The 45,292-nt window shown below is 68.1% G+C and carries 39 protein-coding genes; 28 read left to right on the top strand and 11 right to left on the bottom strand.

Features of this window, described 5'->3' with window-relative positions:
- Positions 1-77 precede the first annotated feature (77 nt).
- Positions 78-773 (bottom strand): TetR/AcrR family transcriptional regulator, encoded by a 696-nt coding sequence (locus tag OK17_RS13560; protein WP_461417747.1) that lies wholly within the window; start codon positions 771-773, stop codon positions 78-80.
- 118 nt (positions 774-891) lie between these two features.
- Here OK17_RS13560 and OK17_RS13555 point away from each other — a divergent pair, with 118 nt between their 5' ends.
- Complete coding sequence (locus OK17_RS13555; protein WP_461417746.1) at positions 892-1,347, top strand: nitroreductase/quinone reductase family protein; 456 nt, start codon at positions 892-894, stop codon at positions 1,345-1,347.
- 99 nt (positions 1,348-1,446) lie between these two features.
- Complete coding sequence (locus tag OK17_RS13550) at positions 1,447-2,958, top strand: DNA polymerase IV (protein ID WP_461417750.1); 1,512 nt, start codon at positions 1,447-1,449, stop codon at positions 2,956-2,958.
- Between the two features lie 25 nt (positions 2,959-2,983).
- Here OK17_RS13550 and OK17_RS13545 read toward each other — a convergent pair whose 3' ends face one another.
- The gene (locus tag OK17_RS13545) at positions 2,984-3,997 is read right to left on the bottom strand and encodes an asparaginase (RefSeq protein ID WP_461417745.1); all 1,014 of its coding nucleotides are present in this window, start codon (positions 3,995-3,997) and stop codon (positions 2,984-2,986) included.
- A 238-nt stretch (positions 3,998-4,235) separates the two neighbouring features.
- On the opposite strand from OK17_RS13545, the gene OK17_RS13540 reads away from it, so the two are divergent.
- Positions 4,236-4,715, top strand: coding sequence for a hypothetical protein (locus OK17_RS13540; RefSeq protein ID WP_461417749.1), 480 nt, complete (start codon positions 4,236-4,238; stop codon positions 4,713-4,715).
- Positions 4,716-4,752: 37 nt separating this feature from the next.
- Here the strand turns inward: OK17_RS13540 and OK17_RS13535 are convergent, their stop codons facing one another.
- On the bottom strand, positions 4,753-5,697 hold the full coding sequence (locus OK17_RS13535) for a hypothetical protein (RefSeq protein WP_461417744.1): 945 nt from the start codon (positions 5,695-5,697) through the stop codon (positions 4,753-4,755).
- A 40-nt stretch (positions 5,698-5,737) separates the two neighbouring features.
- On the opposite strand from OK17_RS13535, the gene lspA reads away from it, so the two are divergent.
- The 5 genes from lspA (at position 5,738) to OK17_RS13510 (ending at position 13,250) form a co-directional block, all read left to right on the top strand.
- Positions 5,738-6,388 (top strand): signal peptidase II, encoded by a 651-nt coding sequence (gene lspA / locus OK17_RS13530; protein WP_461417743.1) that lies wholly within the window; start codon positions 5,738-5,740, stop codon positions 6,386-6,388.
- The gene (locus tag OK17_RS13525; protein WP_232718196.1) at positions 6,381-7,307 is read left to right on the top strand and encodes an RluA family pseudouridine synthase; all 927 of its coding nucleotides are present in this window, start codon (positions 6,381-6,383) and stop codon (positions 7,305-7,307) included. The genes lspA and OK17_RS13525 overlap by 8 nt, the downstream gene beginning before the upstream one ends.
- Before the next feature lie 88 nt (positions 7,308-7,395).
- Positions 7,396-8,802 (top strand): serine/threonine-protein kinase, encoded by a 1,407-nt coding sequence (locus tag OK17_RS13520; protein ID WP_461417742.1) that lies wholly within the window; start codon positions 7,396-7,398, stop codon positions 8,800-8,802.
- A 421-nt stretch (positions 8,803-9,223) separates the two neighbouring features.
- Positions 9,224-12,766: a DNA polymerase III subunit alpha gene (gene dnaE / locus OK17_RS13515; protein ID WP_232719157.1), complete on the top strand. Its 3,543-nt coding sequence runs from the start codon at positions 9,224-9,226 to the stop codon at positions 12,764-12,766.
- A 214-nt stretch (positions 12,767-12,980) separates the two neighbouring features.
- Positions 12,981-13,250 (top strand): hypothetical protein, encoded by a 270-nt coding sequence (locus OK17_RS13510; protein ID WP_154883628.1) that lies wholly within the window; start codon positions 12,981-12,983, stop codon positions 13,248-13,250.
- On the opposite strand, the gene OK17_RS13505 is transcribed toward OK17_RS13510, so the two are convergent.
- A complete protein-coding gene (locus tag OK17_RS13505; protein WP_083876451.1) occupies positions 13,193-14,101 on the bottom strand; it encodes an SMP-30/gluconolactonase/LRE family protein in 909 nt (302 codons plus the stop codon). The genes OK17_RS13510 and OK17_RS13505 overlap by 58 nt on opposite strands.
- 291 nt (positions 14,102-14,392) lie before the next feature.
- On the opposite strand from OK17_RS13505, the gene ilvA reads away from it, so the two are divergent.
- Positions 14,393-15,772, top strand: a complete 1,380-nt coding sequence (ilvA, locus tag OK17_RS13500) for a threonine ammonia-lyase IlvA (RefSeq protein ID WP_461417741.1) — start codon at positions 14,393-14,395, stop codon at positions 15,770-15,772.
- A 43-nt stretch (positions 15,773-15,815) separates the two neighbouring features.
- Here ilvA and treZ read toward each other — a convergent pair whose 3' ends face one another.
- Positions 15,816-17,576 carry a malto-oligosyltrehalose trehalohydrolase gene (gene treZ, locus OK17_RS13495; protein WP_461417740.1) on the bottom strand — a complete coding sequence of 587 codons (1,761 nt, stop codon included), beginning with the start codon at positions 17,574-17,576 and terminating at the stop codon, positions 15,816-15,818.
- Positions 17,577-17,890: 314 nt separating this feature from the next.
- Between treZ and OK17_RS13490 the strand changes: the two genes are divergently transcribed.
- Genes OK17_RS13490 through OK17_RS13450 form a run of 9 tightly spaced genes read left to right on the top strand, consistent with a single transcriptional unit; the run spans position 17,891 to position 27,205 of the window.
- Positions 17,891-18,748 carry an MlaE family ABC transporter permease gene (locus OK17_RS13490; protein WP_006868314.1) on the top strand — a complete coding sequence of 286 codons (858 nt, stop codon included), beginning with the start codon at positions 17,891-17,893 and terminating at the stop codon, positions 18,746-18,748.
- A 1-nt stretch (position 18,749) separates the two neighbouring features.
- Complete coding sequence (locus tag OK17_RS13485) at positions 18,750-19,616, top strand: MlaE family ABC transporter permease (protein WP_005198851.1); 867 nt, start codon at positions 18,750-18,752, stop codon at positions 19,614-19,616.
- Between the two features lie 10 nt (positions 19,617-19,626).
- Positions 19,627-20,949, top strand: a complete 1,323-nt coding sequence (locus OK17_RS13480) for an MlaD family protein (protein WP_461417739.1) — start codon at positions 19,627-19,629, stop codon at positions 20,947-20,949.
- A complete protein-coding gene (locus OK17_RS13475) occupies positions 20,946-21,980 on the top strand; it encodes an MCE family protein (protein ID WP_232719154.1) in 1,035 nt (344 codons plus the stop codon). The genes OK17_RS13480 and OK17_RS13475 overlap by 4 nt, the downstream gene beginning before the upstream one ends.
- Complete coding sequence (locus OK17_RS13470) at positions 21,977-22,966, top strand: MCE family protein (protein ID WP_461417738.1); 990 nt, start codon at positions 21,977-21,979, stop codon at positions 22,964-22,966. Before OK17_RS13475 ends, OK17_RS13470 begins: the two co-directional genes overlap by 4 nt.
- Positions 22,960-24,063 (top strand): MCE family protein, encoded by a 1,104-nt coding sequence (locus OK17_RS13465; protein ID WP_232719152.1) that lies wholly within the window; start codon positions 22,960-22,962, stop codon positions 24,061-24,063. The genes OK17_RS13470 and OK17_RS13465 overlap by 7 nt, the downstream gene beginning before the upstream one ends.
- A complete protein-coding gene (locus tag OK17_RS13460) occupies positions 24,060-25,217 on the top strand; it encodes an MlaD family protein (protein ID WP_269785235.1) in 1,158 nt (385 codons plus the stop codon). The genes OK17_RS13465 and OK17_RS13460 overlap by 4 nt, the downstream gene beginning before the upstream one ends.
- Positions 25,214-26,386, top strand: coding sequence for an MlaD family protein (locus OK17_RS13455; RefSeq protein WP_232719150.1), 1,173 nt, complete (start codon positions 25,214-25,216; stop codon positions 26,384-26,386). The genes OK17_RS13460 and OK17_RS13455 overlap by 4 nt, the downstream gene beginning before the upstream one ends.
- 27 nt (positions 26,387-26,413) lie before the next feature.
- Positions 26,414-27,205, top strand: coding sequence for a hypothetical protein (locus OK17_RS13450; RefSeq protein ID WP_232719149.1), 792 nt, complete (start codon positions 26,414-26,416; stop codon positions 27,203-27,205).
- 6 nt (positions 27,206-27,211) lie between these two features.
- Here the strand turns inward: OK17_RS13450 and treY are convergent, their stop codons facing one another.
- The 4 genes from treY to OK17_RS13430 form a co-directional block, all read right to left on the bottom strand.
- Positions 27,212-29,518, bottom strand: a complete 2,307-nt coding sequence (gene treY, locus OK17_RS13445; protein ID WP_461417737.1) for a malto-oligosyltrehalose synthase — start codon at positions 29,516-29,518, stop codon at positions 27,212-27,214.
- 20 nt (positions 29,519-29,538) lie between these two features.
- Positions 29,539-31,983 (bottom strand): glycogen debranching protein GlgX, encoded by a 2,445-nt coding sequence (gene glgX, locus OK17_RS13440; protein ID WP_232719167.1) that lies wholly within the window; start codon positions 31,981-31,983, stop codon positions 29,539-29,541.
- A 208-nt stretch (positions 31,984-32,191) separates the two neighbouring features.
- The gene (locus OK17_RS13435) at positions 32,192-34,369 is read right to left on the bottom strand and encodes an acyltransferase family protein (RefSeq protein ID WP_461417748.1); all 2,178 of its coding nucleotides are present in this window, start codon (positions 34,367-34,369) and stop codon (positions 32,192-32,194) included.
- A gap of 141 nt (positions 34,370-34,510) precedes the next feature.
- Entirely contained in the window at positions 34,511-35,068 is a 558-nt protein-coding gene (locus OK17_RS13430) for a TetR family transcriptional regulator (RefSeq protein ID WP_006868325.1), read from the bottom strand.
- Between the two features lie 137 nt (positions 35,069-35,205).
- On the opposite strand from OK17_RS13430, the gene OK17_RS13425 reads away from it, so the two are divergent.
- From OK17_RS13425 to OK17_RS13400, 6 genes are read left to right on the top strand one after another with little or no spacing between them, the layout of a single operon-like run.
- Positions 35,206-36,522 (top strand): adenosylmethionine--8-amino-7-oxononanoate transaminase, encoded by a 1,317-nt coding sequence (locus OK17_RS13425; protein ID WP_461417736.1) that lies wholly within the window; start codon positions 35,206-35,208, stop codon positions 36,520-36,522.
- Positions 36,519-37,733, top strand: coding sequence for an 8-amino-7-oxononanoate synthase (locus OK17_RS13420; protein ID WP_461417735.1), 1,215 nt, complete (start codon positions 36,519-36,521; stop codon positions 37,731-37,733). Before OK17_RS13425 ends, OK17_RS13420 begins: the two co-directional genes overlap by 4 nt.
- A complete protein-coding gene (gene bioD / locus OK17_RS13415; RefSeq protein ID WP_461417734.1) occupies positions 37,730-38,497 on the top strand; it encodes a dethiobiotin synthase in 768 nt (255 codons plus the stop codon). The genes OK17_RS13420 and bioD overlap by 4 nt, the downstream gene beginning before the upstream one ends.
- Positions 38,498-38,549: 52 nt before the next feature.
- Positions 38,550-39,587 (top strand): biotin synthase BioB, encoded by a 1,038-nt coding sequence (bioB, locus tag OK17_RS13410; RefSeq protein ID WP_232719143.1) that lies wholly within the window; start codon positions 38,550-38,552, stop codon positions 39,585-39,587.
- A gap of 49 nt (positions 39,588-39,636) precedes the next feature.
- A complete protein-coding gene (gene bsaP, locus OK17_RS13405; RefSeq protein WP_461417733.1) occupies positions 39,637-39,876 on the top strand; it encodes a biotin synthase auxiliary protein BsaP in 240 nt (79 codons plus the stop codon).
- Positions 39,873-40,499, top strand: coding sequence for a DUF2567 domain-containing protein (locus tag OK17_RS13400; protein WP_232719142.1), 627 nt, complete (start codon positions 39,873-39,875; stop codon positions 40,497-40,499). The genes bsaP and OK17_RS13400 overlap by 4 nt, the downstream gene beginning before the upstream one ends.
- Here OK17_RS13400 and OK17_RS13395 read toward each other — a convergent pair.
- Both OK17_RS13395 and map read right to left on the bottom strand, forming a co-directional pair.
- Entirely contained in the window at positions 40,462-41,214 is a 753-nt protein-coding gene (locus OK17_RS13395; protein ID WP_461417732.1) for an NUDIX hydrolase, read from the bottom strand. The genes OK17_RS13400 and OK17_RS13395 overlap by 38 nt on opposite strands.
- Positions 41,215-41,246: 32 nt before the next feature.
- A complete protein-coding gene (gene map / locus OK17_RS13390; protein WP_461417731.1) occupies positions 41,247-42,017 on the bottom strand; it encodes a type I methionyl aminopeptidase in 771 nt (256 codons plus the stop codon).
- A gap of 80 nt (positions 42,018-42,097) precedes the next feature.
- Here map and OK17_RS13385 point away from each other — a divergent pair, with 80 nt between their 5' ends.
- The 4 genes from OK17_RS13385 to nadC all read left to right on the top strand — a co-directional run bounded on the left by OK17_RS13385 (position 42,098) and on the right by nadC (position 45,048).
- The gene (locus tag OK17_RS13385; protein ID WP_006868333.1) at positions 42,098-42,373 is read left to right on the top strand and encodes a helix-turn-helix transcriptional regulator; all 276 of its coding nucleotides are present in this window, start codon (positions 42,098-42,100) and stop codon (positions 42,371-42,373) included.
- Positions 42,361-42,888 (top strand): DUF1990 family protein, encoded by a 528-nt coding sequence (locus OK17_RS13380; protein ID WP_461417730.1) that lies wholly within the window; start codon positions 42,361-42,363, stop codon positions 42,886-42,888. Before OK17_RS13385 ends, OK17_RS13380 begins: the two co-directional genes overlap by 13 nt.
- A 178-nt stretch (positions 42,889-43,066) precedes the next feature.
- Positions 43,067-44,131: a quinolinate synthase NadA gene (gene nadA / locus OK17_RS13375; RefSeq protein WP_461417729.1), complete on the top strand. Its 1,065-nt coding sequence runs from the start codon at positions 43,067-43,069 to the stop codon at positions 44,129-44,131.
- 14 nt (positions 44,132-44,145) lie between these two features.
- Complete coding sequence (gene nadC, locus OK17_RS13370; protein WP_461417728.1) at positions 44,146-45,048, top strand: carboxylating nicotinate-nucleotide diphosphorylase; 903 nt, start codon at positions 44,146-44,148, stop codon at positions 45,046-45,048.
- Positions 45,049-45,292: the final 244 nt, after the last annotated feature.

The raw sequence follows: 45,292 nt of genomic DNA, 5'->3' as shown, positions 1-45,292 counted from the left end.
CGGCAGACTTCGATCGACGTCTGCCGGTCGGAGTTGAGGTTCGGCAGTCTGGATCTGGGCGCTTAACCGGAGTGGAGCTAACTCTGGAACAACCCCGACAACGTCAGCTCGATCTGCGACCGGAACAGGTCGGCGGAATGGGTGAAGGTGTCCTTGCCGTATTGGCCGAAGGTCTCCAGGCTGATCGCGCCGACGAGGACCGCCCAGAGGGTCGTCGACGCGGCCATGGCGTCGTCCGGGGCGTCGATGCCGAACTCGTCGCGGATGGCGGCCATGTCGCCGGCGACCCCGGCGGTGGGGGTGGGTAGGTCGTCGCGGAGCAGTCCCTCGGACCAGGCGGCCGCACACTCGCGCAGGAGCAGGGCCGGGATGCGTGTGCCCGGCACCATCGTCTCCTCGCCCGGCGCGGCATAGCCGGGGACCGGGCTGCCGTAGAGCAGTGCCCAGCGGGCCGGGTCGGCGAGTGCCCAGGCCCGGGCGGCCTCCGCGGCGGCGAGCAGTCGCTCCCGGCGTTGGGTTGGTTCGACGACCGCCACCGCCGCGTCGATGGCGTCGCCGACGTCGTTGTACGCCTCCACGAGCAGCATCGTCAGCAGGTCGTCGCGACTCGGTACGTACCGGTAGACGGCCGAGGACACGACGCCCATCTCACGGGCGATCGCGCGCAGTGACAATCCGGCGGCGCCGTACGTGGCCAGGTGCTTGCGCGCCAGTCTGCGAATCTCGTCGGTCATCATCGCGCGATTCTCTGCGCGGCTTCGTCCGGTCGCCATGATCCGATCCTTTCACATTTCGAGAGCACTGCTCTTGATTTCCTGCGCGGGTGGGTGCAAACTCAGAAAACGAGAGCGGCGCTCTCGAAAAGTCCACGATCACGAAAGGCTCACCGCGATGACCGGCACAATCCACTACCGCGCTCCCGAGGGGTTCGACAACGTCTTCAATCGCACCGTCCGCTGGCTCGCCGATCACGGCGTGAACCTCGCCGGTGCGCAGAACCTCACCGTTCCCGGCCGCCGGACCGGCAAGCTGCAGACCGTCCCGGTCAACGTCCTGCGATACGACGGCGGGGAGTACCTCGTGTCGCCACGCGGCAACACCCAGTGGGCCCGGAACGCACGCGCCGCCGAGACCGTCGAGCTCCGGCGCGGACGCCGCCGGACCGTGGTGGCACTCACGGAGGTCGACCCCGACCGGCGTCCGCCGATCATCGGCGAGTACCTGCGCAAGTGGGGCTGGGAGGTCGGCCGATTCCTGCCCGAGGGGCTCGACGCCAAGCCGTCCGACGCCGACCTCGCCGCACACGCCGGGTCGATCCCGGTCTTCGCGATCACGTCCGCCGGCTGACCGATCTCCCCACCACGTCGGCTCACTAGACTCGGACGGGTGGTGAGCCCGGATTCCGACTCGACGATCGCGGACGGAACATCCGTACCCGAACGGTGGATGTCCGGCAGCCGTGGAACGAGCGGAGGATCGGCCGGGGCACCGGCCGGGGCCGACTCCGAACGCGGCGCACGCTGGGTGATGCACCTCGACATGGATGCCTTCTTCGCCTCGGTCGAACAGCTCACCCGCCCGACGCTGCGCGGCCGTCCGGTGCTTGTTGGCGGTTCGGGCGGCCGGGGAGTGGTGGCCGGAGCGAGCTACGAGGCCCGGGTGTTCGGGGCGAGGTCGGCGATGCCGATGCATCAGGCCCGACGCCTCATCGGCCCCACCGGCGTCGTGGTGCCCCCGCGCGGCGCGGTCTACGGCAAGGTCAGCAAGCGGGTGTTCCGTATTGTGCGCGAGGCGGTTCCGGTGATCGAGACACTGTCCTTCGACGAGGCGTTCGCCGAACCGGCCGAACTCGCCGGGGCGACCGTGGCGCAGGCGCGTGACTTCGCCGAGCAGGTGCGCGCCCGCATCCGCACCGAATGCGGACTTGCCGCGTCCGTCGGATTCGGCAGCGGCAAGCAACTCGCCAAGATCGCCTCGGGGATGGCGAAACCCGATGGCGTGATGGTGATCCCGCCGTCGGGCGAGATCGAGTTCCTGCACGGACTGCCCGTCCGCAAACTGTGGGGCATCGGGCCGGTCTCGGGTGATCGCCTCGCACGGCTGGGAATCGACACCATCGGAGACCTCGCGCGGATGTCGACGGTCGAGGTCGCATCGGTGCTCGGCGCCACCGTCGGACCCGCTCTGCATCGGCTCGCCCAGGGGATCGACGACCGGCCGGTCGCCGAACGCGCCTCGGCCAAACAGATCAGCGCGGAGTCGACCTTCGCCGAGGACATCGTCGACCTCGACGAACTGCGCAAAGCGATCCGCAAGGCCGCCACCGACGCGCATCGTCGGCTGCTCAAGGACGGGCGCGGCGCGCGCACGGTGGTGCTGAAGCTCAAACGTTCCGACATGTCGATCCTCACGAGGTCGGCGACCACCGCCGCCGCCACCACCGACTTCGACGATCTCGAACGCACCGCCCAGCGTCTCGCCCTCGATCCGCGCACTGTCGGGGCAATCCGTCTTGTGGGCGTGGGCTTCTCCGGTCTCAGTGCGGTGCAGCAATACGCGCTGTTCGACGACCTCGACGCCGCGCCGGACGAGACGACCCACCACGACACCGCGTCCGCGGGTGGCGCGGCGGCGTCGTCGCAATCCGGCGACATCGTGGAGGTGTCCGAGACCGTGCACGATCCGACCGTCGACGCCGAGTCACCCGAACCCGTGCGCTTCGCCCCGGGCGGCAATCCGCAGAGTCGCGCGCCGTTCGCGCCGGGTGCCGACGTGACCCACCCCGAGTTCGGTCACGGATGGGTGCAGGGGAGTGGGCACGGCGTCGTCACCGTCCGCTTCGAGACGCGCACCACCGGACCCGGGCGTACCCGCACCTTCGGTGTCGAGGATCCCGACCTACGGCCCGCCGATCCGCTCGACAGTCTCGAATGGGACCTCGGCGCCGACGACGAGTGAACGCACCGGGATCAGCTGTGCGACTTCACTTCCCGGAGGCGGAGAAGAACTCGGCGATCGTCTCGGCACTCGCCTTCGCGGTGAGGAGCGCGATCAGTGCCATGCGGGCCTGCGGCGCACGCAGCCACGGCGACACGATCGCGCCCGCACGATGCAGATCGACGGCGCCGCCGCCACCGCCGTAGGTCGCCGACACCTCGCCGTAGGGGACCCGGCTGGTGACCACCACGGTCACACCGTGGGTGACGGCGAGCGCGACCTCGGCGGTGATGTCCGGGTGCGTGTTGCCCGAGCCCGTCGCGGCGAGCACGATGCCCGCGGCGTTCTGCGCGACCGCGGCCGCGATCAGCCCGGGGGACACCCCGGGATACAGCGCGAAGAGGTCGACCCGGGCGGTCCGGCCGAGCGGGATGCCGTCGGTCAGCACCGGACGCGGCAGGTCGGTGCGTACCGAGTCGAAGGCCACCGCGTCCGACGTCGACACCTTGAACAGCCCGCGCGCAGGCAGGACGCGACCCCCGGCGACGACCAGGACGCCGCGGCCCCGATGCGTGGGATCGCGGACCGCGGCCAGCGCGGCGGCGAGGTTGATCGGACCGTCCGCATCGGGTCGGTCGGCCGGCAACTGGGCCCCGGTGAACACGACCGGCCGCTCGTCGGCGCAGTACAGGTCGGCGAGGAACGCCGTCTCCTCCATCGTGTCGGTGCCGTGCGTGACCACGACCCCGGCGACCTCCGGGTCGACGAGGGTGTCGGCGATCGCCCGCACCACCGCGAACTGATCGGCCACCGTCATCGCCGAACTGTCCACCGACATCAGGTCGACGGTGCGGACAGCGCCCGTCCCGGTGTCCCCGCTGTCCGCTGCTCCGGTGTTCGCGGCTCCGGTGTTGTTGGCTCCGGTGTTCGATGCTGCCGACAGCAGGTCGTCGGCGCCGAGCGCGGGCACGGCACCGTCGTCCGTGGTCTGGGCGGCGATGGTGCCGCCGGTGGTGATCAGCACGGTCGTCGACGGGCCGGGCGGGGGAGAAGCGGACATGGTCGTCAAGCCTCACGGCAGGCAGCCCGGGCGTCAAGCGTCGTCGCCGCGGCGTGGAACCCGGATCATCGCGCTGCGTTTGGCATAGTGGTGTGGGTTGTCGCCGGGGCCTGCCCCGGCAGACCCCATCGGCGAGTCATGGGAGAGCGCCCCGGCGCACCCACGTCCACAGACATAGTGAGGGAGATCGTTGAAGTATCGGAAGTTTCTTGGCGCGACCATGATCGCGGCCGCATTGATGACCGGTGTCGCAGCGTGCGGTGGCGACGACAGCGACGCACCGCCCGCCCCGACCCTGACCAGCACCGCTGACGCCGGTGCCGCCGGTGGTGACACCGAATCCGAGATCACCAACGGCAGCAAGCCGCCGTCGATCGCCGCTCTCAACGAGCTCGTGGACACCGCCGTCGACCCGAAGATCCCGAGCAAGGACAAGATCGTCCTCGTCGAGGGTTCGGAGAAGGACCCGGCCATCTTCGACCAGCTGGTCAAGGCCCGCGCGGAGAACTCCGACGTCGACTGGGTCCTGGTGAACCCGGTCATCAGCGCCGGCCCGAACAAGGCCCGCGTCAAGGTCCGCATCGAAACCGCCGGCAACCCGCCGACGAACGCCGAGTCGACCATCGTCTTCGACGACGGCCGCTGGAAGCTCTCCCAGGAGACCGTGTGCAACCTGCTCGGCCTGTACCAGGTCAAGAGCCCCATGTGCGCCGCCTAGTCCTGGCGACTCGATAGACCGGGAAGCCGGGTTGTCCTCACCGCCAGGTGACGGACAACCCGGTTTTCTGTACCAGGGGCCGCGACGGATCGGCCCCGACCAGCTCGCGCGCACCGGTGTATGTCAGCTGACCCCCGACCGGCAGCCCGCGCGTGAGGTCGATCTCGACGCTGCCGCCGCCCTCGGAGCTGAATCGGCTGATGGTGAGGGTGTCGCTGCCACCGGGGATGGCGAAGACCGAGTTCACCGGGGTCTCCTCGGCGGAGAACTGGATGGTCAAACGGTTGCCGTCCCAGGCCGACAACCGGGCGTCGATCGTCTGCGTGACGGTCGCGGCCGCCGAGATGACGCGTTCGGTGCGCCACCGCGCACCCACCGCGATCGGCTCGGTCGGCAGCGCGATGGAGGTGTTCAACGCCGTCACCAGGGACTGTTCGACGGCAAGGCGCGCTTCCTGGCCCGCCTGCTCGGGAGGGGCGAGACGCAAGGCCACGGGCGCGAGTCCGGGACCGGTGGTCAGTACGGCCTTCGTGCCCGTCATCGCCGGCAGCTGCCCGTTGAGGGATGCGTCCGGAGACGTCACGGTGCCCAGGTCGAGTTCCAGCTCCGATTTCTCGGCGCACGAGAACCGCACGGTCATCGGGGTCTCGACGGTTTCGGCGTCGGCCGAACCCGGTGAGGCGACATCGGAGGTCGTCACCAGCGTCACGCTCTGCGCGGACGAGGTGTCGGGAGCGGGTGCGGCCACGCGGCGCTCACCCTCGCCCGGGTCGACCAGGGTGACCGTCGCCCCCGCGATCGGCACCGGCGCCGCTCCGGCCGCTCGTGAGGGCGATTCGTTCGCGCAACCGGCGACCGTCGACGAACTGGCGCCCGCAGTGTCGTCGGGCCCCGACGAGCACCCTGCGACCAGCACGGACACCGCCGTGACGACGGCGCACGAGGAGACAACGGACCGGAGGACACGACGATGCGAGGACACGGGTAGCCAGCGTATTCGACGGGTCGTGGACAATGAGGCTGTGGATGACCAACCCCTGACGGATTCCGGCAACGCGGATCCGCACGGCGCCGAATCTCCGGACGCCGACCGCGATCGAGTCCGATCGGACGACGCGACCCCCGCACGACGCTTCTCGAAGATGACCGCAGCCGTCCTCGGCGTCGCGCTCGTCGTGATCGGGCTGGACCTGCTGACCAAGACCATCGCCGTCGCGACGCTCGACCCGCAGCGCCCGGTCGAGATCATCGGCGACGTCGTCACCCTGCGGCTCGTGCGCAACAGTGGGGCCGCCTTCTCGTTGGCCTCCGGGTACACGTGGGTGCTGACGATCATCGCGCTGGTCGTCGTGGCCGTCATCATCCGATACAGCAGCAGGCTCAAGTCCTGGGGCTGGGCGGTCGGCCTGGCTCTCGTGCTCGGCGGTGCGATCGGCAACCTGATCGACCGCGTCTTCCGGGCCCCGGAACCCCTGCAGGGCCACGTCGTCGACTTCATCTCGGTCGGCTGGTGGCCGGTCTTCAACATCGCCGACTCGGCGGTCGTCTGCGGGGCGATCCTCCTCGTGGTGCTCTCGGCACTCGGCTTCGACTACGACGGCAGTCGCACCGGGTGGGCAGCCCGCCGGAACAAGCACGACAACAGCGAAGACGGGGGCAGTGCCCATGCGTGAATCACGTGTCGTACCTGTGCCCGACGGACTCGACGGTATGCGCGTCGACGCCGGGGTCTCCCGCATGCTGGGTCTGTCGCGGACGGTCGTGGCGACCCTTGCCGAGGAGGGCGACGTCATGGTCGACGGCGTCGTCGTCGGCAAGTCGCACAAGCTCGCTGCGGGGACCCTCCTGCACGTCACGCTGCCCGAGCCCGACGAGCCGCTGCGGGTCGAGCCGACCCCGGTCGAGGACCTCGAGGTCATCTACCACGACTCCGACATCGTCGTCGTCGACAAACCGGTCGGCGTGGCCGCCCATCCGTCGCTCGGCTGGAGCGGCCCCACCGTCATCGGCGCGCTGGCCGCCGCCGGCTTCCGGATCTCGACCTCCGGCGCGCACGAGCGTCAGGGGATCGTCCATCGGCTCGACGTCGGGACATCCGGGGTCATGGTCGTCGCCGTGTCCGAACGCGCCTACACGCTGATGAAGCGGGCATTCAAGCAGCGGACCGTCCACAAGGGCTATCACGCCCTCGTCCAGGGGCATCTCGATCCGCCGTCGGGCACCATCGACGCGCCGATCGGCCGTCACCGGGGCAACGACTGGAAGTTCGCGGTGACCGCGAACGGCAAGCCGAGCATCACCCACTACGACACCCTCGAGATGTTCGCCGCGGCGTCGTTGATGGACGTCCACCTGGAAACCGGTCGCACACACCAGATCCGCGTCCACTTCTCGGCGCTGCACCATCCGTGCTGCGGTGACCCGACCTATGGTGCCGACCCGGTCCTGGCGAAGAAACTCGGTCTCGAACGGCAGTGGCTGCACGCGCGGACGCTGCGTTTCGCCCACCCCGCGGACGGCCGCATGGTCGAGTTCAGCTCGGAGTACCCCAAGGATCTCCAGCACGCGCTCGACGTACTGCGCGACACCTGACCGACTTGCCGGATCCGCGCCGGTGGTGACGGCATTCGTTCGGTGGTCAACCGGCGACATCACCCGGCAACTCGCCTAGATTGAGAGAGTGTTCGAGCCTGGAACCGTGATCGCCGGGTACCGCGTCGAGCGACTCCTCGGCAGCGGCGGGATGGGCGCTGTCTTCCTCGCCCGGCACCCCGAGCTCCCCAGGTACGACGCCCTGAAAGTCCTGAAGGACTCGGCGGGCTTGACCGACAACAACTTTCGACGCCGATTCCTCCGCGAGGCCGAGGTGGCGGCGACGCTGGACCACCCCAACATCGTCACCGTCTTCAACCGTGGCCGGGCGACGGTGCCCGTCGCGTCGAAATCCGGTCAGTCCGATCTGCTCTGGATCGCGATGCAGTACGTGCCGGGCACCGACTGTGCCCGCGAACTGCACGACATCGGACGGTTCACGCCGACGCGGGTCGCGCACATCGTGTCGCAGGTGGCCCGAGGTATCGACCACGCCAACCGGCGCGGGCTCACCCACCGCGACGTCAAACCCGGCAACATCCTGCTCGCCGAGGTCGACGACGACTCGCCGGTCGACGAGCAGCGGGTGCTGCTGACCGACTTCGGCGTCGCCAAGATCTCCGACGAGACCGAGGCCCTGACGTCGGTCGGCACCGTGCTCGCGACCCTGTCGTATGCCTCACCCGAACAGCTCATGGGGCGGACGCTCGACGGCCGCAGCGATCAGTACTCCCTGGCGGCGTCCACCTTCCATCTGCTCACCGGCCGGGTGCCGTTCGACGATCGCGACACCGGGGCGGTCATCGGCGCGCATCTCAAGGAGCCGGTGCCGCGGGCGTCCGAACTCGTACCCGGCCTGCCGCCGGCGGTCGACGCGGTGATCTCGAGGGCGATGGCGAAGACGCCGGAGGAGCGGTTCGCGAACTGTCGCGAGTTCGCCGGGGCGCTGTCGGCGAGCGTTCGGCCCGTGCAACCGCCGCCGGTACCCGACGCCGAGGCCGTCACGGTGCGCGGACCCTCGCCGCGCCCGGTGTCACGGAACCATCCCGCCTCGACGCCGGCGACCCGTCGGCCGGGACCACCCCCGTCTCCGCCCCGGTCTCCGGCGCCGGGACGTCCGGCGTACCGCGGACCGTCGCCGACCCCGCCCGGTGGGGAGGCCACGCGACGGGCCGCACCGCGGCCGACCCCGGGCCGCGCCGGCCCCGACAGCGCACGGCGCCAAGGGCAGGTGCCGTCGCGCCCGGCGACCGGCGCGGACCCCGCCGTGTGGCAGCACCCGCCGTCCGGGCCGCACCGCCAGACCAACGATCACCTCCGCGCCGCGGGGTCGGGTCCGATGGGCCGGCCCCCGGGCGTTCCACCGTTCCCGGGCGGGACCGTGTCCTCCGGCGGTCCCAGCCGGTCGAATCCGAACCGCCTGCCCGTGGTGCTGGCCGGGGTGGCGGCCGTGCTGCTGATCCTGATCGTTCTCGTGTTCGTCGTGGCCCTCTAGTGCCGGCGCGTTGAAATCCGCCCCTGAAAAGGACCCTGGACAGCGCCATCGACGACATATCGTCGCCGGCCGTCTCCTGGAGGGTGCATCACAGGGGTGGATTGCAGGGGCGGTTTTCGGGCACCGCGCGTCTGCCCTCGAGCTCACCCCCGACGTCGCGTTCGTCCGACGCTGTGGCCCGCCGTGTCCACGTTGCGAGGCGCACATGGTGTCACAGCCGCCCCATTGGTCACGGCCCGGAGTGCCTTCCGGTGGGTGTCGGTGCGCGCGCCTAAAGTAGACCCGGACTCGGCGACCGGCGCGCACACGATCAGCACAGGATCCGTGAGCACCCGAGCGCGAACCGGCGAGCGCATGACCGGCCGCAGAGCAGCACAAGCAACCAGCGAGCACAGCAACCAGCGAGCACAGAAGAGGCACAGTGACGGACTCGTTTGTTCACCTGCACAACCACACCGAGTACTCGATGCTCGACGGTGCGGCCAAGGTGTCACCGTTGTTCGCCGAGGCCAAGCGGCTGGGCATGACCGCCATCGGCATGACCGACCACGGAAACATGTTCGGTGCCAGCGAGTTCTACAACACCGCGATCAAGAACGACATCAAGCCGATCATCGGCATCGAGGCCTACATCGCGCCCGGTTCGCGGTTCGACACCAAACGTGTCCAGTGGGGTTCGCGCGAACAGAAGAGCGACGACGTCTCGGGTTCGGGTGCCTACACCCACATGACGATGGTCGCCGAGAACGCCACCGGTCTGCGCAACCTGTTCAAGCTGTCCTCGCTCGCGTCGATCGAGGGGCAGCTGGGCAAGTGGGCGCGTATGGACGCCGACCTGATCGCCCAGTACGCCGAGGGCATCATCGCGACCACCGGCTGCCCGTCGGGTGAGGTGCAGACCCGCCTGCGCCTGGGTCACGACCGCGAGGCACTCGAGGCCGCGGCGAAGTGGCAGGAGATCTTCGGCAAGGAGAACTTCTACCTCGAGCTGATGGAGCACGGCCTCGAGATCGAGCGCCGTGTGCGCGACGGTCTCCTCGACATCGGCCGCAAGCTCGGCATCAAGCCGATCGTCACGAACGACTGCCACTACGTCACCAAGGAACACGCCGCCGCCCATGAGGCGCTGCTGTGCGTGCAGACCGGCAAGACGCTGTCCGACCCGACCCGCTTCAAGTTCGACGGCGACGGCTATTACCTGAAGTCGGCTGCGGAGATGCGCGAGCAGTGGGACTCGGTGGTCCCGGGCGCATGTGACAACACGCTCGAGATCGGTGAGCGCGTCCAGTCCTACAAGGAAGTCTTCACCCATCGCGACCGCATGCCGGTGTTCCCGGTGCCCGACGGCGAGACCCAGCAGACCTTCCTGCGCAAGGAGGTCGCGAAGGGGCTCCGCGAGCGTCGTTTCGCCGGTACCGAGGTGCCGCAGGAGTACCTCGACCGGGCCAACTACGAGCTCGACGTCATCATCCAGATGGGGTTCCCCGCCTACTTCCTCGTCGTCGGCGACCTGATCCGGCACGCCCTCGAGGTCGGCATCCGCGTCGGCCCGGGCCGTGGTTCGGCGGCCGGTTCGCTGGTCGCCTGGGCGCTCGGCATCACCAACATCGACCCGATCCCGCACGGACTGCTGTTCGAGCGATTCCTCAACCCCGAGCGCGTCTCGATGCCCGATATCGACATCGACTTCGACGACCGTCGTCGAGGCGAGATGGTCCGATACGCGACCGAGCGGTGGGGCAGCGACAAGGTCGCCCAGGTCATCACCTTCGGCACGATCAAGACGAAGGCTGCCATCAAGGACTCCGCGCGAGTCCAGTTCGGCCAGCCGGGTTTCGCGATCGCCGACCGCATCACCAAGGCGCTGCCGCCGCCCATCATGGCCAAGGACATCCCGGTCTGGGGCATCACCAACCCCGAGCACGAGCGCTACGGCGAGGCCACCGAGGTCCGCACGCTCATCGAGACCGACCCGGACGTCAAGAAGATCTACGACACGGCACTCGGACTCGAGGGCCTGATCCGCAACGCCGGCGTCCACGCCTGTGCCGTGATCATGTCGTCGGAGCCGCTGACCGACGCCATCCCGGTCTGGAAGCGTGCGCAGGACGGCGCGATCATCACCGGCTGGGACTACCCGTCGTGTGAGGCCATCGGCCTGCTGAAGATGGACTTCCTGGGTCTGCGCAACCTCACCGTCATCGGTGACGCCCTGGAGAACATCAAGCTCAACCGCGGGATCGACCTGGATCTCGACTCGTTGCCGCTCGAGGACGAGAAGACCTACGAGTTGCTCGCCCGCGGCGACACGCTCGGCGTGTTCCAGCTCGACGGCGCGGCCATGCGTGAACTCCTGAAGATGATGCAGCCCACCGGGTTCGAGGACATCGTCGCCGTCCTGGCGCTGTACCGGCCCGGTCCGATGGGTGTGAACGCCCACACCGACTACGCCAAGCGCAAGAACGGTCTCCAGGAGATCCGTCCGATCCATCCGGAACTCGAGGAGCCGCTGAAGGAGATCCTCTCCGAGACCTACGGTCTGATCGTCTACCAAGAGCAGATCATGCAGATCGCGCAGAAGGTCGCCGGGTACTCGCTCGGACAAGCAGACCTGCTCCGTCGCGCGATGGGCAAGAAGAAGAAGGAGATCCTCGACGAGGCCTACGACGGCTTCGCGGAGGGCATGCGCAACAACGGCTTCTCGCAGGCGGCGATCACCGCACTGTGGGACACGGTGTTGCCGTTCGCCGGTTACGCGTTCAACAAGTCGCACGCTGCGGGCTACGGTCTCGTCTCCTTCTGGACCGCCTACCTGAAGGCGAACTATCCCGCCGAGTACATGGCAGGTCTGCTCACCTCGGTCGGCGACGACAAGGACAAGGCGGCGATCTACCTCGCCGACTGCCGCAAGCTCGGCATCACCGTCCTGCCGCCCGACGTCAACGAGTCGCAGCGAAACTTCGCGGCCGTCGGCGCCGACATCCGCTTCGGTCTCGCCGCCATCCGCAACGTCGGTTCGGGTGTCGTCGGGTCGATCATCAACGCGCGTGAGGAGAAGGGGAAGTTCACCAGCTTCTCCGACTACCTCGGCAAGATCGACGTCACCGCCTGCAACAAGAAGGTGACGGAATCGCTGATCAAGGCCGGCGCCTTCGACTCCCTCGGCCATCCGCGCAAGGGTCTGTTCCTCGTGCACGCCGAGGCCGTCGAATCGGTCATCGGCACCAAGAAGGCCGAGGCGATCGGACAGTTCGATCTCTTCGGCGACGCCGGCGGGGCCGACGACTCGATGGCCGAGGTCTTCGCCGTCAAGGTTCCCGAGGAGGAATGGGACACCAAGCACAAGCTCGCGATCGAGCGGGAGATGCTGGGTCTCTACGTCTCCGGGCATCCGCTGGCCGGCGTCGAACACGCCATCGCCGCGCACACCGACACCTCGATCACGTCGCTGCTGGAAGGCAACATCTCCGACGGTGCGCAGATCACGATCGGCGGCATCATCTCGTCGGTGACGCGCCGGGTGAACAAGAAGGGTGAGCCGTGGGCTGCGGTCACCCTCGAGGACATGGTCGGTGGTGTCGAGGTCTACTTCTTCCCGCGCGCCTACGTCGCGTACGGGATGGACATCGTGGCCGACAACATCGTGCTGATCAAGGCCCGGGTGAACCTGCGCGAGGACAGCATGATGATCTCCGCCAACGACCTCGCCGTCCCCGATCTGGAGACTGCCGGGGCGACCAAGCCGGTCGCGTTGACACTGTCCGCCCGACTCTGCACCCCGGATCGGGTCCAGGCGCTCAAGCAGGTGCTGACCCGACATCCGGGTATGGCCGACGTGCACGTGACCCTCGTCAGCGACAAGCGGCAGACGCAGCTCAAGCTGACCGAGTCCCTGCGGGTCGCGCCGAGTTCCGCGCTGATGGGCGACCTCAAAGCACTGCTCGGTCCCAGCTGCCTCGGCTGATCCCCGCTGCCTGATCCGAGGAGCGCTGGCGGCGTCCCCCGTTTGGCTGCCTGAGGTGCGAGGAGCGCAAGCGACGAGCCTCGAAGGCCTGGTGAGACGACGCTGACAGGTGACCCATCACAAATATTTCGGGCCCCCGAACATTTCTCTTCGATCGGCGCTATACTCGACGGCACGTCCAGTCACGCCCAGCCGTCGAGGGGAGTGTTCGCAGATGACCACGATGATCGGCATCAACGCGCACCGTCCGGTTCGGCGTGCGCAGCGCACGGTCGAGGTCTTCGGCATCGACTGGCCGGCCCACAAGGCCCACGCGGTTCTCGCGGGTCTCGCCACCGCCGTCGTGACCCTGCTGATCGTCGGATCGTTGCAGGCCACTGCGTGGGTGACGGCGGTGGCGGTTCTCGCGGTGTGGTGGGGTGAGCGCTACCTGCCCGGGAACGCGGCGGTCGCACCCCGATCGAATCCGCCCGGGATCTCGTAGATCCGTCCGTCGAATCCGGCCCGGTACAGGCGTCCGGCCGAGAATCCGCGGTCGCCGCGACCGTAGGAGAGCACGCTCGACGTCGGCAGTCCGCTCGCCAGCACGCAGTAGCGTCCGGGCGAGGTGATGCGGACGATCTCTCCGGTTGCGTTGAACGGCACGACCGGCCGGTCACGGGAATCGAGTGTCAGTCCATCGGGGGTCGACGGTGCACCCACGCCGAGCAGACTCTGCACCACCCGCGGATTCGTCGTCGAGATCCGGCTGACGCCGGGGTTCACGAAGGTGCGCGACACGTAGAGCCAGCGGTCGTCGCGGCTCAGGACCGCGCCGTTGGCGCTCGGCAGCGCGCCCCATGCGGCGTTCACCGCGCCGCCCGGTGACACCCGTCCGATGAGGTTGCCGAAGTCGTTGGTGGCGTAGACGTTTCCGCTCGCGGCCACATCCATCCCGTTCGCCGCGGACAGCCCGGTCACCCACGGCCGGAACGCCCGGGAGTTGACGTCCAGGCGGCCGATCGACGCATGGCGGAGGGCGTCGCCGACGATGACGCGGGGATCGGCGCCGTAACCGACCAGCAGGGTTCCGCCGGGAGTCCACGCAAGCGCGCCCGCACCGCTGCCGCCGGGCACCCGTGCGATCGGGACCGCAGGCGCACCCGGGCCGTTCAGTCGGTAGACGCGTCCGGAGACGAGATCGGTGGTGTAGAGCCGTCCACCGGCGTCGACCGTGAGGCCCTCGAGTGCGGCGCCCGGGACGACGCCGACGAGCCGGGCGGGGGCGGCACCCGGACACGACGGGGCGGCCGAGGCGGGCGCCGGACCGACTGCGGTGGAGAGACCCAACGCCATGGCCGCGGATGCCGCGCCGGCAGCGATCCGGGTGAAACGCGAGGTACGCCGGGACCGGCGCGGGGACGGATGGCGAGATGTCATGACTGCTCCCTGTTCAGGTGGCGTGCCGTACGTGCCTTCTCCTCGCGCGGTTCTGCCTGCGGTCCACATGCGACGAGCGACGTCGCGGACATACCCACCTGCGGGGTGGGGCAATCCCGGAATGAAGCCGACCGCAGGGGCCGAGCACACCGATCTCGCCGAAATCGATGCACCCGGGCGCCTCGAACGATCCCGCGCAGTGAGAACATGGCAGTCGTGAGTACGCACCACGCCCCCGTTCACCAGCACGATCCGGCACTGAGCCTCGACGCCATCGAGGCGGCGTCGGAGCGAATCGCCGACGCGGTGGCGCGTACCCCGCTCGAGTCCTGCCCGCGACTGTCGGGGTCGGGTGCCCAGATCTACCTCAAGCGCGAGGACCTGCAGACGGTCCGCTCCTACAAGATCCGCGGCGCGTACAACGTGATGGCCCAGCTCTCGGCCGAGGAGCTGTCCCGCGGTGTGGTGGCGGCCAGCGCCGGAAACCACGCGCAGGGCGTCGCTTTCGCGTGCAAGAGCATGAAAGTGCCCGGACGGATCTACGTGCCGACCACCACCCCGAAGCAGAAGCGCGACCGGATCGCCTGGCACGGCGGCGATTACGTCGAGTTGAAGGCCATCGGGGAGACCTACGACGCCGCCGCTGCCGCCGCGCAGGCCGATGTGATGAGCACCGGCTCCGCATGGATCCACGCCTTCGACGACCCGCGGACCGCGGCCGGGCAGGGAACCATCGCGCGCGAGATCGTCGAGCAGCTGGGCCGCGTGCCCGACGTCGTCGTCGCGCCCGTCGGTGGCGGCGGCTGTCTGGCCGGCATGGCCACGTATCTGCGCGGACTCTCCGACGAGGTGACGATCATCGGCATCGAACCGACCGGGGCCGTGTCGTTGAGTGCGGCCTTGGTCAGCGACGGGCCGGTCACCCTCGACGAGATCGACCCCTTCGTCGACGGCGCGGCGGTGAAGCGGATCGGCACCATCGGCCACCGGGTGATGTCCGAACTCGGCGCGAGCGTCAGCGATCACCCGATCCTGGCCGACATCTCCGCGAACCCGGCGGCGCAGATCATCCCCGACGGTCCGGTGTCGCCGACGCCGGGCACGGCGCACATCACGCACGTCGACGAGGGCGCGATCTGCTCGGCGATGCTGGAGCTGTACCAGAACGAGGGCATCATCGCCGAACCCGCCGGAGCGCTGTCGGTGGCCGCGTTGGACAAGCTGCGGCTGCCCGACGACGCGGTCGTCGTGTGTCTGGTGTCCGGCGGTAACAACGACGTCTCCCGCTACGGCGAGATCATCGAACGTTCATTGGTGCACCGGGGCCTGAAGCATTACTTCCTGGTCGACTTCCCGCAGGAGCCCGGCGCGCTGCGTCGTTTCCTCGACGAGGTGCTCGGACCCGACGACGACATCACGCTCTTCGAGTACGTCAAGCGCAACAACCGTGAGACCGGCGCCGCCCTGGTGGGCGTCGAACTCGGCAGTCCGGAAGGCCTCGGCGCCCTGATGGAGCGGATGGCGCGCTCCCGTCTGCACTGCGAGCGTCTCGAGCCGGGCTCGCCGGCCTACGAGTACCTGACCTGATCTCTGACCCATGGCTCGAAGCCGCCCATGGCGCGGTGTCGAGCTATGGAACGCGGCGCCCGACGATCACGTTGTGTCCGGGCGAGATCCCGGCGTCGGGCTGCTCCCAGGCCAGCGCGACGTCGAGTGGCCAGGGGAGTGTCACCGGCGCGTCGCCAGGGACGCACACCACCGACCAGTCGCCGCGGTGCATCGCGAACCATCCTGCAGCGTCGTCGAATTCGGCGTCGACGGAGGCGAACGCCGGATCATGCAGCGGCGTTTCGGTTTTGCGGAGCGAGATGAGTGACCGGTAGAACTCGAGCATGCGGGCGTGGTCGGGCCGGGTCGGTTCCGACCAGTCCAGCTTCGACCGCTCGAAGGTCTCCGGGTCCTGCGGGTCGGGCACATCGTCGCTGTCCCAACCGTGTTCGGCGAACTCCGACTTACGGCCCTCCGCGGTCGCCCGGCCCAGTTCCGGCTCGGGGTGGGAGGTGAAGAACTGGAACGGGGTCGATGCCGCCCATTCCTCACCCATGAACAGCATCGGGGTGAAGGGGGACAACAGGATCAGGGCGGCCTTGATCGCGAGCTGCCCGCCGTCCAGGTTCGCGCTCGGCCGGTCGCCGATCGCGCGATTGCCCACCTGATCGTGGGTGCACGTGTAGGCCAGCAACGACGACGCGGGGACGCGATCGGTCGGGATCGGGCGGCCGTGGCGCCGCCGCCGGAACGACGAGTAGGTGCCGTCGTGGAAGAAGCCGCCCGTCAGGACCTTTGCGAGACAGTCGGAACTGCCGAAGTCGGCGTAGTAGCCCTGACGTTCACCCGAGACGAGGGTGTGGACGGCGTGATGGATGTCGTCGTCCCACTGGGCGGCCAGCCCCAGACCGCCGGCCGACCGCGGCAGGAACATCCGCGGATCGTTCAGATCGCTCTCCGCGATCAGCGACAGCGGACGCCCGAGTTCGGCCGACAGGGCGTCCGTCGCGGCGGCCAGTTCCTCGAGGATGTGGACCGCACGATGGTCGGCGAGGGCGTGGACGGCGTCGAGTCGTAGTCCGTCGATGTGGAATTCGGTGAACCAGCGCAGTGCGGTGCCCGCGATGAAGGCGCGGACCTCATCGGAGTCGGGCCCTGACAGGTTGACCGACGATCCCCACGATGTCGTGCCCTCGCTGAGATACGGCCCGAAGTCCGGCAGATAGTTGCCCGACGGTCCCAGGTGGTTGTAGACGACGTCGAGGACGACGCCGAGTCCCTTGGCGTGGCAGGCGTCCACGAACCGGGCGAGTGCCGCCGGGCCGCCGTAGGTTTCCTGCACGGCGTACCAACCGACCCCGTCGTACCCCCAGTTGTGGGTGCCGTTGAAGGCGTTGACCGGCATCAATTCGACGAGATCGACGCCGAGATCGACCAGGTGGTCGAGCCTTTCGACGGCGGAGTCGAGAGTGCCCGCGGGGGTGAAGGTCCCGAGGTGGAGTTCGTAGATCACCGCGCCGTGCGCATCGCGGCCGGTCCAGTCGGCGTCGGTCCACAGCGAGTCGTCGACGGTGAACAGCGCCGACATCTCGTGGACGCCTTCGGGTTGCCGCACCGAGCGAGGGTCGGGACGCACGGGCCCGCCGTCGATCGAGAACCCGTAGCGCACGTCCGCGATCGGCGGGTCGACCGAGGTCGGCTCCTCGTCGAGTTGCCACCAGCCGCCCGTGCTGCGGGTCATCGGGAACGACGCGGCAGGGGAGCCCACGACGCCGGCGGCCATCGACACGGAGTCGGCCGCAGGCGCCCACACACGGACCTCGCCGAGTGACCGCGGCGACACGGACGGCGCGACCGAGGATCGGAGCGGCAGTATTCCGCTCCATTGGTCGACCGTCCAAGTTAGAGTGCTCTGGTCATCAGCAGTGGTGCGGTCGCTCACACCTGCACGGTATGTCGAACCGGGCAGGGCCGCGACCGGCGCTACTGTGAGCCCACACACAACGGAGATCGGGAGCGGGGTATATTACGGCGACGCTCATGCCCAAGGGGGGCACCTCGAGCAGATCAGCCGAGCGGTGCGCGAGCTGGAGACAGCACGAACGCACGGCGACCTGACGGCCGGTGAACGGGTAAGCCGAGACGCAAGGGTAGGGATTGAGCACAGACGCAGTCACCTCGGATGACGAGGAGGTCGGTCGGAAGAGACCGGGCGCGGTTCGGTCGTGGTTCGACAAACACGTCGTCGCGTCCTTCGACACCTTCGGACGCCAGTTGGGCATGTTCGTCGAGGTGTTCCGCACACTCTTCGCCGACCTGTTCAAGCGGCGTTTCCCGTTCGGGGAATTCATCCGCCAGTGCGCCTTCATGGCGAGCACCTCGGTGTTCCCGACTCTGCTCGTCGCCATCCCGATCGGCGTCATCGTGTCGATTCAGGTGTCCAACATCGCCGGCCAGGTGGGCGCGACCTCGTTCTCCGGCGCGGCCACCGGCCTCGGCGTGATCCGCCAGGGCGCACCCCTGGTCACCTCGCTGCTCCTCGCGGGCGCGGTCGGTTCGGCCATCGCGGCCGACCTCGGTTCCCGCACGATCCGCGACGAGATCGATGCCATGAAGGTGATGGGCGTCAACCCCATCGAGCGCCTGATCTCGCCGCGCCTCCTCGCCACGATGGTGGTCAGCTTCCTGCTGTGCGGCTTCGTCTGCTTCGTCGGCTTCATCACCGGCTATGTCTTCAACGTGTACTTCCAGGGCGGTACGCCAGGTAGTTACACGGGCACCTTTGCGTCCTTTGCGACAACCGCGGACCTGATGTTCGCGTTGGCCAAAGCGGTGATATTCGGCGCGATCGTGGCGATCGTCGCCTGCGATCGCGGCCTCTCGACGAAGGGCGGTCCCGCCGGCGTCGCCAACTCGGTGAACGCCGCGGTGGTCAACTCCGTCCTGCTCCTGTTCACCGTGAACGTGATCCTCACGCAGTTGTTCGCGATCCTCTTCCCGGCGAAGGTGGTGTGAGATGACCGCGTCACGGTATGTGCCACCCGCGCTGAAACCCCTGGAGGCCGCCAAGGCCGTCTACCGCGGTCCGCGCGACGCCCTCGCGGCGATGGGGCATCTCATCACCTTCCTCGTCCGCTCGATCGGCGCGGTTCCGCTGGCCTTCCGGCACTACAGCAAGGAAGTCTGGCGTCTGCTCGCCGACGTCGCGTGGGGCAACGGCGCGATCGTCGTGGGCGGCGGCACGGTCGGCGTCATGGTGATCCTCGGGGTCATGGGTGGCGCGACCGTCGGCATCGAGGGTTACACCGCGCTGAACCTCCTCGGCATGTCACCGGTGACCGGTGGCCTGTCGGCGTTCGCGACGACGCGCGAGATCGCGCCGCTGCTCGCGGCGACGGCGTTCACCGCACAGTCGGGTTGCCGCTTCACGGCGCAGCTCGGTTCGATGCGGATCGCCGAGGAGATCGATGCGCTCGAGGCGATCGCCATCCGTCCGCTGCCGTACCTGGTCACCACTCGCATGCTGGCCGCGGTCATCGCGATCGTCCCGCTGTACTCGGTGTCGCTGGCCGCCAACTACCTTGCCTGCCAGTTCATGTTCATGCTGCAGAGCGGCCAGGGCGAGGGCACCTACCTGTACTACTTCAACCAGTTCATCGTGTCCTGGGACATGGTGTTCTCGTTCATCAAGGTGATCGTCTTCGTGCTGTTGACGACGTTCATCCAGTGCTACTACGGATACTTCGCCGCTGGGGGGCCCGAAGGTGTGGGCATTGCTGCCGGACATGCCATCCGACTCGCGATCATCGTCATCGTGTTCGCGAACCTGGTCATGACACTCGTCTTCTGGGGCACCTCGCCCGGAATCAAGATCTCGGGATGAGGGGGAGCCGGTGAACATCGCGACCGACGGGCGCAATCCCTCACTCCTGCAGTACGTGCTGCGCGGCGTCGCCTTCCTGCTGGTCCTGCTGGTGATCTTCGTCCTGCTGTTCATGCGGTACCAGGGCACCTTCAGCAAGACGGTGGGCGTGACCGCCGACCTCGTCGACGTCGGTGACGGACTGACCTCCGGCGCCGACGTCCGATACAACGGGCTCATCGTCGGCGCGGTGAAGTCGATCTCGGTCGCCGACTCCGGCGACCAGGTGGACGCCGCGAAGGTCGTCAAGAAGGTCGAGATCGACATCGTGCCCGCGCAGGCCGAGGGCATCCCGGCGTCGGTGACCGCGCGGACCGTGCCGTCGAATCTGTTCGGCGTCAACTCCGTCGAACTGGTCCGGCCCGCCGACCCGGGAACCGAACGACTCTCGGCCGGCGACTCCATCCCCGCCGACAAGTCGCTCGAGACGATCAAACTGCAGGATGCGCAGAACGAGTTGAGCGCCATCCTCGACGCGGTGCCGCCGGAGGAACTAGCCCAGGTGCTCGGCGTCGTCGCCGACGCCCTCAAGGGTGGCGGTTCGGTGTTCGGCTCGTTCGTCGGCGTGCTGCGCAACTACTTCGACTCGATCAACGCCCAGTTCCCTCCGGGGGCGCCTCCGGGTTTCGACAACTTCGACGCCGCGATCAGCGGTCTCGCCGAGTCCTCGCCGGAACTGCTCGACGCCCTGGGGCGCAGCGTGATCCCGGCGGTGACCATCGCCGAGAAGCAACGCGATCTCACGGCCCTGCTGTCCGGCAGCCAGGGGCTGCTCGACCAGACCCAGTTGATGTTCGCCCGCAACGGAAACGGCGGTCAGCGACTCGTCACCGACCTGAACCGCATGCTCGGGGCCACGGTTCTCGAACCGAACTCGCTGCCGCAGGCGGTCGTCGCGCTCAACAACCTGGCAGCTCGGGTCCTCACGGTCTTCACCGGCACCAACGGTCGCGTCCAGCTCAACATCGGTGTCAGCTTCGGTGCGTTCGTCCGCTACACCCGGCAGAACTGCCCGGTGTACAACGGCGGTCCGTACGGCACGCTGCGCGGACCGGGCTGTGTCGGGCCGGGAACCGGAACCGGACCGACGATGTCCGGTCCGTTGCAGATCTATCCGTCCGACGGCATGCGCAAGAACCGTCCGGTGGGCATGGTGACCACCCACTCCGACAACAAGACCCTCGGCGCGGTGCTGCGTCGGGAGCCGTCGGCCGCCGACACGATCATGCTCGGACCGCTGGTCCAGTCCATCGATGCACGTGATGCTGCCACCGACCAGGGAGGGGGACGATGAGCGCGGCCTCGGGTTCGATCCGCAAACCGTTGATCGGCTTCACGATCTTCGGTCTCGTCGCGTTGCTCGTGACGTACGTGATCTTCTCGACTCTCGAACGTTCGGTGTCGGGATCGACGAACAACTACACGACGTTCTTCACCGACGCCTCGGGCCTCGCCACCGGCGACGACGTCCGCATGGCCGGTGTCCGCGTCGGCCGCGTCCAGAAGATCGAACTCGACAACGGGCGTGCCCGAGTCGAATTCGAGGTGCAGAACGACCAGCAGGTGTACACCAACACCCGGGCGGCGATCCGCTATCAGAACCTCATCGGGCAGCGATACCTCAACCTGACCCTCGTCGACGGCCGCGACAGCAAGCCGCTGTCGCCCGGGTCGACGCTCGAACTGCCGTCCGAGGACTCCTTCGACGTCACCAAGCTGCTCGCCGGTTTCCAGCCGGTGTTCGAAACCCTCGATGCCGAGCAGGTCAACGCACTGTCGCAGGGTCTTCTCGAAGCATTCCAGGGCAATTCGGTCTCGCTGAGCTACACGGTCGCCGAGGTGGGCCGCCTCGCCGAGGACACCGCCAACCGCGACATCGTGATCGGTGCGATCATCAACAACCTGAGCACCGTCATGCGTGACCTCTCACGTCAGGGCGGTCAGCTCGGCACCGTCATCGAGTCGATGTCGAAACTGATCGCGAACCTCAACTCCAACTCGGCGGCGTTCGGCAGCGCGGTCTCCGACATCGGACGCACCGCAAGCGGTTTCGCCGACGTCCTGACCCGCAGCCGGGACAGTCTCGCCGCCGCCGCGACCGACGGGCGCATCGCCACCAACACGCTCATCCAGAACGGCTCCAAGCTCGACCGGATGGCCGTGGACGCGCCGATCTTCCTCGGTCACTTCCCGCTCGTACTCGGAGAGGGTGCGTACCTGAACATCTATGCCTGCGACCTCGACGTCGCGATCGGTGATGTCCTGCTGCCGCCGGGGATCTTCAACAAGATCGGTGGCACGAATCATTCGGTGGTGTGCCGATGAACTGGTTCCGCAAGAACTTCCGCAGCAACACCCGGATCTGGTACGGCGTGATCGGCGCGGTCGTCATCGTCGCCCTCCTGTTGGGCGTGACGGCATTGGCCGGAGCACATCTCGGGAAGCAGACGCTGACCGCGGATTTCGCCCAGGCCGGCGGGATCCGTCCGGGGGACAAGGTTCGGGTGGCCGGCGTCGACGTCGGTGAGGTCACCGGTACCGAGCTCGCCGGTCAGCATGTCGCGCTCACCATGAAGGTCGACAACGACGTCAAGGTGACGAAGAACGGCATGGCCGAGATCAAGATGTCGACGCTGCTCGGTCAGCGCTACGTCGATGTGTCGCTGGGGGATTCGCCCGAAGCGGCGCCCGACGGCCACATCGAGCGGACCGCGGTGCCCTACGACCTGAACCGCACCATCGAAGAAGGTGCGCCGATCCTGACCGGCATCGACGACCAGACCCTCTCGCAGAGCATCAGCACGCTCAACCGTCAGCTCGCCGGTGTCCCCGCGATCACCAAGCCGACGTTCGAGGCGCTGACACAGATGTCGGAGGTCATCACCAACCGCAAGGACCAGATCAACCAGCTGATCGCCGACACCAAGACGATCACCAACATCGTCAACGACAACCAGGCGCAGCTCGCGGTGATCGTCGGCCAGGGCCGCGACCTGACCCAGAAGATCGTCGCCCGTGAAGAACTGGTGACACGCCTGCTCGACGGCATCGCCGAACTGACCGAACAGGCCAGCGCGGTGGCGGGGGAGAACGCCAACCAGTTCGCGCCGATCATGGCCAACCTCAACACGATCACGCAGGGCCTCGAGAAGAACCGCAACAACCTGCGCAAGCTGCTGGAGATCCTGCCCGTGACGGCTCGAATGACCAACAACATCATCGGCGACGGTCCGTACGCGAACGGCTACCTGCCCTGGGGCATCTTCCCGGACAACTGGCTGTGCCTGGCCCGGGTGGTGGACGGATGCTGAACCCGCAGAAGCTGCGTCGCTCGACGCTCCTCGTGTGCATCTCGCTGCTCGGCGTCCTGGGCCTGTCCGGATGTTCGATGATCCCGGGCAGCTGGAAGGCCGCCTTCGGGCAGGCGATCGAGGTCACCGCGTACTTCGACAACGTCGCCGGCCTGTACGTCAGCAACGACGTCGCGGTGCTCGGCATGCCGGTCGGCCAGGTGACATCCGTGGAGCCGCAGGGTGATCGGGTCAAGGTCACCATGACCATCGACAACGACGTGCCGGTGCCCGCCGACGCGACGGCTGCCATCGTCAACACCTCCATCGTGACCACGCGTCACGTCGAGCTCACCCCCGCCTACGAGGGCGGACCCAAGCTCGAGGACGGTTCGGTGCTGAAGCAGACCAAGGCCCCGGTCTCGGTCGGCGAACTGTTCGACGCGATCGACGGTCTCGTCGTGGGCCTGAAGGGGGAGGGCCCGGGCCCGGGACCCCTCGCGGACATGATCGACATCACCTCGGGCATCGCCACGGGCAACGGCGAGGAGATCCGCGCCGCCCTCGACCAGCTGGGCCAGGCGTCGAACGTGATCTCGGGCAACAGCGATGCACTCGTCGACATCATCGAGACCATCGAGGCCCTGAGCACCACGCTGGTGAAGAACTACCCGAAGATGACGGCGTTTTCGAAGTCGGTCAACGAGGTGTCCGAGCTGCTCGGCGCGCAGTCGCCCGGTCTCGTGGCGACCATGCGCAACCTGAACCAGACGCTGCAGAACACCACCGCGTTCCTGCAGAACAACACCAACACGATCTCGGTCTCCTTCGACCGGCTCGCCGCACTGACCGCGAATCTGAGCGACTACTCGCGGCAGGTGGTCGAGACCATCGACGTCGGTCCGCTGCTCTTCCAGAACCTGAGCAACTCGATCTCCGCCGAGCAGGGCGCCTGGCGCGCACAGGTTCTGCTCGACAAGTCGCTCGTCGACAACGAACTGCTCGCCAAGTTCTGCGAGGCGATCAACCTGCAGAAGGACGGCTGCCGCACGGGCAAGCTGAAGGACTTCGGCCCGGACATGGGCATCTACTCCGCGATGCTGGAGCTGACGAAATGAGAGCGGTGACAAGCGCTTCCCTGCGCGGCACGGTCGCCGGACCGGCACGACGCCGCTCCCGCGCGCGACGTGGCGCGGTGACCGCGTTGCTGCTCAGCGCCCTGATGGGACTCACCGGCTGTGGCGTGCTGCCCGGTCTGACCGTCGAGCAGATCCCACTGCCTGCTCCCGGCGGCATCGGCGACTCCATCCGGCTGACGGCGAACTTCGACAACGCCCTGAACCTGCCGACCCGCGCCAAGGTGAAGCTCAACGGCACGGACGTCGGGCAGGTCGACACCATCGTCGCCAAGGACTACTCCGCCATCGTCACGATGGACGTCAGCAAGAAGACCAAGCTGCCGGTGGGCACGGGAGCCGAACTCCGCCAGGCGACCCCGCTCGGCGACGTGTTCGTGGCGCTGCTGCCGCCGCCGAACGCGCCGAAGGGATTCATGACCGACGGCGACACCCTGACCGGACCCACCTCCGCGGCGGCGACGGTCGAGGACCTGCTCATCGGCATGAGCGGTGTGGTCGACAGCGGTTCGCTGAACTCGCTCACCGTCATCCTCACCGAACTGAGCTCGGCGGTGGCGACCAATCCGTCGGACCTCAACGGCGCCATCCGCGGTCTGACCACCGGCATCCGCAAGCTCAACCAGAGCTCGGCACAGGTCGACCGGTCGCTGGCGAACACCCGCATCCTGACCGGCCAGTTGTCCGACGGACGGGCCCAGATCATGGCGTCGATCAACAAACTCGGCCCGGCGCTCGAGTCGCTGAACGGCCAGATCGGCTCGATCCTGACCACTCTGGACAAGACCCAGCAGGTGACCGCGGCGACCAACGACTTCCTCCGCACCGACCAGGACAACCTGGTCGAGATGCTCGGTCATCTGTCGACCGTTCTCGCCGGTCTGCGGCAGGCTGCGGGTCCGCTCGGTTCGCTGGCCGACAACCTGCACACACTGACCCCGAAGTGGATCAAGTCCACGCCGGGTAGTGCGGCCGCCCTGTCGGCGAAGGTGTACTGGCTCAACCCGGGCGTCGGATTCGACGCGGCGAGCAGGCTTCCCGAGCTCGAAGACGTCGATTCGGGTTCGGCTGCGCTCCAGCAGACCGTCGCCCGACTGCTGGCCCGACTCACCGGAACCAAGGGGTGCTGCGGATGAGCGGCGTATTCGGTTTCCTCCGCAAGCACTCGGTGCTCGTCGGCAACATCGGGCTCGTGCTCGTGATGGTCCTCGGCCTCGGCTACCTGTCGCTCGGCACGTTGCGCTGGGAACCGTTCGCGGGCAAGTACGGACTGACCATCGAGTTCCCGATCTCCGGCGGCCTGCAGGAGACCTCCGGGGTCACGCTGCGGGGGGCGCGGATCGGCGAGGTCGACACCATCCGGGTCGAACCCGAGTCGGTGACGGTGAAGGTGAAGGTCGACGACCGCTACAAGATCAACCGCGACACCACCGTTGCGGCGCTGGGACTGTCGGCGGCCGGCGAGCAGTACGTCGACTTCCAGCCGACCACCTCGGAGGGGCCGTATCTGAAGGACGGCGATGTGATCAAGGCCGGCCAGACCAAGGTCACCGTGCCGTTCTCCGATCTTCTCGAGTCCGCGCTGGAACTCATCCAGCAGATCGACCCGGCTCAACTCCGCTCGGCCGTGGACAATTTGAAGATCGCGCTCTACTCCGAGGACGGCACCAACGATCTCGAGGTCCTGTTCGACTCGGGCGGAACGATCTTCGCCCGGCTCTACACCGCGTTGCCCGAGACGACGAAGCTGATCCAGAACGCGGGCACCATCTTCAAGACGACCGCCGACATCCAGCCCGACTTCGGGACCACCGTGTCGGGGCTGAGCGACCTCATCAACGCCGCCGCAGCCTCCGACAAGGAGCTGCGCACGCTGCTCGATCGCGGTCCGTCGCAGATGACCAGCCTCGCCGGTTCGATCAATCAGCTGACCGATCCGGTGACCGATGTGATGAAGCAGTTCCTCGACATCGCCGAGCAGGGTGCGCTGCGTGCACCGGCCCTCGCGACGCTGATGCCGTCGATCCGGGACGCGAGCATCAAGAGCCTCACCATGTTCCACGACGGCGCCTGGTGGGCGTTCGGTTCGGTGTACCCGCGACCGAGTTGCAACTACCCGGTCACCCCGCGTCGGCCCACCCAAGTCCTCGAGCTGACCATCCCGACCAATCTGTACTGTGTGACCGAGGATCCGAACCAGCAGATCCGTGGCTCGGCCAACGCACCACGACCGCCGGGCGACGACACCGCAGGGCCGCCACCAGGTTACGACCCGAACGCCCGCACGGTGCCGCTCGACAAATGACGACCAGACAAGTTGCGTGACCTGTAGATGACAGACCCTGAGAAGCCAGATCTCGAGAAGAAGACCGATCTCGAGCCGACCGTGACCGACGACGAGACCAGCACCGAGAAGGCGGCCACCGGTGCCGCCGTGACCCCGCGCGGGAAGTCTGCGCGCCGCACCGGTTCCGGTGCCGTGGCGAACGAACCCGCTCCCGAACCGCAACCCGCGGCGGGGAAGAAGGAGTTCTCGCTGACGGTCACCGCGAGCGGGATCAAGCGGGCACTCGGCGCCCTCGTGATCGTCGCCCTGATCGCGGCCGTCGGATTCCTCGGCTGGCGGACCTACACCCTGCAGCGGGAGGACGCGGCCTTCGCCGACGCGAAGACCGCCTCGGCGGACTTCGTCACCAAGCTCGTGACAACCCTCAACGCCGACAACGCGGGCAACTCCAAGGAACTGCTCGGTCCGCTGTCGACCGGGGAGCTACGCAAGCGTCTCGAGCAGGAGCGCGCGGACACCGAGCAGAACGTCGAGGCCCTCAAGATCGAGGTGTCGTCGAAGATCAGCGTCGTCGCGGTGGAGACCGTCGACAAGGACTCCGCGAAGACGGTCGTGATGGCCGAGGTGACCGGCCGAAGCGTCAAACTGCCCACCGGCGGAACCAGTCTCATGGTGTTCCGGCTCGATCTGGACAAGGAAGACGGCAAGTGGCTGGTCTCCAAGGTCGACGGCCCGCCCGGTAGCCCCAGTGGTCAGATCGATCCGTCGCAGTCGTTGCCCGGTGCCGGTGGCGCACCCGCGCCGCAGCCGAGTCCGGCACCGGCGCCGGCAGGTTAGCCATCCTCAGTCGCGGACGAGGATCGCGACCGGGTGGTCGGCGCGCACGGCGTTCAGGTCGACCGTCGCGTCGTGGACTGTTCCGGTCCGGACATCGCGCCAACGAGCGCCGCGCGGCAGCTCGATGACGGTCTCGGCCGCCGATTCGGGCTTGAGGCTGTGGGTGAACCGTGCGGTGACCACGACGACCTCGGGTGCGTCCTCGGCCCCGCGGCTGAAGGCGATCGCGTGATCGGAGGCCGGACCGTCGACCGGCAGGCGGTCGTACGTACTCGCCGGACCGAAAGCCTCGGGATGCCCGGCGCGGACTCCGAGTGCGGTCCGCACGAGCTCGGCCTTCGGATGTTCCAGGGACCGACCGAAATCCACCGGCCGCCGGTTGTCCGGGTCGACGAGCGAGTCCTCCCACCATTCGGTGCCCTGATAGATGTCCGGGACGCCGGGTCCGAGAAGAGCGATGGCCTTGCGCGCGAGCGCTTCCTGCTCGAAGGCCGGGGTGGTCCGGTCGATCAGCTCGCGAACCGCGGTTGCGATCGGTTCGGTGGTGACCTGGTCTATCCACCGCTCGATGGCCTCTTCGAACTTCTCGTCGACCTCGGTCCACGTGGTCCTGAGTCCGGCCTCGCGGCAGGCCTTGCGTGCGTACTCGACGATGCGCGCACGCAGTTCGTCGGTGACCTCACCGTCGAGCGGCCACACGCCGAAGATGTTCTGCAGCAGGAAATAGCACGCCAGGTTGTCCGGGATGTCGGTCCCCAGCCAGACGCGTTCGATCAGGAGCGACCAGCGTTCGGGGACCTGGGAGAGGACGGCGATCCGGGCGCGGACGTCCTCGCCCCGCTTGGTGTCGTGCGTCGACGTCGCGGTCATCGCCAGCGGCCAGTGGCGGGCACGTTCGGCGTTGTGGTCGTGGAACTCGTTGAGCGACACCGCCGGGTTCGCCGGATCGCCGCCCACCTCCTGCGCCGACACCAGGCGGGCCGTGCGGTAGAACAGGCTGTCCTCGACGCTCTTCGCGGTCACCGCACCACAGGTCTGCGCCAGCCGTGAGGCCGCGGCACCGGGACTCCGGGTGGCGCGCATGATGGCATCGAGTGCTCGTGTCAGCGAGGGGTTCTCGGCGGCGATCCGCACGGCGGTCGTCTCCAGGCGCGACCGCAGGGACGGATAGTCGGCTCGGTAGACACCGAGCGCGGCGATGAGCTCGGCGCATGCATCGGCGATGGCATCGGAATCGGCCGCCGGGTCGGAATGGGTGATCGTCCGCACGAGTCGTCGGAGTTCGGTGGGGAAGGACTCGCGCAGCGTCGTCAGTTTGCGCTGATGTTCCACCGATGCGAACCACGTTGCGTCGCCGGTTTCCCCGGTGATGTGCTCGTTGAGCTCGGTAAGCTGGACGACGCCCGACGGTGCCACGAACAAACCGTCGATGATCCGCAGCTGGTCGTAGCCGGTGGTGCCCTCGACCGGCAGCGTCGGTTCGAGAGGCTCATCCGGGGCGAGGATCTTCTCGATGTAGATCAACCGGTCGTCGCCGACGTCGGTGCGCAGTGTGCGGAGGTACTGCTGGGGGTCCCAGAGTCCGTCCGGATGATCGACGCGCACACCGTCGATGAGGTCCTCGGCGATGAGCTCTCGCAGCCAACCGTGTGTGGCCTCGTAGACCGCGGGGTCCTCCTGCCGGAGGCCGGCGAGCTCGTTGACGGTGAAGAACCGGCGGTATCCGATGAGGCCGCTGTTCCACGGCACGAGCTTGTAGTGCTGGCGCGCATGGACTTCCGCGGGGCTCCCGTCACCGGTCCCGGGGGCGACGGGGAAGGCGTGATCGTAGTACCGCAGGTTGCCCTGCTCGTCGATCTTGAGTGGACTCAGGTCGCCGTCGGCGGCGACGACCGGTAATGCGATCTTGCCGTCGGCACCGTTGTCCGCGCTGAGATCGACGTCGAAGTACGACGCGTAGGGTGACCGGGCGCCGTGACGCAGCAGGTCCGCGAACCACGGGTTGGCGAGCGCATCCGCCACCCCGGTGTGGTTGGGAACGATGTCGACGATGATGCCGAGCCCGCGATCGGTTGCCGCCCGGCGTAGTTCACGCAGACCGTCGATGCCCCCGAGGACTTCGGAGACGGCGGGCGGCGGGAGCCAGTCGTAACCGTGGATGGACCCGGCCGCGGCCGTGCCGATGGGGGACAGGTAGACGTGACTGACCCCGAGGTCGGCGAGGTGATCCAGTGTCGCGGTGACGTCGGTGAACCCGAAGTCGCCGTTGAGCTGGAAGCGGTAGGTGGCCCGCGGCGTCGGACGTGTGTTCATCGTGTCTGTGTCCGCTTCTCTCAGGATGTCGCCCGCAGCACGAGCACCGAGCGGCCGCCCACCGTCACCGAATCACCGGCTGCGGCAGTCAGATCCGAGTCACCGGTCGGGTGGGTCGTGTCGAGTTCGCCGACCCACTCGGAGCCGTACTGCTCCGGCGGTAGATGGAACTCGATGGGTTCGTAGTGGGCGTTGAAGCAGATGAAGAACGAGTCGTCGACGACCCACTCGCCCCGCTCGTCCTTCTCGCCGAGACCCTTCCCGTTGAAGAACACCGCGAGGCTCTTGCCGAAGCCGCTGTCCCAGTCCTCGGACGTCATCTCCACCCCGGCGGGGGTGAGCCACGCGATGTCCCGGGACTGATCGCCCCATCGGATCGGCTTGCCGCCGAAGAATCGTCGGCGACGGAACACCGGATGCGCGGTGCGCAGCGCGATGGCCTTGCGGGTGAACTCCAGCAGATCGGCGTTCTCTTCGGCGAGAGACCAGTCCACCCAGGACAATTCGGAGTCCTGGCAGTACACGTTGTTGTTGCCCTGCTGGGTGCGCCCGATCTCGTCACCGTGGGCCAGCATCGGCGTGCCCTGCGACAGGAACAGCGTCGCCAGGATGTTGCGCTGCTGCCGGGCACGCAGGGCGTTGATCTCGGGATCGTCGGTCGGGCCCTCGACGCCGCAGTTCCAGGAGCGGTTGTGGCTCTCGCCGTCGCGGTTGTCCTCGCCGTTGGCCTCGTTGTGTTTCTCGTTGTACGACACCAGGTCACGCAGGGTGAAACCGTCGTGGGCAATGACGAAGTTGATGCTCGCGAGCGGGCGCCGGCCGGTCGCCTCGTAGAGGTCCGACGATCCGGTGAGCCGGGAGGCGAACTCGCCTAGCGTCGACGGCTCGCCGCGCCAGTAGTCGCGCACGGTGTCGCGATACTTCCCGTTCCACTCGGTCCACAACGGCGGGAAGTTGCCGACCTGGTAACCGCCCTCGCCGATGTCCCACGGCTCGGCGATCAGCTTCACCTGGCTCACCACCGGATCCTGTTGCACCAGATCGAAGAACGCCGAGAGGCGGTCGACGTCGTGGAGCTCGCGGGCCAGGGTCGAGGCGAGATCGAAGCGGAAACCGTCGACGTGCATCTCCAGGATCCAGTAGCGCAACGAGTCCATGATGAGTTGCAGCGTGTGTGGATGCCGACCGTTGAGACTGTTGCCGGTACCCGTGTAGTCCATGTACATCTCGGGGTTGTCGTCCACGAGACGGTAGTAGGCGGCGTTGTCGATCCCGCGGAACGACACCGTCGGCCCGAGGTGGTTGCCCTCGGCGGTGTGGTTGTAGACCACGTCGAGGATGACCTCGATGCCGGCGTTGTGGAACTCGCGCACCATCGCCTTGAACTCGGTCACCGCACTCGCGGGCTGATCGGGATTCGACGAGTACTCGATGTGCGGGGCGAGGAAGCCGAAGGTGTTGTATCCCCAGTAGTTTCGTAGGCCCTGGTCGCGGAGGGTGAAGTCCTGCATGAACTGGTGCACCGGCATCAGTTCGATCGCCGTGATCCCCAGCGACTTCAGATGGTCGATGATCACCGGATGACAGAGGCCCGCATAGGTGCCGCGCAGGTTCTCCGGCACGCCGGGATGGGTGGCGGTCATGCCCTTGACGTGGGCCTCGTAGATGACCGTCTGGTGATAGGGACGGTTGGGCGACCGGTCGTTCTGCCAGTCGAAGTACGGGTTGATGACCACCGAGACCATCGTGTGTCCCAGCGAGTCGAGCCCGGGCATCGGGTACTCAGGGGCGGGCTCGATCTCCGGAAGAGGCTCGAGCTCAAGCGGTTCCGCATCATCGGTGGCTTCGGTGCCGGCGTCGTCGTCGGCGGCTGCATCGCCGGCGGAGGCAACGCTCGCGGCTTCGGTGTCGCCGGCTTCGGCGACCACCTCATCGGCGTCGGTGTCCTTGGGGTCGTTCTCGCTGGCCGCGTTGCCGCCCTCCGTATCGCCGCCCTCGGTTTCGCCGGTGTCCGCCGCAGGCTCTTCGCCGGAGTCCTCGGTCGAGGCCTCGGCGTCGTCGGGGGTCGGCAGCGGATAGGAGAACAGCGAGGCGTCGCCGTCGAAGTCGCCGTGGAAAGCTTTGCCGTACGGGTCGAGAAGCAGTTTGCTCGGGTCGCATCGCAGTCCCCGCGCAGGGTCGTAGGGGCCGTACACGCGGAAGCCGTAGAACTGTCCCGGCACCACGTTCGGCAGGTAGCAGTGCCAGCAGTAACCGTCGACCTCTTCGAGCCGGATACGCCGTTCCTTGCCGTCCCGATCGATGAGGCACAGCTCGACGGCCTCGGCGACCTCGGAGAACAGCGAGAAGTTCGTTCCCGCACCGTCGTATGTCGCTCCGAGCGGATACGGGGTACCCGGCCACACCGGGATGGGTGCGGGTTCGGGTTCGACGAGCGCATCGGCCTGGACCGGGTCGTCCGGCATGGGCACCGGCGGGGTGTCGGTCGTGCTCGGGTCCGGTTGTTCACCCTCGGTCGGCGAAGCGTTACTGCCCACCTGCGGAGACGACGTCATGGGTCGACCCTAGTCGTGTTGCGTCAGGCGGTCATCTCGGACAGCGATCATCCGCCCGAAACGGCCGGTTGGTGGGACGACTTATACGCGGGGCTGGACAGGTTGCGAAAGACGCAGGTCACGGTACCCGTGGGCCGGTCCAGGGCAGTTGGGCCTCCATCTGCCGGCCGAGCTCGTCGGTGAGACTCCGGACAAACGTTGCCGAGAGGTGATGCGGGTCCTTGTAGACGGTGATGTTGCCGACGATCGCGGGGCAGAAGTCGTCGGTGCAGATGCCCCTCGACATGTCCAGCGGATGGAAGTCCGGTCGGGTGGCGGCCAGCTCGAGCGCCGGGTCCTCGGGGGCGAGGACGGCGGCACGGCGCGAACCGCAGCTCTCCGCGTCGCCACCGTCGGCGAGGCAGATGGGCGTGTCGATGGTGCCCTTGCGGTTCTTCGGCCACGGCGTGTCCCGCATGCCGAACACCGGGATGCCCGCATCGAGGAAACGGTCGAAGATCGGGGTGTAGTCCGGCGGCACCCAGTCGCCCGGCTGATAGTCGCGCGGGCGGGTCGAGTTGGTGAACACCGCATCGGGTTTGTCGGCGATGACCTGTTCGATGACCCGCTGGCCCCAGTCGTAGCACTCGGGGTAGGGGACGCCGCGCTGCTTGGGGACCTCGTTGGTCGACAGCGGGCAACCCATCTTCAGGTAGGTCTTGACCTTGAAGCCGTTGCGCTTGCCGAGGGTGTCGAGCGCGGAGATCCACATCTCCGCATGCGATCCGCCGGCCAGCGCGATCGTGCGGGTCGCGTTCGGGTCGCCGTACTCACCGACGTGGATCTCGTTGTCGGTGAAGTCGCTCATGAATCCGTCGGTGGAGGTCTCCGGGTAGTCCTGGATCACTTCCAGCGCCGACGGCTGCGGATCGAGCGCGGGGACCGGCCAGCCGTCGAGCAGGGCGCGCGCACCCGGGTACGACCGCGGGTCGAGGTTCTTGGTGTCGACGACGATGTTGTCGACGTGGTTCTCCCACACCTTGATGCCGACACCGGCCACCACGCTGCCGAGCAGCAGGATCGCCGTCACCACCGAGGTGTAGGACAGCCAACGGGACCGTCCGTCGCGGTTCCCGCGTGCGAGGGCCGCCCGGTCTCCGCCGCGGAGCGGGTCCTCGACGTAGCGCTTGGTGAGCCATGCGAGACCGATCGACACCGCGAGGATGCCGACTCCCTCGAAGAAGTTCGCGTGGTTCTTGTCTCGCCAGGTGAGATAGAAGATCAGCAGCGGCCAGTGCCACAGGTACAGCGAGTAGGCGATGGTGCCCAGCCACACCGGCCAGGTGCTCGCCAGCACGCGGTTGGCGGCCGGCATCTCGTCCGGCGCGGCGTGCGAGCCGTGCGGCGCCTTCTGCAGTGCGGTCGCGCCCGCCCAGATGATGAGCAGGGTCGCACCGACGGGGACGAGGGCCATCGGGCCCGGGTACTCGTTGACGCCGTCGATCCACCACCCGCAGCTGATGATGAGCGCGAGCGCTCCGACCGTGGCGAGGTTGCGCACCCAGTTGGGCACGCGCAGGCTCGGCAGCCAGATCGCGAGCAGGCCACCGACCAGCGGCTCCCACAGTCGCGAGATCGTCGAGTAGTAGTTGTACGGCTGGTTGATCGCCATCCCGCGGTGGGCCCACCAGAACGACCCCAGGGCGACGACGAGGACCGCGGCGAAGACCAGGAACCGGATGACCCGCGGGTCGGCGAACGGGCGGGCCGCCTTGGCGAGCAACTTGAGGACTCCGGCGAATGCCAGGGCGACGAGCAGGGTCAGGAGGAAGAACTGTCCCTGCATCGACATCGACCAGATGTGCTGCAGGGGACTGTTGGCCGAGCTCGCGGCCAGGTAGTCCTGGGAGTTCAGCGCCAGGTACCAGTTCTGGTAGTACAGGGCGCTGGCCACGACCTCGTGGCCGATGTTGGCCCAGCGGGTCTGCGGCAGGACCACGACGGTGAGCACCGTGACCGCGAGCAACACGGTGATCAGGGCGGGCAGGAGTCGCTTCAGCAGCCGTTTCAGTCGCGGCCACGGGTTGAGGGTGTCGCGGAAGGTGACGTTCGGCTTCTGTGCGTAGATCGCATGCCGCAGCAGCGAGCCGAGGAAGAAGTATCCCGACAGGGTGAGGAAGACGTCGACGCCGCCGGAGACTTTTCCGAACCACACGTGGAAGCAGGCCACGAGGGTGATCGCGATTCCACGCAGACCGTCGAGGTCGGTGCGGTAGGCAGGGGTCGTCGGCGTCGAGGGGGCCGACTCCGGCTCCACTACTCGAGTCGTCGATGCCACAGAGAAGTCTTTCGGGTCGGAAACGGTTTCGGCCGGGTAGCAATGTACCCGCCGAAGCTGTGAATTCATGAGTCGTGGTGGCTGCGACACCCGGTGGACTTGGTCACGGGGTTCGGGTGGTCAGCGACGCGCGCGGGTGCGGGCCCCGTCGAGGATGATCGTCAGGCCGTCGACGAATTCGCCGGTGAAGTCGCGGCCCGACGGCTCGATGACGCCGAGTCGTTCCATCTGCGCGCGGGTCTGTTCCTCGATGGTCAGGCCGATGACGAGCTGGCAGATCGCGACGCTGACGGCTTCCGCGTCGCGCAGCGAGAGCCCGCCGGCATGTCCGGCCGCAACGATGTCGGCGGCGATGGCCTTGGTGGACAGCCCACTCGCCCAGCTCGACGACACGACCTCGGCGCTGTCGGGCACCTCGAGCAGGGCGGCGCGCATGCCGGTGGCGAGTAGGCGCAACCGCTCATCCCACGCCAGGTCGGTGGCGGGAATGGTGACCGCACCCAGGATGTCGTCGGCCAGGGCGGCCAGCAGGGTCTGTTTGTTGGGGAAATGCCAGTACAGGGCGTTGGGGCGGACCCCGAGTTCGGTGGCGAGCCGGCGCATCGACAGGTCGGCCAGGCTGTGCTCGCGCAGGATGTCGCGGGCAGCGCGGAGGACGTCGGTGCGGCTGTTGCTCACGCGGTCAGCGTAATGACACCGATGAGAGCGGCACGCGCGAGCCACCTGTACACCGTCCAGGCCTTCCCTGTACGGTGTTCAGGAATCCTGGACGGTGTCCAGGCGATCCGGGGAGAGAGCATCAGGAGGAGCGCGCCGTGGACCAGGCCGAGATCAGCCGTGTCGACGCCGAGCACATCTGGCATCCCTACGGGGCGCTGCCCGCGACGACCCGACCGCTGGTGGTCGCCTCGGCGTCTGGGGTTCACCTCGAACTGGCCGACGGACGATCGGTGGTCGACGGCATGAGTTCCTGGTGGGCCGCGATCCACGGCTACCGGCACCCGCGCCTCGACGCCGCGGCCGCCGTCCAGATGGGGCGGATGTCGCATGTGATGTTCGGTGGCCTCACCCACGAACCCGCCGCGCGGCTCGCTCAACTCCTCGTCGAACTCACCCCCGAAGGGCTGCAGAAAGTGTTCTTCTGCGACTCGGGATCGGTCTCGGTGGAGGTCGCGGCCAAGATGGCGTTGCAGTACTGGCGAAGCCGCGGGGAGACGCGGCGCACCCGGCTGCTGACCTGGCGTGGCGGCTACCACGGCGACACCTTCACGCCGATGAGCGTCTGCGATCCCGACGGCGGCATGCACTCGATGTGGTCGGCGGTCCTCACTCAGCAGATCTTCGTCGACGCGCCCCCGGCCGACTTCCGCCCGGAGTACGTGGCCAGGCTGGAGGCCGCGGTCCGGGAACACCGCGACGAACTCGCCGCGGTCATCGTCGAGCCGGTCGTCCAGGGAGCCGGCGGTATGCGCTTCCACGACCCTGCATATCTGTCCGCCCTGCGTGACATCTGCGACCGTCACGGCATCCTGCTGATCTTCGACGAGATCGCCACCGGATTCGGCCGTACCGGAACACTCTTCGCCGCCGATGCCGCAGACGTCGCCCCCGACATCATGTGCGTCGGCAAAGCCCTGACCGGTGGGTACATGACGCTCGCCGCAACACTCTGCACCTCCCACATCGCCGAGGTCATCAGCGCGGGGGAGGCCGGCGGACTCGCCCACGGCCCGACCTTCATGGCCAACCCGCTTGCCTGCGCGGTGGCCGTCGCCGCCATCGAGCTGCTGCTGGAGACGCCCTGGGCCGAACGGGTGGCGCAGATCGGCGCCGTCCTCGCCGAGGGGCTGGCGCCACTGCGCGAACTCGACGGCGTCGTCGACGTCCGGGTGCACGGTGCGATCGGTGTCGTCGAACTCGATCGTCCCGTCGACATGTCCGCGGCCACCGCGGCCGCGATCGATGCCGGTGCGTGGCTCCGGCCCTTCCGCAACCTCGTCTACACGATGCCGCCCTTCGTCTGCACCCCCGAGGACGTGGCGACGATCGTCCGCGGGATCTCCGCCGCCGTACGGGCGACGCTCGCCGAAACAGTCTCTGCACCTTCCGAACTCGTGGGAGCACGGTCATGACCATCACCTCGGGGCAATCGGCGGTCGGCGGCGGCATCACGTCAGGCGGCATCACGTCGGGCGGGGTCAACTCGGGTGAGGTCGGACTCTCGTGGCTCGCCGGTGCCGCACGCGACCGTGCCGACGCCGGTCTGCACCGTGACCCCCATGTCCGACGAGTCGGAGTCGACGCCATCAACCTCGGATCGAACGATTACCTCGGGTTGTCGACGCACCCCGACGTCATCGCCGGGGCGCAGGCCGCGGCGGCGCAGTGGGGCGGCGGATCGACGGCGTCGAGACTCGTCGTCGGAACCACCCAGGCGCACGTCGACCTCGAGAACGAACTCGCCGACTTCCTCGGTTTCCCTGCCGCGCTGGCCTTTTCGTCAGGTTACCTCGCCAATGTCGGCGCAGTCACCGCGTTGGCCGGTCGCGGCGATCTCATCGTGAGCGACACCGGCAGTCACGCATCGCTGATCGACGGGTGCCGCCTGTCCCGGGCGCGCGTGGTCGTCGTCGACCGCGGCGATCACGAGGCCGTGCGGGCTGCACTCGCCGACCGCACCGAGGAGCGGGCGCTGGTGGTCACCGACTCGGTCTACAGCATCGACGGTGAGCCGGCGCCCGTCGCCGACCTGTACGCCGCAGCCCGCGCGCACGGCGCGGTGCTGCTCGTCGACGAGGCCCACGCCGTCGGCGTTCGCGGCCCGGGCGGCCGGGGACTCGTTGCCGAACAGGGACTTTCCGGCGCTCCCGACCTGGTGGTCACCACGGTGCTGTCCAAGTCATTCGGGGCGCAGGGCGGGGTGGTCCTCGGACCGGAGGCCCTACGGTCGCACCTGATCGACTGCGCGCGTCCGTTCATCTTCGACACCGGACTCAATCCGGCGGCGGTCGGCGCGGCTCGTGCCGCATTGCGGGTACTGCGTGCCGACCCGGCGCTGCCGGACCGGTTGCTGGACAACGCTCGTCACCTGGCGCGCGCCTGCGGCGTCGACGAGCCTGCCGCCGCGGTCATCTCGATCATCGTCGGCGACCCGCAGCGTGCCGTCGAAGCGGCCGCGGCCTGCCGTGACCGCGGAGTCCTCGTCGGATGCTTCCGCCCGCCGTCGGTCCCGCCGGGAACGTCGCGGCTGCGGATCACCGTGCGGGCCGACCTCGACGCCGCGACCCTCGACCACGTCGCCGAGGTGGTCGACGCTGCGCTGCGGGAGGTGGGTGCCCGATGAGCGCGCCGACACCGTCGACCCGCGGTCGCGTCCTCGCCGTCACCGGCACCTCCACCGACGTCGGCAAGACGGTGGTCACCGCCGCCCTCGCCGCTGCGGCACGCGCAACCACCGTCGCCGTATGCAAACCCGTCCAAACCGGTGTCGCCCCAGGCGAACCCGGTGACCTCACCGAGGTCTCGCGCCTCGCGGGGGACGTGACGACGGTCGAGTCCTACCGGTACCCGGAGCCGCTCGCCCCGGACACCGCGGCGCGGCGTGCGGGTATGCCGCTCGCCGATCCGGCCGTCATCGTGCGCGCCGTCGACGATCTCGCGTCCACCCACGACCTCACCCTCGTCGAAGGTGCCGGCGGTGTGCTGGTGCGGCTGGGGGAGTCCGCCACGATTCTCGACGTGGCCGCCGAGACCCTGGCGCCGGGCACCGATGACGGCGTGGTCATCGTCGTGGCTCCGGGCCTCGGTGCCCTCAACCACGCCGAGCTGACCGTGGATGCGGTCCGTGCACGGGGGCTCCGTCCCGCCGGACTCGTGATCGGCTGGTGGCCGGAGGAGCCCGACCTCGCCATGCGCTGCAACCGGTCCGACCTCCCGCGGATCACCGGCGTCCCGGTGGTGGGCGTGCTGCCCGCCGGTGCCGCCGCGCTCGATCCCGCGGACTTCCGTCGAACCGCCCCGTCGTGGTTCGACCCCGACTGGCTCGGCGGTTCACTCGACGGCCGGCCGACCTCGCTCGCCTCCACCTCGTTCGCCCAGACCTCGTAGACCGTTCCAGCCCACCCGAACCAGATCCGTTCCAGTACAAGGAGTTCAGCCCGTGACCCAGGCAACCGTCGATACGACCCGCGACGCACAGACGTCCGACGACATCCTCGTCATCGCCCGTGAACAGGTGCTCGGGCGCGGCGAACCACTCGACCGCGAGCAGGTCCTGGCCGTACTGCGCCTGGACGACGATCGTCTGACCGAGCTGCTGCAGCTCGCCCACGAAGTGCGCATGAAGTGGTGCGGACCAGAGGTCGAGGTCGAAGGCATCATCTCGCTGAAGACCGGCGGCTGCCCCGAGGACTGCCACTTCTGTTCGCAGTCGGGTCTTTTCGCCTCTCCGGTGCGCAGCGCTTGGATCGACATCCCGTCGCTGGTGGAGGCCGCCAAGCAGACCGCCAAGACCGGTGCGACCGAGTTCTGCATCGTCGCCGCCGTCCGTGGACCCGACAAGCGTCTGCTGAGCCAGGTCGCGGCCGGCATCGAGGCCATCCGCAACGAGGTCGACATCCAGATCGCCTGCAGCCTCGGCATGCTCACCCAGGAGCAGGTCGACCAGCTCCGCGACATGGGGGTGCACCGCTACAACCACAACCTCGAGACCGCGCGCAGCCACTTCCCGAACGTCGTCACCACCCACACCTGGGAGGAGCGCTGGGACACGCTGCGCATGGTCCGCGAAGCCGGCATGGAGGTGTGCTGCGGCGGCATCCTCGGCATGGGGGAGAGCCTCGAACAGCGTGCCGAGTTCGCCGCCGATCTGGCTGCCCTCGAGCCCGACGAGGTGCCGTTGAACTTCCTCAACCCGCGCCCGGGTACGCCCTTCGGCGATCTCGAGGTGCTGCCGGCGTCGGAGGCGCTGAAGTCGGTGGCCGCTTTCCGTCTCGCCCTGCCGCGCACCATCCTGCGTTTCGCCGGTGGCCGCGAGATCACCCTGGGCGACCTGGGCGCCAAGCAGGGCATCCTCGGCGGCATCAACGCCGTCATCGTCGGCAACTACCTGACGACGCTCGGCCGGCCCGCGGAGGACGACCTCGACCTCCTCAGCGACCTGTCGATGCCGATCAAGTCGCTCAACGACACGATCTGACGTCTCTGCCACTCCCGACAATCTCAGACGATCGGTAGCGTGTTCACTCATGATCGACACCGTCCCGGGGCCGCTCGCCGAACCGTGCAGGTTCGGCGTGTACACCGGCCTCGAACTGGAACTGCAGGCACCCGACGCCATCCCGCCGGCCGCGCGACTGGGGCTTGAACTGCCGCGCTTCTGCGGACAGTGCGGACGCCGCATGGTCGTGCAGGTGCGTCCCGACGGCTGGAGCGCCCGGTGCTCCCGTCACGGGACGGTCGATTCGGCCGAGCTGGGTCGTCGGTGAGTAATCGGGTGTCCGGGCGGCGTCCCGCCCGCTCGGTCACGACCCTGCTCACGGTGACCGCGGTGGTCATCGTGCTCGGCGCGGTCGCCGGCGCGATCTGGGCGCTGGTGACACCGCCGACCACCGGCGTCGTCCTGGAGGGTTTGACCCGCGATGACATCTCCACCGAATTCGGCGGAGTCGGCGCCTTCGCACTGATCATGTTCACCTACGGTGGCGTCGCCGCACTCGTCGCGTGGGCGGCGGCGCGGCCGTGGCGCGGTGTCACCGGTTTCCTCGTCCCCGCTATCGGCACGGTGGCGGGATCGGCGATCGGCGCGCAGCTCGGAATGTGGCTGGCGGGCCTCCGATTCGACGACGACATCGCCGGACTGCCAGTGGAGTCCGTGTACCGCGTGGTACCCGACCTGTGGCTCGACGGTGGTACGCGTGCCGGACACAGTGCCCCCTGGACGCTGCTCATCTGCGCGCCGTTCGCCTTCGCGCTCATCTATCTCGTCTGCGTGTTGTCCTCACGCACTGCAGACCTCGGCGTCGGAGATCTCGACGACGGTCACCTCGACGGCGATCCGGTCGGATCGGACCTCACATCGGCGGACGCAGCGTCGCGAACTCATCCGTGACGCGTAGTTCGTTGTCGGCGAAGGCGTAGAGCGCCGGCGGCCGACCGCCGGAACGGCCCGTCTTGCCGACGGTGCCGGTGGACACCACGACGGCGCGTCGGCTCAGGATTCGCAGCAGATTGGTCGTGTCCACCGGGTAACCGAGTGCGGCGCAATAGATCTCCGACAGCTCCGACATCGGGAACTGCTTCGGGGCCAGCGCGAAGGCGATGTTGGTGTAGGAGAGCTTGGCCGCCAGCCGATGTCGCGCGGTGTCGATGATCGCGGCATGGTCGAAGGCCACCGGCGGCAACGCGTCGACGGCGAACCAGGCCGCCCCCTCGGGCAGGGTCACCGGGCTGTCCGAGCGGACGAGACCCATGTAGGTCGACGCGATCGTGCGGACGCCGGGAACACGTCCCGGCTCGGAGAAGACCGACAGTTGTTCGAGATGGGCGATGTCGCGGACGTCCATCGTGTCGGCGACGAGGCGTCGGGCGATCATCGACAACGTCTCGTCTCCGGCGACATCGCCACCGGGCAGCGACCAGCGACCGGGTTCGCTGTCGGTGCGCGAGAGCAGGACGCAGAGCGCGGGGTGGACGTCACTGCCGTCCGCGGACGGCGGGGTGCGGACCTGGAAGACGACGCTGAGGACCTCGACCCGCAGATCTGTGTCGTTGGTCGATGCCGGTGAGCCGTCGGAGCTGGAGGGATCGGACCCGGCGGCTGGCATGGCGTCGATTGTATGGGTCCGCCGCCCGGTGATCAGCGAACCGGCGACGTCAACACGCGTGCCGCACCGTCGGTGACGGCGATCGTGTGTTCGCTGTGGGCGCCGCGGGAGCCGTCGAACGAGCGGATCGTCCAACCATCGGCGTCGAACTTGATGCGTTCGGTGCCGAGCGTGAACCAGGGTTCGAGTGCCAGCGTCAGCCCGGGACGCAGTTTCATGCCGCGACCGGCCTTGCCGATGTTCGCCACGTGCGGGTCCTCGTGCATCGTCCGACCGAGGCCGTGGCCGCCGAACTCCGTGTTGACGCGGTAGCCGTAGGACTTGGCGACGGCTCCGATCGCTGCGGAGATGTCGCCGAGCCGGGCGTCGGGGCGGGCCGCGTCGATGGCCGCGGTCAGGGCCTCTTCGGTCGCCTGGACGAGACGCTGATCCTCCGGGCGAGGTGTGCCGACGATGACGCTGCGCGCGGAGTCGGCGACCCAGCCGTCGATCGAGACCGCGATGTCCATGGACAGCAGATCGCCGTCGGCCAGGACGTGGTCGTGGGGGAGTCCGTGCAGGACCGCGTCGTTCACCGACAGGCAGATGACGTTGCGGAACGGGCCGCGGCCGAACGAGGGCGAGTAGTCCCAGTAGCAGGACTTTGCACCGCGCTCGGCGATGAGGTCGCGGGCGCGCTGCTCGAGGTCGAGGAGATTGACGCCGACGTCGGCCCGTTCCGCGAGGTCGGCGAGCAGGTCGGCGATGAACGCGCCGGTCACCGCCATGGCGTCGACCTCGGACGGTGACTTCAGCTCGACCATTCTCGTTCCCTTCGTAGTAGTCCGGTATAAAAATCCCACGGCGCTCGGTATATGTATACCGCATCGGTTAGGCTCTGGGCATGGTCCGCAACCCGTTGACCCCGGAACAGATCGCCGCAGGTCGCCGGCTGGGCGCCCGCCTGCGCGAACTCCGAGGCGCCCGTCCACTCGGAGAGGTGGCTGTCAGTGCCGGGATCTCCCCGGAGACGCTGCGCAAGATCGAGACGGGCCGCATGCCGACGCCCGCATTCGCCACGATCGCCGCGCTTGCGCGGTCGCTGGACACCTCGCTCGACGACCTCGCCCGCGTCATCGATGACACGGGCCTTGACACCGAGGTGGCATGCGCCGGGTGACCCCGCACCCGTTGGGCCTCACCTACGACGAGGTCGGTGCCACCGCCGGAGAGCTGCCGGCGGGCTACCACCATCTACGTCGCTCCCGCGTGATCGGTGTGGGCGAGGAGTGCTTCACTGCTGCTGCAGAACGAATCCTCAACTGGGACATGCATCGTCACGCAGGGATTGGCGTCGACGCCTCGACCCGGGCGGCCGAGTTCGGCGCGACGGTGACGATGCGGCTGGGGCTCGGGCCGGTGGGGATCTCCGCCGCGTGCCGGGTCATCGAGGTGATCGATTCGGCGTCGACCGAATCAGGGGTGCGCGGCTTCGCCTACGGCACCCTGTCCGGCCATCCCGAGATCGGGGAGGAGCGGTTCTGGGTCGAGCGACTGCCGGACGACTCCGTGGTGGCGCACATCGTCGCGTTCTCCCGGCCCGGTCGTTGGTTCACCCGGCTCGGCGGCCCGATCGGGCGGATCGCGCAATCGAGGATCACCGAGCGGTACCTCGACGCCCTGATGCGCTCTTGACCGGCGGTATGTGACCTGCCGGAAGGGCGACGGGAATGAACGGGGTGTGGTGAATGTTACGATGCATAGCGTTTTCGACCATGAGTCGAAAACCCTGCCTCGGACACACGGCCCGTGCTCCGGGGACCCGATGACCCGGTGGTCGCAGACGCCCGCCGGGACAGCCAGAGGAGTGGCAATGAGCATCACCAGTGATCGCCCGGCGGCCGTGACCGCGCCAGCAGCCGGGCTCCTCGATGCCGAATGGTTCGACGCACCGGGCGGCTACACCGGTGTGGAACCGACCCAGGAGTGGGCAGACGAGGTCCGACGCCTCGCCCGTGCCCGCAACGCGACCCTGCTCGCGCACAACTACCAGCTTCCCGCCATCCAGGACGTCGCCGACCACGTCGGTGACTCTCTCGCCCTGTCGCGTATCGCGGCCGAGGTCGACTCCGACGAGATCATCTTCTGCGGCGTCCACTTCATGGCCGAGACCGCCAAGATCCTCAGCCCCGAGAAGCGCGTCCTCATCCCGGACGAGCGCGCCGGTTGCTCACTGGCCGACTCGATCACCGCCGACGAACTGCGTGCCTGGAAGGCCGAGTTCCCTGATGCGCTCGTGGTGTCCTACGTGAACACCACCGCAGAGGTGAAGGGCCTGACCGACATCTGCTGCACCTCGTCGAACGCCGTCGACGTGGTCGCATCGATCGATCCCGATCGCGACGTGTTGTTCCTCCCGGACCAGTTCCTCGGTGCGCACGTCAAGCGCGAGACCGGTCGCGACAACATCCACATCTGGGCGGGCGAGTGCCACGTGCACGCCGGGATCAACGGTGACGAGCTGGCCGACCAGGCCGCGTCGCATCCCGATGCCGACCTGTTCATCCACCCCGAATGCGGTTGCGCCACATCGGCTCTCTACCTTGCGGGTGAGGGTGCGGTGCCCGAGGACCGCGTGAAGATCCTCTCGACCGGCGGCATGCTCGACGCGGCCCGTGAGACCGGCGCCAAGCAGGTTCTCGTCGCCACCGAGGTCGGCATGCTGCACCAGCTGCGTAAGGCCGCACCGGGCGTCGACTTCCAGGCCGTGAACGACCGCGCGTCGTGCCCCTACATGAAGATGATCACCCCGGCTGCGCTGCTGCGCTGCCTGCGTGAGGGTCGCGACGAGGTGTTCGTCGACGTCGACGTCGCGGAGAAGGCCCGCAAGAGCGTCGAGCGGATGATTGCCATCGGTAACCCGGGTTCGGGCGAGTGACCGGAAGCTCTGCTGTGAGTGAGGGTTTCATCGGTCAGTCCTCGGCCGGCGGCGCATTGGAACTGGTCGTCGACGATGAGATCCGTGCTCTGATCCGCACCGCGCTCGATGAGGATCTGCGGTACGGACCCGACGTCACCACGACGTCGACCGTCCCGTCCGGCGCCGTCGTCGACGCCGCGATCGTGAGCCGCGCACACGGCGTGATCGCCGGTGTGCCGGTGGTGCTCGCGGTGTTCGACGAGGTCATCGGCGAGGGCAACTTCGAGGTGACGGATGCCGTCGCCGACGGCAGTGTCGTCGCACCTGGCGACACCGTCCTGCGCGTCCACGCTCCGACGGCCGCGCTCCTGACGGCGGAACGCACCGCACTCAACCTCATCTGCCATCTGTCGGGGATCGCCACCGCGACGCGCGCGTGGGTGGACGCGGTTGCAGGCACGTCGGCGCAGATTCGTGACTCCCGCAAGACGCTGCCCGGTCTGCGACTGCTGCAGAAGTACGCGGTCCGCGCGGGCGGGGGAGTCAATCACCGCATGGGTCTCGGCGATGCCGCCCTCATCAAGGACAACCACGTCGTCGCCGCCGGTTCGGTCGCAGCGGCGCTCGAAGCGGTCCGCGCGGCGGCTCCGGGTCTGCCGGTGGAGGTCGAGGTCGATTCCCTGTCCCAGCTCGACGAGGTTCTGCAGCTCGAGCCCCAGCTCGTGCTGCTCGACAACTTCGAGCCGTGGGAAACCCAGATGGCCGTGCAGCGTCGCAACACCAAATCGCCGCAGACCAAGCTGGAGAGCTCCGGCGGCCTGACGCTCGACGTCGCCGCAGACTACGCCCGCACGGGTGTCGACTACCTCGCCGTCGGTGCGCTCACCCACTCGGTGACCGTGCTCGACCTCGGGTTGGACATCCCCGCGCCGTAATCAGCTTGGCAAACTGGTTGCGGGCGCTACACTTTCGCTCCCTGAGGTGCGAGGAGCGTAGCCGCTGGGCTGAGTAGCGACGAAGGAGCGTATCGAAGTCGACGACCACTCCCTGCTCCCTGAGGTGCGAGGAGCGTAGCGACGAGCCACGAAGGGCTGGCGACCATCCCTCGGGACTCGTCACGCACGCGGGTATGCCGCGGCGAGGAGTAGTGAGGCGAGGGTGGCTTCGGCGTCGGAGGCG

Source organism: Gordonia sp. GN26 (assembly GCF_054823965.1).
The sequence above is the reverse complement of the archived record's forward strand: the minus strand, read 5'-3'. Positions and strand labels throughout refer to the sequence as shown.

Bases quoted from the DNA above. Each gene is read 5' to 3' on its own strand.
- bioD (WP_461417734.1), top strand. From the start codon at position 37,730: ATGAGCGCGCCGACACCGTCGACCCGCGGTCGCGTCCTCGCCGTCACC.
- OK17_RS13460 (WP_269785235.1), top strand. From the start codon at position 24,060: ATGAGAGCGGTGACAAGCGCTTCCCTGCGCGGCACGGTCGCCGGACCG.
- OK17_RS13475 (WP_232719154.1), top strand. From the start codon at position 20,946: ATGAGCGCGGCCTCGGGTTCGATCCGCAAACCGTTGATCGGCTTCACG.
- OK17_RS13545 (WP_461417745.1), bottom strand. From the start codon at position 3,997: ATGTCCGCTTCTCCCCCGCCCGGCCCGTCGACGACCGTGCTGATCACC.
- OK17_RS13465 (WP_232719152.1), top strand. From the start codon at position 22,960: ATGCTGAACCCGCAGAAGCTGCGTCGCTCGACGCTCCTCGTGTGCATC.
- OK17_RS13470 (WP_461417738.1), top strand. From the start codon at position 21,977: ATGAACTGGTTCCGCAAGAACTTCCGCAGCAACACCCGGATCTGGTAC.
- map (WP_461417731.1), bottom strand. From the start codon at position 42,017: ATGGTCGAGCTGAAGTCACCGTCCGAGGTCGACGCCATGGCGGTGACC.
- bsaP (WP_461417733.1), top strand. From the start codon at position 39,637: ATGATCGACACCGTCCCGGGGCCGCTCGCCGAACCGTGCAGGTTCGGC.
- OK17_RS13555 (WP_461417746.1), top strand. From the start codon at position 892: ATGACCGGCACAATCCACTACCGCGCTCCCGAGGGGTTCGACAACGTC.
- OK17_RS13525 (WP_232718196.1), top strand. From the start codon at position 6,381: ATGCGTGAATCACGTGTCGTACCTGTGCCCGACGGACTCGACGGTATG.
- OK17_RS13540 (WP_461417749.1), top strand. From the start codon at position 4,236: ATGACCGGTGTCGCAGCGTGCGGTGGCGACGACAGCGACGCACCGCCC.
- OK17_RS13395 (WP_461417732.1), bottom strand. From the start codon at position 41,214: ATGCCAGCCGCCGGGTCCGATCCCTCCAGCTCCGACGGCTCACCGGCA.
- treY (WP_461417737.1), bottom strand. From the start codon at position 29,518: ATGAACACACGTCCGACGCCGCGGGCCACCTACCGCTTCCAGCTCAAC.
- OK17_RS13485 (WP_005198851.1), top strand. From the start codon at position 18,750: ATGACCGCGTCACGGTATGTGCCACCCGCGCTGAAACCCCTGGAGGCC.
- OK17_RS13560 (WP_461417747.1), bottom strand. From the start codon at position 773: ATGGCGACCGGACGAAGCCGCGCAGAGAATCGCGCGATGATGACCGAC.
- OK17_RS13450 (WP_232719149.1), top strand. From the start codon at position 26,414: ATGACAGACCCTGAGAAGCCAGATCTCGAGAAGAAGACCGATCTCGAG.
- OK17_RS13455 (WP_232719150.1), top strand. From the start codon at position 25,214: ATGAGCGGCGTATTCGGTTTCCTCCGCAAGCACTCGGTGCTCGTCGGC.
- glgX (WP_232719167.1), bottom strand. From the start codon at position 31,983: ATGCCGGACGACCCGGTCCAGGCCGATGCGCTCGTCGAACCCGAACCC.
- OK17_RS13380 (WP_461417730.1), top strand. From the start codon at position 42,361: ATGCGCCGGGTGACCCCGCACCCGTTGGGCCTCACCTACGACGAGGTC.
- OK17_RS13385 (WP_006868333.1), top strand. From the start codon at position 42,098: ATGGTCCGCAACCCGTTGACCCCGGAACAGATCGCCGCAGGTCGCCGG.
- OK17_RS13505 (WP_083876451.1), bottom strand. From the start codon at position 14,101: ATGGCGTTGGGTCTCTCCACCGCAGTCGGTCCGGCGCCCGCCTCGGCC.
- nadA (WP_461417729.1), top strand. From the start codon at position 43,067: ATGAGCATCACCAGTGATCGCCCGGCGGCCGTGACCGCGCCAGCAGCC.
- OK17_RS13550 (WP_461417750.1), top strand. From the start codon at position 1,447: ATGTCCGGCAGCCGTGGAACGAGCGGAGGATCGGCCGGGGCACCGGCC.
- ilvA (WP_461417741.1), top strand. From the start codon at position 14,393: ATGGCAGTCGTGAGTACGCACCACGCCCCCGTTCACCAGCACGATCCG.
- OK17_RS13510 (WP_154883628.1), top strand. From the start codon at position 12,981: ATGACCACGATGATCGGCATCAACGCGCACCGTCCGGTTCGGCGTGCG.
- OK17_RS13420 (WP_461417735.1), top strand. From the start codon at position 36,519: ATGACCATCACCTCGGGGCAATCGGCGGTCGGCGGCGGCATCACGTCA.